Source organism: Weissella hellenica (genome assembly GCF_005405545.1).
In the GTDB taxonomy this organism is placed as follows: Bacteria; Bacillota; Bacilli; order Lactobacillales; family Lactobacillaceae; genus Weissella; species Weissella hellenica.
This window is the reverse complement of the sequence record NZ_BJEG01000004.1, coordinates 62617-110548: the sequence shown is the minus strand read 5'-3', so window position 1 is coordinate 110548 and position 47932 is coordinate 62617. Positions and strand designations below refer to the sequence as shown.

Annotated in this window: 36 protein-coding genes, 1 tRNA gene and 1 pseudogene (1 of these 38 cut by a window edge); 5 read left to right on the top strand and 33 right to left on the bottom strand. The window is 37.7% G+C overall.

Going from position 1 to position 47932, the window contains the following annotated elements:
* Positions 1-344: 344 nt before the first annotated feature.
* The 7 genes from FFM61_RS03800 to FFM61_RS03770 form a co-directional block, all read right to left on the bottom strand.
* The gene (locus FFM61_RS03800) at positions 345-4661 is read right to left on the bottom strand and encodes a PolC-type DNA polymerase III (protein ID WP_074427321.1); all 4317 of its coding nucleotides are present in this window, start codon (positions 4659-4661) and stop codon (positions 345-347) included.
* 372 nt (positions 4662-5033) lie between these two features.
* Complete coding sequence (locus tag FFM61_RS03795; RefSeq protein WP_074427320.1) at positions 5034-6746, bottom strand: proline--tRNA ligase; 1713 nt, start codon at positions 6744-6746, stop codon at positions 5034-5036.
* Between the two features lie 99 nt (positions 6747-6845).
* Positions 6846-8102, bottom strand: a complete 1257-nt coding sequence (rseP, locus tag FFM61_RS03790; RefSeq protein WP_074427319.1) for an RIP metalloprotease RseP — start codon at positions 8100-8102, stop codon at positions 6846-6848.
* A 150-nt stretch (positions 8103-8252) separates the two neighbouring features.
* Positions 8253-9044 carry a phosphatidate cytidylyltransferase gene (locus tag FFM61_RS03785; RefSeq protein ID WP_074427318.1) on the bottom strand — a complete coding sequence of 264 codons (792 nt, stop codon included), beginning with the start codon at positions 9042-9044 and terminating at the stop codon, positions 8253-8255.
* Entirely contained in the window at positions 9041-9844 is an 804-nt protein-coding gene (gene uppS, locus FFM61_RS03780; RefSeq protein WP_074427317.1) for an undecaprenyl pyrophosphate synthase, read from the bottom strand. Before uppS ends, FFM61_RS03785 begins: the two co-directional genes overlap by 4 nt.
* A gap of 133 nt (positions 9845-9977) precedes the next feature.
* Positions 9978-10802 (bottom strand): Cof-type HAD-IIB family hydrolase, encoded by an 825-nt coding sequence (locus FFM61_RS03775; RefSeq protein WP_074427316.1) that lies wholly within the window; start codon positions 10800-10802, stop codon positions 9978-9980.
* Positions 10792-11223 (bottom strand): GtrA family protein, encoded by a 432-nt coding sequence (locus FFM61_RS03770; RefSeq protein WP_074427315.1) that lies wholly within the window; start codon positions 11221-11223, stop codon positions 10792-10794. The genes FFM61_RS03775 and FFM61_RS03770 overlap by 11 nt, the downstream gene beginning before the upstream one ends.
* A 132-nt stretch (positions 11224-11355) precedes the next feature.
* On the opposite strand from FFM61_RS03770, the gene FFM61_RS03765 reads away from it, so the two are divergent.
* From FFM61_RS03765 to FFM61_RS03755, 3 genes are read left to right on the top strand one after another with little or no spacing between them, the layout of a single operon-like run.
* The gene (locus FFM61_RS03765; protein ID WP_074427314.1) at positions 11356-12153 is read left to right on the top strand and encodes a hypothetical protein; all 798 of its coding nucleotides are present in this window, start codon (positions 11356-11358) and stop codon (positions 12151-12153) included.
* Positions 12154-12207: 54 nt separating this feature from the next.
* Complete coding sequence (locus FFM61_RS03760) at positions 12208-12483, top strand: ArsR/SmtB family transcription factor (protein ID WP_168388707.1); 276 nt, start codon at positions 12208-12210, stop codon at positions 12481-12483.
* 1 nt (position 12484) lies between these two features.
* Positions 12485-13381 (top strand): cation diffusion facilitator family transporter, encoded by an 897-nt coding sequence (locus FFM61_RS03755; RefSeq protein ID WP_083194464.1) that lies wholly within the window; start codon positions 12485-12487, stop codon positions 13379-13381.
* Positions 13382-13440: 59 nt separating this feature from the next.
* Here FFM61_RS03755 and FFM61_RS03750 read toward each other — a convergent pair whose 3' ends face one another.
* The 15 genes from FFM61_RS03750 to FFM61_RS03680 form a co-directional block, all read right to left on the bottom strand.
* Positions 13441-13977 (bottom strand): phosphoribosyltransferase, encoded by a 537-nt coding sequence (locus tag FFM61_RS03750; RefSeq protein WP_074427312.1) that lies wholly within the window; start codon positions 13975-13977, stop codon positions 13441-13443.
* Between the two features lie 2 nt (positions 13978-13979).
* On the bottom strand, positions 13980-15272 hold the full coding sequence (locus FFM61_RS03745) for an adenylosuccinate synthase (protein ID WP_074427311.1): 1293 nt from the start codon (positions 15270-15272) through the stop codon (positions 13980-13982).
* 230 nt (positions 15273-15502) lie between these two features.
* Complete coding sequence (locus FFM61_RS03740) at positions 15503-18079, bottom strand: cation-translocating P-type ATPase (protein ID WP_074427310.1); 2577 nt, start codon at positions 18077-18079, stop codon at positions 15503-15505.
* Between the two features lie 166 nt (positions 18080-18245).
* On the bottom strand, positions 18246-19979 hold the full coding sequence (locus FFM61_RS03735) for a septation ring formation regulator EzrA (protein ID WP_074427309.1): 1734 nt from the start codon (positions 19977-19979) through the stop codon (positions 18246-18248).
* Positions 19980-20218: 239 nt separating this feature from the next.
* Entirely contained in the window at positions 20219-20830 is a 612-nt protein-coding gene (gene rpsD, locus FFM61_RS03730; RefSeq protein ID WP_074427308.1) for a 30S ribosomal protein S4, read from the bottom strand.
* Positions 20831-21063: 233 nt separating this feature from the next.
* Positions 21064-21768, bottom strand: a complete 705-nt coding sequence (locus FFM61_RS03725) for a GntR family transcriptional regulator (protein ID WP_074427307.1) — start codon at positions 21766-21768, stop codon at positions 21064-21066.
* A 5-nt stretch (positions 21769-21773) separates the two neighbouring features.
* The gene (gene nagA, locus FFM61_RS03720; protein WP_074427306.1) at positions 21774-22949 is read right to left on the bottom strand and encodes an N-acetylglucosamine-6-phosphate deacetylase; all 1176 of its coding nucleotides are present in this window, start codon (positions 22947-22949) and stop codon (positions 21774-21776) included.
* Between the two features lie 235 nt (positions 22950-23184).
* Positions 23185-25170 (bottom strand): ABC transporter ATP-binding protein/permease, encoded by a 1986-nt coding sequence (locus FFM61_RS03715; RefSeq protein ID WP_074427305.1) that lies wholly within the window; start codon positions 25168-25170, stop codon positions 23185-23187.
* Positions 25171-25426: 256 nt separating this feature from the next.
* A complete protein-coding gene (locus FFM61_RS03710; RefSeq protein ID WP_074427304.1) occupies positions 25427-26236 on the bottom strand; it encodes an HAD family hydrolase in 810 nt (269 codons plus the stop codon).
* Positions 26237-26255: 19 nt separating this feature from the next.
* The gene (locus tag FFM61_RS03705) at positions 26256-28787 is read right to left on the bottom strand and encodes a M1 family metallopeptidase (protein ID WP_074427303.1); all 2532 of its coding nucleotides are present in this window, start codon (positions 28785-28787) and stop codon (positions 26256-26258) included.
* Positions 28788-28920: 133 nt separating this feature from the next.
* Positions 28921-28992, bottom strand: a tRNA-Glu gene (locus FFM61_RS03700).
* A gap of 76 nt (positions 28993-29068) precedes the next feature.
* Complete coding sequence (locus FFM61_RS03695) at positions 29069-29860, bottom strand: pyrroline-5-carboxylate reductase family protein (RefSeq protein WP_074427302.1); 792 nt, start codon at positions 29858-29860, stop codon at positions 29069-29071.
* Positions 29861-29971: 111 nt separating this feature from the next.
* The gene (locus FFM61_RS03690) at positions 29972-31156 is read right to left on the bottom strand and encodes an FtsW/RodA/SpoVE family cell cycle protein (protein ID WP_074427301.1); all 1185 of its coding nucleotides are present in this window, start codon (positions 31154-31156) and stop codon (positions 29972-29974) included.
* Positions 31157-31184: 28 nt separating this feature from the next.
* Positions 31185-31394: a DUF2969 family protein gene (locus FFM61_RS03685; RefSeq protein ID WP_074427300.1), complete on the bottom strand. Its 210-nt coding sequence runs from the start codon at positions 31392-31394 to the stop codon at positions 31185-31187.
* A gap of 12 nt (positions 31395-31406) precedes the next feature.
* Positions 31407-32387, bottom strand: a complete 981-nt coding sequence (locus tag FFM61_RS03680; RefSeq protein WP_074427299.1) for a rod shape-determining protein — start codon at positions 32385-32387, stop codon at positions 31407-31409.
* A 181-nt stretch (positions 32388-32568) separates the two neighbouring features.
* Between FFM61_RS03680 and FFM61_RS03675 the strand changes: the two genes are divergently transcribed.
* Positions 32569-33939 carry a UDP-N-acetylmuramoyl-tripeptide--D-alanyl-D-alanine ligase gene (locus FFM61_RS03675; protein WP_074427298.1) on the top strand — a complete coding sequence of 457 codons (1371 nt, stop codon included), beginning with the start codon at positions 32569-32571 and terminating at the stop codon, positions 33937-33939.
* 67 nt (positions 33940-34006) lie between these two features.
* On the opposite strand, the gene FFM61_RS03670 is transcribed toward FFM61_RS03675, so the two are convergent.
* From FFM61_RS03670 to FFM61_RS03650, 5 genes are all read right to left on the bottom strand, one after another.
* Complete coding sequence (locus FFM61_RS03670; protein WP_074427297.1) at positions 34007-34816, bottom strand: Cof-type HAD-IIB family hydrolase; 810 nt, start codon at positions 34814-34816, stop codon at positions 34007-34009.
* Between the two features lie 235 nt (positions 34817-35051).
* Positions 35052-36008: an ABC transporter permease gene (locus tag FFM61_RS03665; RefSeq protein ID WP_074427296.1), complete on the bottom strand. Its 957-nt coding sequence runs from the start codon at positions 36006-36008 to the stop codon at positions 35052-35054.
* A 2-nt stretch (positions 36009-36010) separates the two neighbouring features.
* Complete coding sequence (locus FFM61_RS03660) at positions 36011-37135, bottom strand: ABC transporter permease (RefSeq protein WP_074427295.1); 1125 nt, start codon at positions 37133-37135, stop codon at positions 36011-36013.
* Between the two features lie 4 nt (positions 37136-37139).
* Positions 37140-38690, bottom strand: coding sequence for an ABC transporter ATP-binding protein (locus tag FFM61_RS03655; protein WP_074427294.1), 1551 nt, complete (start codon positions 38688-38690; stop codon positions 37140-37142).
* Positions 38691-38912: 222 nt separating this feature from the next.
* Positions 38913-39992, bottom strand: coding sequence for a BMP family lipoprotein (locus tag FFM61_RS03650; protein WP_074427293.1), 1080 nt, complete (start codon positions 39990-39992; stop codon positions 38913-38915).
* 428 nt (positions 39993-40420) lie between these two features.
* Here FFM61_RS03650 and FFM61_RS03645 point away from each other — a divergent pair, with 428 nt between their 5' ends.
* On the top strand, positions 40421-41473 hold the full coding sequence (locus tag FFM61_RS03645) for an AI-2E family transporter (protein ID WP_074427292.1): 1053 nt from the start codon (positions 40421-40423) through the stop codon (positions 41471-41473).
* Positions 41474-41604: 131 nt separating this feature from the next.
* On the opposite strand, the gene FFM61_RS03640 is transcribed toward FFM61_RS03645, so the two are convergent.
* The 6 genes and pseudogenes from FFM61_RS03640 to FFM61_RS03620 form a co-directional block, all read right to left on the bottom strand.
* Positions 41605-42936: a gluconate:H+ symporter gene (locus FFM61_RS03640; RefSeq protein ID WP_074427291.1), complete on the bottom strand. Its 1332-nt coding sequence runs from the start codon at positions 42934-42936 to the stop codon at positions 41605-41607.
* A gap of 206 nt (positions 42937-43142) precedes the next feature.
* Positions 43143-43922, bottom strand: coding sequence for a glucose 1-dehydrogenase (locus tag FFM61_RS03635; protein WP_074427290.1), 780 nt, complete (start codon positions 43920-43922; stop codon positions 43143-43145).
* A 22-nt stretch (positions 43923-43944) separates the two neighbouring features.
* Complete coding sequence (locus tag FFM61_RS03630; protein ID WP_074427289.1) at positions 43945-44406, bottom strand: ASCH domain-containing protein; 462 nt, start codon at positions 44404-44406, stop codon at positions 43945-43947.
* Positions 44407-44586: 180 nt separating this feature from the next.
* Positions 44587-46788, bottom strand: a complete 2202-nt coding sequence (locus FFM61_RS03625; protein WP_074427288.1) for an alpha-galactosidase — start codon at positions 46786-46788, stop codon at positions 44587-44589.
* On the bottom strand, positions 46788-47417 hold the full coding sequence (locus FFM61_RS09055) for a PTS sugar transporter subunit IIA (protein ID WP_240005966.1): 630 nt from the start codon (positions 47415-47417) through the stop codon (positions 46788-46790). The genes FFM61_RS03625 and FFM61_RS09055 overlap by 1 nt, the downstream gene beginning before the upstream one ends.
* Positions 47394-47932 (bottom strand): annotated as a pseudogene (locus FFM61_RS03620) (glycoside-pentoside-hexuronide (GPH):cation symporter); its annotated part runs 786 nt beyond the window's last position; the annotation flags it as partial. The gene FFM61_RS09055 and the pseudogene FFM61_RS03620, both read right to left, overlap by 24 nt.

Sequence of the window (47932 nt, the reverse complement as noted above, 5' to 3'; positions counted from 1 at the left end):
CGCAAATGTTTTTGTTTCAAGCTTAATGCTTGAAGACCCTACACATTTGTTCTATCGAAACGATATTCAGTTTTCAATGATCAACGTTGTTGTCTTGCTGACAACTTAATCTATATTACAGAATTCATATGAATTTGTCAACACCTTTTTAAAAATAGATATTAACAATATTTGATATGCATTACTGTAACGTCGTTGCCAACTTGATGTATATTACACACCATTTCATTAAAAGTCAACACTTTAAATGAGACAAATATCAAAACTAATTTTAAAACACAATAAAAGCTAAGGCAAACCTTTGTCTACCTTAGCTTTTACTATAAATAATCTTTAATTATAAATTAAAACAATGCTAATTGATTCTCGTCTGGCATACCATTTAGTACACCATTTTCATCTAAGAACTGCAATAATGTTTTTGAAATACCACCACGTTGCGCAAGATCTTCCTTAGAAAGGAACTCTCCTGCTGCTCGCGCTGAAATAATTCTTTTAGCAACATTATCACCCAAGCCGGGCACAGAATTAAACGGTGCAATTAATGTATTACCATCAATTAACCATTCTTCAGAATCTGATTTATATAAATCTACCATACTAAAATCAATACCACGTTCAAGTGCTTCGTTTGCAATTTCAAGTACAGTCAATAAATCTTTATCTTTAGCCGAAGCATCATTTCCTTGGTGCTTGATTTCCATTATTTTAGCTTTCGTACTATTTAATCCATGTGACATTGACACAATATCAAAATTGCTAGCACGAACTGAAAAGTAAGCTGCATAATAAAGTGTTGGGAAATAAACTTTAAAGTATGCAATACGTAAAGCCATCAAGACATATGCTGCTGCGTGTGCTCGTGGGAACATGTACTTGATCTTCAAACCAGATTCAATATACCATTCAGGCACCCCAGCCGCGCGCATTTCTGCTTGAAATTCGTCTGTAATACCTTTACCTTTACGTACTTTTTCCATGATTTGGAAAGAAGACTCTGAATTAACACCGTAATTAATCAAGTCGGTCATGATTTTATCACGCGTTCCAATAACTGTACCAATCGTAGCCACACCACGTTCAATCAGCTCATCAGCATTTCCACGCCAAACATCAGTTCCGTGAGATAACCCTGAGATTTGTAGTAATTCAGAATAGTTCTTTGGATGTGTCTCTTCCAGCATCCCCCGAACAAAGGCTGTTCCAAATTCCGGAACACCTAATGTGCCGGTCTTAGAAAAAATTTGTTCTTCAGTCACACCTAACACTTCAGGCGATGAAAAGAGGCTCATTACACCTGGATCATTCATTGGGATAGTTGTTGGGTCAACACCAGACATATCTTGTAGTGCACGAATCATCGTTGGATCATCATGCCCCAAAATATCCATTTTTAAAATATTATCGTGAATTGAATGAAAATCGAAGTGAGTCGTACGCCAAGTTGCCGATAAATCATCAGCTGGATATTGAATAGGCGTGAAATCGTAAATTTCCATATCATCGGGTACAATCAAAATACCAGCCGGATGTTGTCCAGTTGTCCGTTTAACACCAGTTGCTCCCAGAGCTAACCGTTCAATTTCAGCGCCCCTAAATTGCTTATCATGGTCACGTTCATAAGCTTTCACGTATCCAAATGCCGTTTTATCAGCAACCGTCGCAATCGTTCCTGCACGGAAAACATTATTTTCGCCGAACAATGACTTCATATAATTGTGTGCAAATGGTTGATAATCTCCCGAAAAGTTCAAATCAATATCTGGAACTTTATTTCCCTTAAAACCTAAGAAAGTCTCAAACGGAATATTATGACCATCCCCAATGAGCTTCGTACCATCAATAGGACTATATTTTTCTGGCAAGTCATACCCTGACTCATAGTTTCTTGGATCTACGAATTCAACATAATCACCATTAAGACTTCGATAGTGTGGTGGTAATGCATTCACTTCGGTTATACCAATCAATAATGCAATTAAAGATGACCCCACCGATCCACGAGAACCAACTAAATAACCATCTTTATTTGATTTAGCTACCAGTCGTTGTGCCACCAGATAAATAACCGCGAATCCATTTTTAATAATTGAATTCAATTCTTGTTCAACACGTGCTTCAACAATTTGTGGTAATGGATTACCATACATACGATAAGCTGTTTCATATGATTTTTGTCGAATTTCATCATTAGCGGTCGGCATATTAGGTGGATAATTACCACTTTTAATTGCCTCGACATTATCAATCATATCAGCAACCACATGTGTATTATCAACCACAACCTTCTGAGCAAGTTCTGACCCCATCCAACTAAAATCATCTAGCATCTCTTGCGTAGTCCGCAAGTGTAATTCAGGCAGACTGTGTCGATTTAACGGATTAGCCCCACCTTGTGAACTAACTAAAACTTTCCGGTAAATCGCATCTTCTGGGTTCAAGTAATGCACATTACCAGTCACAACAACTGGCTTATCCAACTCATCCCCAATTTTAACGGCTTGCATCATCAATTCACGTAACCGTGCTTCATCTTTAATTAATTCACCTTCAATTTCGGGTAAATAATTAGCCGAAGGTTGAATTTCAATATAATCATAATACTTTGCTTTAGATTTAGCAGCAGCATACCCCTTCTGCATCAAAGCTTCCCAAAATTCACCAGATGTATCACCAGTTCCTAATAATAAACCTTCTCGATATTTATTGAGCAACGATCGTGGCACTCGCGCATTACGATAAAAATAACTAATATTTGATTCTGAAATCATTTTATAGAGATTTTTAACCCCTGTCTGATTTTTGATCAAAACAACTGCATGATTTGGTCGGCCATGACGCCAAGCATCATTTTCTGTCATGCGCTCGTTTAGTTGATCAGCATACACGATGCCATATGTTTCGCGAGCTTCATCCAAGAATATACGATTTAAATGGCCCGTCGTTTCCGAATCAAAAATCGCCCGATGATGTTGCTCCAATTGCACACCAAAATGCTTTGCTAGCGTATTTAAACGATAAGAACGCATATGTGGATATAAAAAACGCGCTAACGTCAGAGTATCGATGATTGGATTAGTCATAACAGGCATACCGTGACGTTCATATCCTTCGTTCATAAAGCCCATATCAAAGGTCACATTATGTCCAACCAAGATGGCATTGCCATAGAATTCACGAAAAGCCGTAAACACATCTTTTTCCGACTTTGAACCACGCACCATATCATCGGTAATTGACGTTAAATCCGTAGTTGTCTGGCTTAGCGGAAAGCCCGGATCAATAAACTCAGAAAATTCAGCAACAACGTTTCCTTTTTGCATTCTAACAGCTGATAATTCAATTACTTTATCATAGGCTGCTGACAAACCAGTTGTCTCCACATCAAAAACCACATATTCAGCATCACTCAGTTCAACATGAGCCGGGTTAAAAATAATTGGTTCACCATCTTCAACCAAATTCACTTCAACTCCGTAGATCATCTTCATATCATTTGCCGCTGCAGACGTCGCTGCTTCAGGAAAACCTTGTGCACCAGCAGTATCCGTAATGGCAATCGCATCCATGCCCCAATTATGCGCTTGTTTAACATAATCTTTAATCCCGTTCGTGGCATCCATAGTCGACATCAATGAATGTGTATGTAATTCAATGCGCTTTTTATCACCTTCATAGGTTTCTAGACGTGGTTGGTGCTTAACAATTTGAATATCATAGGCCATCATGGTCAAATCATGCAAAAAATCATCCTGTTGCACTGGTCCACGTGCTCGGACCCACATGCCAGTCTTAATATTTTCAAAAAAATCAACATCTGCATCATCACGCGAAAACTTTTTTAGCACAAAAGAACTCGTATAATCAGTTACTTTCATTGTCAATAATTGACGCTCAGATTTTAACACCTTAACTTCAGCCGCAAAAATATAACCTTCAACAATAACTGACCGTTCTTCATCAACAATATCAATCATGTCCGTCACATCTGCATCACTAGCAATCTTACGACCTAAATTATTGCTACTACCATTCGCACCACTATGACTAACACTCTTACGTTGCTTAGCTGCTTGTTCAATTTGAACTTGCGCCATTTGTGATAGCTGCTCATCTTGCGATGCACGTTGTGCCATAGCAGTTGCCTGTGACTCTGCGACTAGTTGTTCATCAACATTCACTACAAATGGTAATTCCGTAGTAACGCCTATTTGTCGATAGGCATTTTGAATGATTGGTAATCCTGTTTGCGTCGCATATTTACTCCAAGCTGTCGATGCAAAATTTAATACTAATTGCTCATCATCAATTACTGGCATGACTTGGTTAAAAGCCCGTTGAAATGCACCTGGTTCATTTTGATGTTGGTTTAATACCCACCCCCAATAATTAATGATTTGGGGTAACTTTGGTTGAATTGTCAAACTAATTTCGTAATTAACCGTTGCAATACTAGCAAATGTTGTTTGTAATTTACTAATTAACATTGCTAGCGTTGTTACTTCTGGCAATTCGGGTAATGACAAATGAAATTGCCAAACACGCGATTGCTTATGTACCGTTAATTTTGTTAAGGTTGCCTCTTTAAAGGTGTCCGGCACCTCCTTGTATTGCAACTGTTGTAACAATACTTGAAATTGTTCTTGTGGGTTTAATGCCATCACTTATCGCCCCTTTCACGAATTTTGTAATCTATTGTTATTATACATTGTCCTCGTAAGATAAAAACAACAAAACAATGAATTGCTTTATTAAGCACAAAAAAAGAGGAAGCAACGGGCAAGTCGCTTCCTCTTTTAGTAACAAATAGTACTAATACTATGTCATTACTGTAATCAAGCTAGATGGGCGTCTAACTTGATTAGAAAAGGTATATTTACACATACCAATTTTAAGGAGTAGTTGCAGGAACGGGCATTCCTGCTAGGTTATGAGTAATCATTATGGGCATCGATGTGATATCTCTGTATCCCTCATCGATATTTATACTATAAATCTAAAATCTTAAAAAAAGAATAAAGATTTACAATTGATTAATCTTTATTACCGTTTAAAAATACATGTAGCGTTGACACAAGTTCTTCAGCTCGAACTTCAATTGCTTCATCAGCCTTACGTAGTTTAACTTCTACAATACCTTCGCTCGCCTTTTTACCTACTGTTACTCGTACAGGCAAACCAATTAAATCTGAATCTGCAAATTTAACACCAGGACGTTCATTACGATCATCCAAAAGCACCTCATAGCCAGCAGCCATCAAACTATCATGTAATTCATTTGTTAACTTAGCCTGTTCTTCATTCTTATATTTAATTGGTACCAAGTGGACATCCCACGGTGCTACACTAGCTGGCCATGAAAGTCCATGTTCATCAGCATTTTGTTCTGCAATGGCAGCAAGCAAACGAGAAACACCAATACCATATGATCCCATAATAACATCTGCTTGACGACCATTATCATCTAATACTTGTGCACCCATCGCCTTAGAATAGCGGGTCCCCAACTTAAAGATATGACCGATTTCAATTCCCTTGGTAAACTTTAGATGTCCCTTAGTATCAATCGATAAATCACCTTCACGGGCAATACGCACATCTGCTACTTCATCAATTCTAAAATCACGATCAACATTAGCATTTAGATAATGGAAGCCTTGTTCATTACCACCAACAACAAGGTTAGCCATGTCCGTGACCCATTCATCAGCAATAATTTTGACTTCTTCGCCGACACCAACGGGTCCTAATGAGCCAAATGGTGCATTTAAGTATTGTTGCGTTTCTGCTTCAGTCGCCAAACGCAATTCATCAGCATGCAAGTAATTTTGTACTTTAACTTCGTTAACTTCAAAATCACCACGGACCAAAATCATAACAGGTTGACCATCAGCCATCATAAACATTGTCTTAACTAACTGGTCAGCCGTTGTTTGTAGGTAATCAGCCAATTCAGCAATCGTGCCAACTTCTGGCGTTGCAACTTTTTGTAAATCAGCTAATGGGGCATGTGATTTATTTGGTACATACAAATCCTTAGCCATTTCTAAGTTGGCAGCATATTCTGATTGATCAGAATATGCAATGGTATCTTCACCAGCCGCTGCAGGTGCTGAAAACTCTTTTGAATCAGACCCACCCATGGCACCAGCATCACCAACAATGACACGATAGTCCAAACCAACTCGATTAAAAATATTAATATAAGCTGATTCCATTTTTTTATAAGTATTATCTAAACTTGCTTCATCAATTGAAAATGAATAAGCATCCTTCATAATAAATTCACGGCCACGCAAAACACCGAAACGTGGACGGTCCTCATCACGTAGCTTTGTTTGAATTTGATAAAGCGTCAACGGTAATCGTTTGTATGACTTAATATCATCACGAATCAAAGTTGTCATCGTTTCTTCGTGTGTAGGGCCAAGAATCATATCCCGACCATGACGATTGCGCAACTTAAACAAATTAGGACCATATGTTTCATAACGACCTGATTCTTGCCATAATTCAGCCGGCAACAAAATTGGCGCAGTCATTTCAATAGCGTCAACCTTTTCCATTTCTTCACGGATAATAGCTGTAATTTTGTTTAATACTCGTTGTGCTAATGGTAAGTAGGCGTATACCCCTGCTGTAACCTGACGAACATATCCCGCACGTAACATCATTTGATGTGAAATTACTTCTGCATCAGCTGGTGTTTCACGTAATGTCGGGATAAAAACCTTTGATTGTTTCATGATTTATACCCATTCCTCATCTCTGTGCTTTATAGACACACTAAAATTCTTTTACTATTTTAACACATTTGTCTATTCTCAACATTTCAAGCTGATTAATTACTTAATGAAATAACGTAATATATCATTTCCAGTAACTACTATCATCAAAACAAATAATAACCCAACACCCACCAGAGTTACTGCTAATTCAGCTTTTTCAGGGACCGGCCGCCTAATAATTGCTTCAACTGCATTCAACAACAACTTGCCGCCATCTAATCCTGGAATTGGTAGTAAATTCATCATGCCTAAATTAACAGATAACCAAGCCATGAATGACACAATTACCAATATTCCCATATGACTGACTTCTGATGTATTTTTATAAATCGCAACTGGTCCACCTAATTTATTGAGTGAAAAACCTTGCACTAAGTTTTTAATAGCCCTAAAAATTTGTGTCATTGATTGGCTAGTCATTTGGAATCCGTAACGAATACGTGCCGTCAATGCATTGGTTTGTTTAGATGTCACCCCTACTTGACCAATAACCATCCCACCATTTTTAACACCTTTAGGCTTAAGCGTAACATGCTTTGTTTTACCATTTCGCTCATATGTTATATTAACGTTTTGATTCGTTAAAGGTTGAATTGTGTTTTGCATTTTCTGCCATGAATGGATTTTCTCCCCATTAATAGCCGTTATTTCATCATTATGTTTCAAACCTGCCAACGCTGCGGGTGAATCCTTATTAACTTGGTCAACAGTCGTTGTTGAAACACCTGGTAAAGAAAATGCTAACCCAATAAATAGGAGCAATGTCAAAATAAAATTGTTAAGTGGCCCAGCAAAATTAATTAATGCACGCTGCCAAAGTTTGGCAGATTCAATATGCGTATCTCTCGGGGCAACTAACACCATGGTCCCATCTGGTTCAGTAATTGTGGCATCATGATCAACCGTTAACCTGACCAACTGATTATCATTAGCTAAATAGCCTTCAATAAACATGCCGTCAATTAAATCAACTTGGTTAACTGTCATTGTTTGACCACCGACTAATTCTTCTTGCTCAGATAAATTAATTTTTGTTACAACATCGTCTGTTACGACCACCGTCACGGACATACCTGGTTGAATGGGGTCATTGTCCGTATCACCACGACCAGCCATTCGTACATAACCCCCTACTGGCAGGATACGCCAAGTGTATGTTGTACCATGACGTTGTGTTTGCAAGACTTTAGGTCCCATACCAATCGCAAATTCCCGTACACGTACACCCGATTTTTTTGCAAAGTAAAAATGTCCAAATTCATGAACAATAACGATTACGCCAAAAACAATAATAAATGTAATAATTGCTGTCATTTTTCTCTCCATCCCCATTCTAAGTAGGGTTAGTATACAATAAAAAACGTTTCCACGGTACTATTGAAAAAGGATCGATGATAATCACCGATCCTTTTGAACTTATTTTAAAATTTGTTCCCTAATATGTCTTGGCTTTCCATAGGAAGCTTACGCAAAGACACCTAGTAAATACATCAATGGCAATACAATTAACATTGAATCAAAACGATCTAAAATCCCACCATGTCCGGGCAAAGCATTTCCGGAATCTTTGACGTGATAAAAACGTTTCAAAGAAGATTCAATTAAATCACCAAATTGGCCAGCAACTGACAAAACAATGCTAATTAGAAGCATAATTCCCCAGTTGTAGCGTTGTGGGAAAAAATAAACATAAATTGCTGCCAATACAACAGCAATCACACTACCACCAATGGACCCTTCCCAGGTCTTATTAGGTGAAATGGCAGTTAATTTATGTTTACCCAATTTACGTCCAACTAAGTAAGCAGCTGAATCTGTTACCCAAACAATTAAGAAAGCATACATTAACGTATCAAGCCCAGCTGTACGTGCTGCAACCATCATTCCAAAACCTAAGCCAACATAAATCATCGTTAATGTAAAGACACCAGCATCTTCAAAATTAAATTTATTACGTGCAATAACCGTATGTAATAACATTAAAATAACAAAAATATATAATAATGAAGAACGTTGTAAGGTTATTGGTAGGTTTAATTCATGCCAAATACTAGTTGGTAATGTCATGACAACTGCCCCTAACATCGTTAGAACAGCCCCAAAATCGATCAGCAACGTTCGACGCATCAAGACCACTTCAGAAGCGGCAACCGCTGCCAATACTGAAGCAGCAATTTGAATCCAAATACCCCCTGCAATTAAAATGGGGATAAAGATTACTAGTGCAACAACTGCTGTAATTACCCGTGTTTTCATTTTTTTATCTCCTGCTTTTTATCACTTTTATTTTCTGCTAAACCACCAAAACGACGGTGTCGTGCTTGATAAGTCATAATAGTTTGTTTCAAAACAGCTGGTGTAAATTCTGGCCAATGTTCATCCACAAAAACAAATTCAGCATAAGCAACCTGCCAAAGCAAAAAATTAGATAAGCGCTCTTCACCACTTGTTCGAATCAATAAATCTGGATCTGGATAGTCTAATGAGGCCGTCATCATAGTTTGATCAACCAATTGTTCATCAATATTTTCTGGTTTGATTTCACCGGTTGCAACACGTTGCGCAATTTGTTGCATACTCGACACAATTTCAGAACGTCCACCATAATTCAAGGCAAAATTTAATACCATTCCTGTATTGTTAGCTGTCTTAGCAATTGCATTATGCACTGCTTTTTGTGTATGCATCGGTAGCTGATCAATATACCCAATCACATTTACGCGAATATTATTAGCAATCAAATCAGGCACAAACGTATCAAAAAATTTACCAGGTAATTTCATTAAAAAACCAACTTCAGTATCTGGGCGTTTCCAATTTTCTGTTGAAAAAGCATATAACGTTAACACCTTTACACCCAAATCACTGGCAGCTTTTGTAATATCTTTAACAACTTCCATGCCACGTTGATGGCCCGAAACTCGTGGTAGATTCTGCTTTTTTGCCCATCGGCCATTACCATCCATGATAATCGCAATATGTTTTGGGATTTGTTCATTATCCAATTCAATTTTTTGCGTATCAACCTGTTTCTCATGTCGGTCATTAAAAAACACGATTTTCCCTCCGGTATCTTAATAAATAATTATTAATAAGTTGCATAGCACATCATAATCTTATACATTATACCAGTTTGTTACTAAACATTTTACTATTATTGGTTATTTATCAAAATTTTTACTAGCGTTATTAATCAAAAGCCCCAGCTAATAATGCTTCAATCGTATCCAAAACCCCATTATGATTATTATCATTAACTGCTACGTTATTAACTCGAACCTTCATGAAATCCTCTGCATTTGGCATCACAAATGGGTATTTAACATAGCGTAACATCTCTAAGTCATTACCATTATCACCAAAAGCGGCCATTTCTTCTGGCTTAATATGCCATTTTTCACCTAATTGTTGTAAGCCAGTTCGCTTATTAACGCCTGGCGCTAAGATATCAACTGTACCAAATCCCGATCCAGTTGTATGTAACTCTTCACCAAATTCCACCCGTAATTGTTGAATGTATTGATGAACATCAATTCCTTGTGGCCAAACAAAAGTAAAACGAAAAATATTATCATCAATTTCTTTGAATTTTTCAACCTGGTGCACAACTGGATAAAATTGTTTTACCATACCAATCACTTCAGGAGTTGCATGATTGGAAACATACGCACCATTGTGCCCTGATAGCACAATCAAATTTTCCAAATCGGCATTCGTTCGATTATTCCAGTCAATAACCCGCTTAATTTGGGCATGAGTAATTGAAGATTCAGCAATCACTTCTTCATGGTTCATAACTAATGCACCATTATCAGATACATATGTCACACGGTCCGGATCAACTGGATTAAAGTATGAACGTAGTTGCGTGTATTGATTACCACTTGCTGCAACAAAATGAATACCACGTTCGTCCAATTCATCTAATAAATCTTCCATACGTGCATAATCAAATGTACGATCATCACGTAATAAGGTGCCATCCATATCTGTTGCAATTAACTTAATCGTCATTTTTAATTTTCTCCTTCAATCTAAATATTACTAATTTACTTAATACATAATTCGAAACTATCACGAATATATTTTGAATGATATTCCATATCATATCATTTTGGTGAATAATATGAACACCAAATAGTAAAATCAAATATCCTAACACACCCGTTGCCAAACGTGCCAGAAAAAATTTTATTACTTCTAGTATAATATTACCGAACCCTGTTGTTTGACTATCAAACACCCATTTACGATTAGTTAAATAGGCAAACAACACACTCAACAACCACGCTAAAACATACGATATATTAATCGTTAAATCTATCCAGCGCGCGCCACTATAAACGACAATGTTTACCAGAGTTGTCAAAACACCAAATACTAAATACATTATTTGCATACGATATTTGACAATTGTTGCCATGATTGTGCGCATTTTATTACTCCATTTCGATAAATTCACAAAATTATACTCAAAATATTATATCAGACTCACCACTAAACAGTTAGTTTGCTACAATTATTATCATAAGTTCTTATAAAAATAATTAACTAGAAAGGCTTTATCATGAATACAAGTTCTAATTCTAAAGATTCTCGTATACAACGCCGTGAATCATCAAGTCCACTTGCATCACGGTTGTTTAATTTCTCACAAGCAAAAATACCATGGTTATCAATGCTCATCAGTGTTATCGCACAAAATATTGTGTGGTGGGTTTATCCTTTAATATACTCTAACCGTTTAGTTAGTGGCCAAATTCAACATAACCCGCTACTGCTAACCTATAGTATTATTTTATCGTTGGCTATTTTTTTAACGTTTAATCGTAATTTTGCGCAATGGTTTAATTATATTGTCATCTTAGTGCCATTACTGTTTTTATATTTTTTATATAAACATTTTACTGGACAACAAGTTATGTTGCTTACACTATTACCACTTGCATTATTGTTAATTAATATTCCTGGCTTAAACTTAAAAAATGTTTTAGGGCTCATCCTATATTCAGGTATTGCCGCATTAGTGATGCCCGTTGTTATTTTTTATCAACAAAATACATTTTTAACCCAACCATTTTTACTTAGTTTGTTCCCATTATTTTTCAGCTATCTATTTTTCATGAGTAACTTATTTGTACCAGAAGGGCGCAATAAACGTTTAACATCATTAGTCTTTGGCATCATTTTACTAATCAACGTTTTAGCACTAGATTGGAATTTTTGGATGCTTTTGGGTGTGCTAATTATCGTGTTCACTTGGCTAGTGTTGATTAATTTAAATTTAAAACAACGTTATCAAATGACTTTTTTTACTGTTTTACAGACACTGACAATTATGATCATTTTCTTGCAGCAACTATAAAAACATTCAGATATTTTACTTTCAAATAACATATTAATGTTTTATAATATGTTCATGGACAAACAATTATCAGAATTTTTCAAATTATTTTCAAATGTTTTGCGGCTTAAAATACTAAAAATTTTAGACCACAATGAACAAAATGTTTCCAGTTTGGTTACTTTAACAGGCTATTCGCAATCGAATATATCGCAACAATTAAAAATATTAAAGGAAGCTGATATTATTAGTCATCACCGTCATGGCAAACAAATTTTTTATACATTAAAGGATGACCATATTCATGAAATTATCGTCTTAGCATCAAACCATTTGGAGGAAAAAATATAATATGCATAATCATCATGAGCATGCAGACATGCCAAAAAAACAACTTCCCTATTTAATTGGCATTATTCTTAATTCCATATTTATTATTGCTGAAATGATTTTTGCCTACTATGCTAATTCCACAGCTTTATTTGCTGATGCATTGCATAGTATTAGTGATGTTGCCTCATTAATTTTAGCGTGGGCTGCTGTCGCTGTTTTTGGATTACGTGCGACATCAAAGCATACGTACGGCTGGCATAATGCAACTATTTTAGCTAGTTTTATGAATGCCCTTTTCTTATTAGGCGCTGTTTTCATTATTTGGTATGAAGCTATTGATAAATTACTCAATAGCAGTAGTGAACCTGTTGGTAGCTTAATTATAATTGTGTCATCTATCGGAATTGTTATTAACTTTTTAGCTGCTAAATTTTTCGCCATGGCTGGCGATCATGAAGATGATATCAATGCCAAGGGAGCTTATGTGCATCTATTAGCTGATGCCGGTGTTTCTTTTGGGGTTGTTTTATCTGGAATATTGACGCTTCTGACAGATTGGTATTGGCTTGACCCAGTCATTTCAATTTTAATCGGGATTGTGATTATCACTTCTTCTTGGAGCATCTTCAAACAATCTATTCTTTTAATTTTCAATGGTGTCCCGGAAAACATCAACGAAGAAGCTGTTAAAAATGCGATTTTAGCAACACCACAAGTCATTAGTATGCATGATTTACATATCTGGGGGTTATCTACTACTGAAACCGCATTGACCGTACACTTAGTTGTTGAAAATCCTGATGATATGACCTTACTTTCACAATTAGGTTATATGCTACAAAATGACATGCACATTCGGCATACAACAATTCAACTAGAAAAAAATATGACTGACGAGCCTCGTAACACCATTTAAATTAACTATATATAATAAAAATTCGTTAAGTTCAACAATGAACCTAACGAATTTTTATTTTAATCATTTAATTCTAAAACAGCCACATATGGTAAACCACGATAATATTCATTGTAATCCATACCATATCCCACTAAAAATTCATCGGGTACATGTGCCCCGATAAAATCAGGTGTGATACCACCTGCTGATTCGGATTGACGTTTATCAGTTGCAACAGCAACATAAACTTTTTTAGCACCACGTGCCTCAAAATCTGCTTTTAAATAACGTAACGTTAAACCTGAATCAACAACTTCATCTAGAATAACGACTGTACGGCCTGATAAATCTACTTTCAAATCACGTTGAATCGTAATATGACCTGTCGATTTATCCCCCACATAACTAGAAACATCGATATAATCGAGCTCAATATCACGCTTCATGGCACGCATCAAATCAGCCATCCACATGTAGGCACCTTTCATAACGCCAACAAATACTGGCCGCTCAACATCAACTAGTACTTCATTTAATTCATCGGCTACCCGATTGACCATCGTATCAATCTCATCAACAAACAAAATAGTGCGTGCTAATCTCATTTCAGGCATGCTTACTCCTTATTCCAGATATCAAACAAGATAATTGTTTGTTCGTTTGATGGACCAACCGCAAATGTATACAAAGGTACACCAATTAGTTCTTCAACACGCTTTAAATAATTTTCTGCATTTGCTGGTAATTCTTCACGTGACTTAATACCTGTAATATCTTCTGACCAACCTGGTAATTCCTCATAAATTGGTGTTACGCGTTCTACATCCTTTAAGCTTGCTGGGTAATGTGAAATACGTTGTCCGTCTAATTCATAAGCGACAGCCAATTTTACCGTTTCAAGACCTGACAAAACATCTAAACTATTCAATGACAAGTGTGTAAAGCCACCAATTCGGGCAGAATGACGCAAAACAACTGTATCTAACCAACCAATACGACGAGGTCGCTTGGTCACAACACCGTATTCATGACCAATTTCACGAATACGATCGCCGACTTCATCAAATAATTCCGTTGGGAAAGGTCCGTCACCAACACGTGATGTGTATGCTTTAGCTACCCCCACTACGCCATTGATTTTTGTAGGTCCAACACCAGCACCAACTGTTGCGCCACCACCAACTGGTGAAGATGATGTCACATATGGATAGGTTCCTTGATCAAGATCCAGCATTGCACCTTGTGCGCCTTCAAACAATACGCGCTTTTCATCATCTAAATAATCATTAATCAAAACTGTTGTATCAACAATATAAGGGCTTAAAATCTGTCCGTAGCCGTAGTATTCTGCTACCAATGTTTCTACATTGAACGGCTCTTCATGATAAATTTTTTCTAAAATTTCATTTTTTTCGGCTAACACGTTACTTAGACGTGCACGCAAGACATCTTCATCTAGTAAATCAGCCACGCGAATACCAATACGAGCGGCCTTATCCATATAAGTTGGGCCAATACCACGTCCAGTTGTGCCAATCTTACCATCACCCTTTTTAGCATCAGCTAATTTATCCATTAACATATGGTAAGGGAAAATCACATGAGCTCGGTCAGAAATACGTAAATTGTCAGTTGTTACGCCTTGCGCTTGGATTTCATGTAATTCATCCAACAATGCTTTAGGATTAACAACAGTACCGTTACCAATAACAGCTAATCGCTCAGGATTGAAAATCCCTGATGGTACAGAAGATAACTCAAATTTTTTGCCATCTACATAAATTGTGTGTCCGGCATTGTTACCACCTTGGTAACGGACCACCATATCAGAGTTTTGTGAGATAAAGTTTGTAATCTTTCCCTTACCTTCATCACCCCATTGACTACCAACAACTACAATCCCTGCCATATTGGCCTCCTATTTTCAGGTTCGCTAAAAACGAACAATATAAACTTTTCTCAATACTTAATTAATTTTACCAAGAAAATCACTATGTTTCAACGTTATTCTAATTAAAAGTTCGACTTTTAATCAAAAAACGCGTTAAAAAACTAATAATATGACATTAAATACTATCTTTCACAATTCGTTTCACTAAAAAACGCACAAGAACCGAACGTCTTGTGCGTTTAAATGAATTACTTGTTGTTCTTAATTGCTTTAGCAATTTCCCAATAAATATTTGGTACTAATGACAAGACAATTGTGATTAACCAGGCTGTACCCGTTAATGATACAAAGCTAAATAATGTTTGTGTCACTGGGAAAACAACTAGTAAGATTGTCAACAGCGTCGCCAATGCTGCCATCATAACTAACATTGGATTTGCACTAAATTTAATCTTAAACATTGATTCCTCACTACGAATATTAAAGACATGTAAAATTGACGTTAGTGATAAGACAATAAAGGCCATTGTGTTTCCAAGTTCTGGATTACCCACATGAACACCATAACCTTGTGCAATCAACGTTGGGATTGCAAACAAAATCACACTTATCATGATCTTGCCAGCTAATCCATTGGCGAAGATACTTGCTTTAGGGCTTACTGGTTTTTGATTCATCACATTATCATGAACAGGTTCACGACTCAAAGCGAAACCAGGTAACCCATCAGCTACCAAATTAATAAACAATAGTTGCGTTGCAATCAGTGGTGATCCCCAACCGAATATCATCGCTGCCACAATAATCACAATTTCTGACATGTTTGAACTCATCAAGAAATTAATGGTCTTACGGATATTACCATAAATACCACGACCAACTTCAACAGCATGCACAATTGTTGCAAAGTTATCATCAGTTAAAACAATTGCCGATGCTTCACGCGCAACATCAGTTCCTGTTTCACCCATTGCAATACCGACATCAGCACTACGTAAGGCTGGGGCATCGTTAACCCCATCTCCCGTCATGGCAACAACATCGCCACGTTTTTGCCATGATTTAACAATACGAATCTTATCTTCTGGCGTTACTCGTGCATAAACTGCATATTTTTCAACATTTTTGTCTAATTCTGCATCAGACATTTTATGTAATTCAGCCCCTGACAAAGCATGGTCATCATCACCTAAAATACCAATTTCACGTGCAATGGCACTAGCTGTTACCACGTGATCACCTGTAATCATGACTGGCTTAATACCCGCTGCACGTGCTTGCGCAACTGCTTCAGCTGATTCAGGACGTGGTGGATCAATAATACCAACCAGCCCCAATAATGTCATATTACTTTCAACTTCGTCTTCAGTTGGTTCGTCACTAATTGATGCTAATTTAACTGCTCCTACGGCAATAACACGTAATGCTTTCGAACCAAATTGCTCATTCACATCAGTAGCATCATGATGGATACTTTCGGGGAATTTTGGTAGTAAAACATCAAAAGCACCTTTCGTAACTGCAAGATAACCATCGGCTACTTTGTGTACAGTTGTCATACGCTTTCGTGTTGAGTTAAATGGAATTTCAAAAACCTTCGGATAAGTTGCTTGTAGGTCTTCATATTCTGAGTATTCACCTACAGCATTAACCATCGCAATTTCAGTAGGTAATCCTACTACTTCATCTTCTGGCTTTGTCACATTAGTTGATAAAGCTCCGAATTTCAAAACGTCTGGTAAATCACTTGCAATTTCATGATCATCAAAAATTTTATTAGCTTGCGCATCCCATACACGACGCACAGTCATCTTATTTTGCGTTAGGGTTCCTGTTTTATCAGATGCAATCACCGTTGCTGAACCCAATGTTTCGACAGCAGGTAAACGACGTACAATCGCATGTTGTTTTGCCATTTTTTGCACGCCTAATGCCAAAGTAATTGTCACAATAATCATTAATGTTTCAGGAACTACCGCAACGGCTAATGATACAGCCGTCATAAACAAAGTAAGCAATGGCTCGCCATTGAATATTCCCAAACCAATCACAACTAGCGCAGCTAAAATAGCAATAACACTCAAACGCTTACCTAGTTGTGCAAGACGTATCTGTAATGGCGTTTGTTCACGTTTTTGATCACCTAACAAACCAGCAATCTTTCCCATTTCAGTTTCCATACCAACAGCTGTTACTTTTGCAACACCACGACCGTTAACAACCGCTGTACCACGATAAACGCGGTCTAAACGATCACCCAATGCATCTTCTTCAGTTGATTCAAAATCTGCATCTTTCTCAATGGCATCACTTTCCCCAGTCAATGCCGATTCTTCAACTCTTAATTCTGTTGTCTCAAGCAAACGTGCATCAGCAGAAATCCGTTTACCATTTTCTAAAATCATTAAATCGCCAACTACAATATCAGCAATTGAGATTGTTTTAATCTGACCGTCACGCTTAACAGTTGCTTGCGCTACCTCTAAACTTTTTAACGAATCTAAAGCTGCTTCAGCTCGTCCTTCTTGATAGATTGATAATACTGAATTAATGATAACAATTGCAATAATTAAGACACTTTCAAAATAGTGACCATTTCCTTGCATGATCGACGTTATCAAAGAAATAACAGCGGCAATAATCAAAATAATTGTTGCAACATCACTTAAACTACGCTTTACCTTTTGCCATAAAGGTTCTTTAGCTGCTTCTTGAAAAACATTCTGACCATACTGTTCTCTCGCACTTTGAACTTGATCACTCGTTAACCCATTAACTCTATCCACGCTTTTCAGGGCATGGTCCTGACTTACATTTTCTGCCATATTCTCTCCTTCTGTTGTTAGAATTCATCTTTCCCTTATTTAAATACTACCAAATGATTGATTATTTGTAAAGTTTTTACTTAAAACATAACTTTTTAAATGATATTTGACAATAATAAAAAAACACCTTATCGAAACAAAAGTGTTTCAGATAAAGTGCTATCAATTATTCTTGTTCTAAATATTCTGCTTGCAAAGTTGCTTGCTCTTGCCGGTACTGTTGCACAACACGATTGGTTAACCCTGGCTCAATTTGATCCAAAATAACCGCTAGCGTCTTCATTGATTGTTCATAATCATAACTTGTCTCATAAAAGTAGCGTGCCTGTTGCGTGGATTGTGCAACTGCTGGATTGTCACGGTACATGAGCGCTTTACGTACTAACCGCTCCGTAATTGTTGCTGCTTCAATCAAACTATCCGTTCGTTCTTGTAACGTATCTAAATCTGCTGTCACAATACTTAGTTGACGTAAAACATCATCAATATTAACTCGTGAAAATCCTAATTGTTGTTTTACCCGTTCTAATTCATCACTAACAGAATAAAAAATCGATAAGTAGGTATCTGGCAATCCTGGTAAGCCTTGCCGCTCAAACGAACGTTGAATCAAGCGCAATTTATCAGCTAATAGCGTAACGCGCTTTTTTGATTGTCCCAACACCGTTGGCAATTCTTGAAATGCTTGCCACATAGTTGTCTGTTCCTGAGCAATCCGTTTAAGATCAGTAATCATCGCCTCTTGTTGCCCAATTAAAGTTGAGAAAACAGCCTCATGACGACTGATATGTTGCCTTAATTCTTCAAAATTAACCGTATTATTGCCTAATTGAATTTCCCAACTACGAATTTGTCCTAATTCATCTTTTGAAAAAACAAAATCTTGATTCAAGCGATCCAAACGGGCATATAATTCATGGTTTTGACGTTTATTTTGTGCGACATAACCTGTTAATTTTTCATTGTTTTCCCAAACAACTTGCGCAGCTTTGGCTTCTTCATCAAAAGTTTCATACAAAAGTTCAGTTTGCGCCTTCATCTTTGCAATTTCTTCTGTTGCTTTTTTCAACGTTAATTCTTGCAACAATTCTAACGTTGCTTGTCGTTGTTCCGCAATATTTGCTAATTGCTTTTCAATGTTGGTTTCAAATTTAAAACCTTCTGCCGCCATTTTATTATATGCATTTTGTAATTCAGTCAGTTGACCTGGAATCGTATCTGTTAATTCAGTATTAATCGTTGGGATTTGTTCAATACGTTGCTCTAACTGATTCGTCTCCATACTCAATGTTTCATAAATACCAGCCGCAGTTGCATGATCACCCATTTCAGTTAAACGAGAAAACTCATCAAAATCTTCTTCAAGTGATCCCAAAATTTCTTCTAATTTATCAATTGCTGGACCGAATGCAAAATTTTGTGATAATAGCAACTTACGCAATTCTTGATACTTAGCTTCTAAATCTTTAACTGCTTGTTTGTGTGCTTCATCTAATTGTTCTAGATCATTTAAACCTTGGTTAACAACATCTATTGTCGTTTCGGCTTCACGAATTTGACGTTGCAACTCCTTCATTCCCTGCGACGTTTTTAAAAAGTTTAATCCTTGTGAATCAAACAACACTGTATTTGCTTTTAAATCGATACTATTAAATTCTGTTTTTTCCAAATGATTATATTTAGTTTCCAACAATTGAAATTGTTTCAAAGATTGTCCTGTCAAACTTAACTGACGACCTTTGATTAACCGATCACGCATTGGAATCTCAGTTAATTGTGATTTTTTTTGAACTAACTTATTAACCTTACGTGCCGTCAATCGTTGAGAGACAAAGATAATCAAATAAATGGCTGCAACTACAATAATTAAGCCAATTACAATATGTCCAATCTGTGTCATACTCTTTTATCTGGTGAACTATTGTCACCATACTCCTAACTTTCGGGAATTCTAATATGCTTAGCGTACCACGTGACGCACCATTCATGTTGTTTTTTAATACGGTTTAGTGTTTATTTGTTGTTCTTTAACATTTTTTAACTTTTTATTTTACATATTACCTGATATACAAAAAAAGCCAAGACAAATGTCTTAGCTTTTTTGTATCGTTAAACCACATACCGATGTAATAATTAAAATTATCCAATACGGTTGTAGTACTCAACGATTAGTGATTCGTTGTACTCGTGATCCAATTCAGCACGCTCTGGTTCGCGAACCAAAGTTCCCTTTAATGCATCCTTATCAAACTCAACGAATGGTAGAGTTCCAGCTTGTGCTTCAACAGCAGCTTGGATGTAAACATTCTTTTGTGACTTCTCACGAATTGAAATTTCTTGTCCAACACTAACTTCGTATGAAGGAATATCAACACGCTTACCATCAACCAAAACGTGGCCGTGGTTTACAAGTTGACGTGCTTGTTGGCGAGTAGTTGCCAAACCTAGACGGTAAACAAGGTTGTCCAAACGACGCTCTAGCAATGACATAAAGTTATCACCGTGAGTACCCTTACGAACCTTACCTGCCTTCAAGAACAAGTTGTGGAATTGACGTTCAGTCAAACCGTAAGTAAAACGAACCTTTTGCTTTTCAGCTAATTGAATACCATAATCAGATGGCTTTGAACGACGTCCGGCACCGTGATCACCAGGTGCGTAGTTACGACGAGCAAGTTCTTTTCCAGTACTTGACAATGAAACGCCTAGACGACGTGACAAACGGTACTTAGGACCAGTATAACGTGACATATTAAAATGTCCTCCAGAATTTTTATTTTGTTGAATTCTAGAGAGTTGCCTCACATTCGTGCAATTTACCCAAACGTTCGCTGCTGCAGCGCAGTTACTGGTGTGTTCTCCGCCATTACTGAAACGGGTCGGTAAATTGTTGACGAGCTTGCGGACAACCCGCTGCAGTTTTCAACACTTCAAACATTTTATCAAATTACTGAATAATACACAAGGATTAGTTACTTTAGTGCTTATGATTTTTCCATGTAAAACTCAAAACGTGACCCAACATACTGCGTTTGCACATATTCAAATGGCACATCTTTTGCATCGTAAGTGATTTGTCGCAATACCAAAACAGGGTCACCACGTTTAATGGCTAAATACTCGGATACCCGCTCTTTAACTGCTGCTGCTGTCACAACCTGTTTTGCTCGACCAATTTTCAAGCCACGTTCTTTAGCTAACGTACGATATAATGAATCCGTCAATGCTTGGCGTGATAATCCTGTCACTAATGATTCAGGAATCGCTGCCACCTCAAATGCAATCGGTTCACCATCCCCATACCGCACACGTTCCATACGGAGCACTCGATCATTTTCATTTAACAATAACTGTTCTTGTTCAGAATTTGATGCACGACCAATATGGAAACTAACGGCCTTAGAGGTTGCTTGTTTACCAGCATCTGCCATTAAATCAGTAAATGACGTAATGCCATTTAAATGCTCCTGTACCTTTTGTTCTGATACAAAAGTTCCTGAACCAACCCGGCGCTCTAAAATACCCTCATCAACTAATAGCATAATTGCTTGACGTAACGTCATTCGTGAAACACCAAACTGATCAGCCAATTCTCGTTCTGCAGGAATCCGATCACCTGGAACCCAACGACCTGCATCAATTGCTTCATGAATCTCATCATGAATTTGAATATATACCGGAGAACCCATCTTCTTTACTCCTTTATTTGAACACCGTCTTGTTTGGAAAAACGGCGTCCCATACTATAAGTTGCCGTTAATTCAGAAAAATCAGCACTAAAGATATTTAAATCAGCATCCTTACCAACCGCTAAGGTACCTTTAGTCGTTAACCCAAATTCAACAGCTTGATTAACTGACGCCATTTGAATTGCTTCATGGACTGTCGCACCTGTAAAGGCCATCATATTTCGGAATGCATCATCGAACTCCAATACCGATCCTGCTAAGGTACCATCAGCTAACCGGGCTTGCTTATCTTTAACCCAAACCTTTTGACCACCTAGTTCAGACTCACCATCACCTAGTCCTTTAGCACGCATCGAATCTGTAATCAAATCAATTCGCTTTGCTGACTTTAATTTGTAAGCAAGGTTAACCATATCAGGATACACATGGAACCCGTCAACAATCAACTCTGTTCGAATATTATCCTCTAACATCGCATGCCCCGTCACACCTGGTTCACGATGTGCCATTGGCCGTTGTGCATTATACAAATGTGTTATATGGCTAGCTTTTGAATATTGCTGTAAAAATTCGCGCGTTGCATTGGAATGCCCAATTGAACCAATAATATTATGTTCAGCTAAATAGTTTTCAAAATCAGCGACATTTGCTGCTTGTTCTGGTGCATAAGTAATCAGACGCACACGATTACCTGATAATTCATGCCATTTTTGCACTAATTCTTGACTAGGCGCAATAATATGTTGTTCTGGTTGTGCACCCTTAAAATGAGGATTAATAAAAGGTCCTTCCAAATGAACCCCCACAATAGCGGGTTCTTGGTTAGCAGCTTCATTAATTGCCACCATTGCATTTGAAATATTTTCTACAGATTGGGTCATCGTCGTTGGAAAAACGGATGTAATTCCCTCTGAAATTTGTCCATGAACCATATTGACGACATCCTGAGCATTACCGTCCATTGTGTCAAATCCATATGCACCATGTGTATGCACATCAATGAAGCCAGGCACAATCACTTGACGATCAGCGCGAATAATTTGATCATTCGCACTAATTATTAATTCTGCCATCGTGCCAATCGCCTCAATCTGCTTATCAAACCGTATATAAGCATCTTTTAGTATCGGTTGATTATCATTTCCTGTATAAATAGTTGCGTGTGTTAATACTTTACTCATGATTATTCCCCTTATTCATTCAATGACACAAGCGGATGATGGCCGTCTGAAATTCATTTCTAATCGTCTCTAAGTTTACACGGTCTATACCGATTTTTCTAGTCATCTCTTCCACAAAAAGCATTGACTAAGTTCAATTATCACATCCCGATAGTTCAAGTATATTAAAAAATGCCCAGCTATCATTTCAAAATGATAGCTGGGCACTTTTCGTATATCACATACAGCGATTTAATTAATCTGCAGACAAAGCAGCAATTGGATTTAATTTAGCTGCCCGACGAGCAGGTAACAATGCTGCTAGGAATGAAATAATCAAGGCCAAGATTAACGTGACCAAAATATTTCCAAGTGAAATTTGAATCATATTAAACGATGCGATTTTGTACAATGCATGATTCAATATGCCTCCTACTACAAAGGCCAATACAACTGCTAAGACAAAACTTGCCAAACCAATCAATACTGATTCTGAAGTAAATAAGCGACGAACGTCTTTTTTTCTTTCACCCAAAGCACGTAGAATTCCAATTTCTTTAGTACGTTCTGAAACAGACATAAACATCGTCACAATAATCATCAACGCTGAGACAATTAATGAAATTGCAGCAATCGCTGCTAACACATTAGTTGCCAATGACACAATCGTATTTATTGTATCCAGAATTGAACCAACTGTTATCGCAGAAAATGCGCGCTTGCCATCACTATTCTTAATGTTTTGCACTGCTTTTTGGAACGGCTTAACAGCATCAGCATCTTTCACACGAACTGTTGCAAATAATGGATTAGTTGCTGCACCATTTTGCTCATACGCATCTTTAACTGTTTTAGCATCAACAACATTAGCTGTTCCGGCCTGGCCAGCATCGATCACACCAGAAATTTTCAAATCTTTATTAATTGTCACTGGTGTTTGACCGTCATCTTTAACCGTCACCCAAGTCACATTAATATGCTTACCGACAATTGATTGCCAATCTTTTTTATCAAATTGCTTTGCAACAGTTTTCTTATCAACCAAAATTTCATCCTTGCCAGGCACATGACCTACCTTAACAAGTTTCTTTTGATACGTTGCGGACCAAGTTTGTACGGTCCCTAAGTTATAATCTTTATCGTCTAGCTTTCCTTTAACGCCTGCTAATTGATACCCTGGTTGGACACCTTTAGCACCTTTAGTCTGACGAATTTGTTTCATTTGCTGGTTTGAAATCGTTGTTTTCTCAATATCAACCCCACCTGCACCGGCAGTCGCTTGACCAACACCACCATTGCCATCATCTTCTTGATAACGTGTAACCGTAATTGCCGTTGGGTTAGCTAATGAATTAACTTGATCGTTAATGTAAGCTTTAACACCATTCCCCAAACCAGAAAATAGCATAACAGCAAATAATCCAATCGCTGTTCCCAACATAATTAATGAATTACGCCAAAAACTAAAGGTTAGGTGTTTATATGCATTTCGATATGAGGAACTTGCCGGCAATGGTCGATCAGATAGTCTTTCAACATTTTCAGGTAACGCAAATGGTTCACGCAAACGTTGATTATTATCAATTTTTCCATCTGCCAAGTGCACAATCCGAGTCCCATGATCAGCAACATCTTGTGAATGGGTTACCGCGATAACTAACCGACCTTCTGCAGCAATTTCATTTAAAATTTCTAAAACATCTGCTGTATTCTCTGCATCCAAAGCCCCTGTTGGCTCATCAGCAATAATGACTTGTGGGTCTGAAGCTAATGCTCGTGCAATCGCAACACGTTGCTTTTGACCACCAGATAATTGATTAGGATGCTTACGAATTTGTTCACCTAAGCCAACTCGTTGCAACAATTCAGTTGCCCGTTTCGTTTTTTCAGTCTGTGAGAGTGTTGTCATTTCTAATGAGACCAACACATTTTCCAATACCGTTAAATGACTAATCAAGTTGTATGATTGATAAATATAACCAATAGTCCCCCGACGGTATGCATCTAATTGATTTTCTAAACGATGGTCTAAAGTTTTTCCTTCGATCGTAACTGAACCGTCAAATTCACGATCTAAACCACCAATAATATTCATCAAGGTAGACTTACCACCACCGGATTCACCTAAGATCGAGACAAACTCGCCTAACTCAAAATCCAAGTCAATTCCCTTTAAAACAGGAAATTTCTCTTTACCTAAATAATAAGATTTTTGAATATCTCTTAATTCTAAATATGCCATTTACACTCCTCCGAGCACTTGCTTATGCTACCATAATTATTGGCTAGTTTACGCTATTCAAAAGTCATTGTCAACAAACTTAACATTCTATAAAAAAAGTTAGGACAAATGAAGACGTCCTAACTTTTTTAGTTAAAAATGTATTAATTATGCGTCTAAAATTTTTACAGTATAAATGCGTTTCAAAAGTCTGCAGCCTCCATGTCATGCAAGTTACACACTGGCTGCAAATGACTTTTATCTCGCTTTCTTTTTATTATGCGATGATTTTTTCGATTTCAGCTAACACACCATCGTGATCATTATCATTTGCAACCACATGGTAACCTCGACCAAATAACCGTTCATCAGAATTTGGCATAATATAAGTTTGACCTGCCAGTTGCATCATTTCTAAGTCGTTCATACCATCGCCAAAGACCAGCAAATCCGCTGGTTTAATATTGATTTGTCTTATCAGCTTAGCCAAACTGGTTGCTTTATTAACGCCAGCTGCCAAAATATCTACAGTACCGTAACCTGAGGTAGTCACATGTAATGGTAGGTGATCATTATCTACAACGTCAATAACCGCTTGCGCATTCGCTGATGAAAATACGCCAGTAACACTGACTAATGGTTCGTTAATATCTGCTAAATGATCAACAACAATAATATTTGGATAGGTTTGGGTAACATCTGCTTTAATGCCATCTGTATCATCCTCTAATCCAGATAATTGATACATATTATTAGCTGAAAAAGCAATCACACGGATAGCTGAAAATTCTGGTCGCAATAACAATGTCTCCAATTTTGGTAACACTGCCATATCAATATTTCGTTCATGCAATATTTCAGAACCATTAACTCGCCATGTTGCACCATTCCCAGTTACGAGGTGAACACGATCCGCTAGCTTGCCAAATTTATTTTTAACCCACTTTTCATCACGACCAGTGGCAATCGCAAATTGATCACCGTTTGCTGCTAAATCATCTAAAAGAGCCTCAAATCGTGGTTTATTGAAATGACGTTTGCCATCCAAAAATGTTTGATCTAAATCACTTACAAATAAACGCGTCATATTAACTTCTCCTTGTTAGTTATAGTGCTTTACTAATTGCCTGATGCACAGCTGTTTTTTCATCAGTAATCAAATCCACACGACCTGCAATAACATTCACATCCATTGTGATTTCACGCCCTAACCCTGGGGTGTCTATCTTTGGTTCAAAGAAAGCTTTAAATTCGGCTAGTCTTTTCCCTGTCTTGAATACAGCTGCAGTCACGGTAATATATGTTGTAAACTCCATATCACCACCAACTGTCTTTTCAAGCCATGTCCATTCATCGCGTAACCAGTCCCAAGCTAATTGTTGCCCTTGATCATTACTTAGAATACCTCTGTACCAGCCACGCAAATCTTGTGGCTTAATCACGTCACTATTTTTGAAGTAAGAGATAATTTCCTTGATAAAGGTAACATCCTTAGTTTTTGTCAAAGCCACCATAATATCACGTTGATAGCCACCATCAGCTGTTGTTTGATAATCTGATAATAATTGATCAAACAAAGCACGATCACCATAACGTTTCACTTCATTAGCCAAAATATCTGCACGGACATCAGCTGGTAATGCAACCAATGCTGTACGATTTGTAACGACTAATTCATGAGCTGAACTAACCGCTACTGCATTTTTGGCATATAAGGCTGCATCTACAATAACCGGTCGACTTACTTGATCAGCGACTGTTTCATCAGACTGACCTTGCCATCCTAAGCGTGTAAATTGATCAGCACTTAACTGATTAACTAATTGTTGCAATTGATTTTCTGCTTCTGTACCCGTCATGACGAACTTCTTCAAATTGTTAACAACCTGGTATAGTGCTGTATTCACAACACCCGAATGGCTGTTAGCAAAGCTGCGTAACAACGGTACAATAACCGCATATGAAATCTGACATCCCTCAGCGAGCAAGCGCAAATCCTGTAATAGTTGTAACTGTGTAATCGCATCTAGATTATCAATGTCAGCCAAAATTTCCTGCAATAAATCCGGTGCATAATTAACAATAAAATGTGCAGTATTACCAACATTCAAGCGGAATGGTGCGCCTGCCTGTTGGCGCATTGTCTTGTAATCACCTAGCACCACCTTATTTGTCACCATTAATTCTTGTACATCTGTATAGTTACTATTCAAAGGGATTTGCCATTGACGATCTTGATCAACACCATCCCCAATAAAGAATTGTTGTTGACTTAATTGCAATTGACCAGCAACCACTTCAACTGTTAATACTGGATAGCCTGGCTGTTCTAGCCAAGTGTTCATCATTGTAGTCAAATCAATTCCAGCTGCTTGACCAAGTGCGGCCCATAAGTCAGCACCACGTGCATTACCATATTGATGAGCTTCAAAATATGCTTTCAAGCCGCGACGTAAAGCATCATCCCCAATCAAAGCACGAACCATGACCAACATGCGTGATCCTTTTGCATACACAATTGCGCCATCGAAAATGGCATCAATTTCTGCAGGCTCTTCAACTTGGACATGGACAGATTGAACACCATCGGTCGCATCACGCTGTAACGCTGCTGCGGCTTCTGATGTTTGGAATAATTCCCAAATATGCCAGTCAGGTTCCAATGCATCAATTGCGACATATTCCATCATATTAGCAAAACTCTCGTTCAACCATAGATCATCCCACCATTGCATCGTTACCAAATCACCAAACCATTGGCGGGCTAATTCATGGGCAATAACCGTTGCGACACGTTGCTTCATTTCTAATGATGCGTTGTTCTCATCAAGTGCCAAATATGCCTCACGATATGTTACTAAGCCCCAGTTTTCCATTGCACCTGCCGAAAAATCAGGCAAAGCTAACTGCCAAGAGTGTGGCAATGGATATGGTGTTTGATAATAGTCTTCAAAAAATTCAATTGCACGTTTCGCAATATCTAATGCAAAATTTAATTCAGATGCTTGATGCGCTTTCGTTGAAAAGACACCCACTTGGACACCACTATTAGTTTGTGTCAATTTACTTTGCATATCACCAAAGGCAAAAGCAACCAAATAAGTTGACATCTTAACTGTTTCAGCGAAATAATGCACACCATCAACCACTTTTTCTTCTGGCATATTGGCAATAATCGTTTCGCCAACTTGTTCATCATACTTAATCGCTAGTGAAAAAGTCGCCTTAGCTGCTGGTTCGTCAACACTTGGAAATGCTTGCCGAGCAGCTGTCGTCTCAAATTGCGTGCCAATTAATTGTTTCTTTTCACCATTGATTTGATAATACGATGGATAAATTCCCATCATCGTATCAGTTAACGGTGCTGTGTAATCAACGACAATCGTTATTTCACCAGTATGTGGTGCTGTAAACGCGATTGTTTCACTATCATCATCAACTACTGCGCTGACAACTTGATCATCAATCATAACTTGTTGTACTGTCATAAATTTTTGGTGCAACAAAATCTCAGTCTGCTTAGCACCCCCTTTAATTGCTACTGTACCAGCAATGTCTTTTGTTGCCCGATTAATATCTAAATAAATATCATAATGTGTTGGTTGAAATATATCTACCAAACGTTGTCCTGCTACCATAAATTTATTATCCCCCTATCGTTTATGACTAATAATCATATATGACCTATTTTATCATAGTCTTTACTAGACAGGATTGTCTTTCTAATGCATAAAAAAAGGACTAACAATTATTGTTAGTCCTTTTAACTGATAGCTCATCAGGGAGTTGAACCCTGGATGCCGGTGTGAAAAACCGGAGTCTTAACCGCTTGACCAATGAGCCATTATTATTACGTTGCCTCAACGACATAAATAATAATACCATTTTTAAAAATGTATTGCAAGTGTTTTTTTATTTTTTATTCAAATTCAGCATTTTTGGCCATTGTAGCAGTAATTGTGTCCAATACAAGTTGGTTTAAATTACCCTTTTGTAAAACATCATAACCTGCCGCCGTTGACCCACCAGGCGTCATGACTTCATTAGCAAGCGTTAATGGGGTCTTTTTTGCTTCAATCATATGACGGGCCGTTCCAGCAACTGTTTGTTCAGCTAGGCGCGCAGCAATTTCTTCGGTTAAACCATTTTTTAACGCCGCTTGTTTAAGCGCTTCAGTAAATGCAGCCACAAATGCTGGGCCAGAGCCAGCAACAGCACTAGCAGCACCAAATTTTTCTTCAGCTAACTCATCTGTTCGTCCAAATTCCAAAAAGAGTGCTGCCACCGCACCCTTGATATCAGGATTTGTATCTTTATCGAAAGCTAATGCAGTATATCCATACTTAACACCAACATTAACATTCGGTAAAGCACGCGTAATAATCAACTGTTCACCTAACGCTTGATGTAACTGTGCTAAGGAAATACCGCCTAAAACAGATGCTACAATCACACTAGGTTTCATCAAAATAGCTGGTTGTAACATTTTAGCTGTAGCTGCTAATTGGTCTGCTGGTGTTGCCAAAACTACTAAATCTGACTTTAACCAGACTGCCATTGCAGAATCTTCAGCCGTAATACCCAACTCTTTTGCAACTCTTTTACCAGAATTTGGTGAATATACAGTTAATTGCACTTCAGGATTGCCAGACCATCCTTGTATCATAGCTTGAGCCATATTACCTGAACCAATAAATCCAATTGTAAGCATACTATACTCCTTTATTACTTTCATTATTTTTTATCATAACATAGCCCCTATCATTGCAAAAGAAAAGTGAGTCAAAGCGTTTAACTAGCAACCACTTTAACTCACTTATTATTATGAAAAACCTTCACGTTCGGACAATGAGAATGATTTATTATGATAGCGCATTGACATAATCAAGCCAATACCAATCATATTACCAATTAATGCCGAACCTCCTTGCGAGATAAACGGTAATGGAATTCCTGTTAATGGTACTAAACCAATGTTCATACCGATATTTTCAAAGATATGGAACAGTAGCATCATGACAACACCAGTTGCAATGTAAGCATAAAATTGGTTAGATGAATCAAACACAACTTGAATAATTTGGTATATCAACAAGAAGTATAAGATAAGTAACAACACACCACCAACAAAGCCAAAGTTTTCACCAATAACTGAAAAAATCATATCAGATTCACGCACTGGTACATCGACGTGTGACACATTAAAGCCGGTACCAGTAATACCACCTGATCCAATCGCCTTAATTGATTGCCACAATTGGTAAGCCCCATTTGACGTATCATTTTGTGGATTTAACCAGGCATCGATACGTGTAAATTGATAAGCCTTAAACCCAATATTTTCTAGCATATGGCGACCCCAGGTTTGCGTCACTAATAAAATAGCAACCGAACCTAATGCCCCAACAAAAGCAATAATTGGCCCCAGAATTAACCATGATAGACCAGACACTAAAGTCATACCAAAAACAACAGCAATAAACACTAAATTAGTTCCAAAATCGCTACCATTAACAATCAATACAGGCACTGTCCACAACATGATTTTTAATAGTAAACGCCAGTCTGATTTCATTGTATGTGTCGGATTAGCAATATTATGATCAGTAATAACACGCGCTAGCATAATAATGAAAGCTGGTTTCATTATCTCAGCTGGCTGAAACGTTACTGGTCCAATTGCAAACCACTTACCACCAGTACTATCGTAATAAGCTTTCGAATAAAAGAACAAAACTGCTACCATCAACAACATACCGATTCCAAAGGCATATGGCGCAATTCGCCATAATTGTTCTGAATCAAATTGCATCAAAATAACAACGCCAATGATACCAACAATATAATAGGCTAATTGCAAAACAACCATCCTAATTACATTAACACCTGCATCATGTGTTCCTGCGACATACAATGAAGCCAAGCCAATCAGCGCTAACATCATGACAACAAAGATGATCGACCAATCAATTTCCCCACCATCTTTTGAGAAAAAACGTTTAAGCATGTTTCCCCCTTTTTATTGGTTCATTATATTAATGATGTAAATTATATTCAGCAAGCAGACTAGCAACTGCATTATCAAAATTATCTGCCGTTTGTGTGTGACCATCAGCAAAAGTTACCACAAGCGGTGCATCCTTTTCATCAACAGTTCCCAAGATTACTTTATTAATGATGATTTGAGAAACACTATCATCAAGTTCATTTATTTCAACAGCAACTGGTTTATTTTTACGTGCCATATTTTACCTTCCTTATTTTGCATGCATGTGTGCAAGAAGCTTACCCGCTCCTTTAGCAACATTATCCAATGGTTTGTCAGAAATCATTACAGGTACCCCTAGGTGTTGGGCAATTAAGCTATCAACACCACGTAGTAAGGCACCACCACCCGTTAACACGATACCACGATCAATGATATCAGATGCTAATTCGGGTTGAGTACGTGATAATACTCGATGAGCAGCATCAACAATTAACGCCAAGGTATCATGCATCGCCAGCTCAACTTCATTGGCATCCAATGTAATTGTTCGTGGCATTCCTGTAAAGGCATCACGACCACGAACCTCCATTTCTTCCGGCTCATCTAACGGATTAGCCGTCCCAATTTGGATTTTAATTTGTTCAGCAGTACGTTCACCAATCTGCAAACCATGATCATTTTTAACCATCATTGTAATATCAGTGTTCATTTTGTCACCAGCAACACGAATTGACTCTGATGTGACAATATCGCCAAGTGACAAAACTGCAATATCTGTTGTACCACCACCCATATCAATAACCATCGATGCAATGGGTGAAAAAATATCTAAGCCTGCACCGACTGCAGCAACCTTGGGCTCATATTCTAAATAAACTTTACCACCACCAGATTTCTCGGCAGCACCCATAATCGCTTTACGTTCAATACTTGTGATGTTAGTTGGCGCACATACCATGATATTTGGTCGTGCCATGATGCCCTTAACATTTAATTTTGACATAAACCGCGACAGCATCGCTTCAGTCATATCAAAATCAGAAATAACACCATCTTTTAATGGACGAACGGCTCGAATATTTCCTGGCGTACGACCTACCATTTGATAGGCCTCCGTTCCAACTGCTAAAATTTTTTCTGTTTTCGTATCAATTGCCACCACGGATGGTTCATTTAAAATGATTCCCTCTCCATCAACATAAATCAGCACATTTGCCGTTCCTAAATCAACGCCGATTTCTTTGGCCATGAATTTCACCTCTTGTTTTGTATCGAGCAAGCTCGTCCAAATTTCTAAATACTATCTTTAATAGTATAAACCATACGCAAAAAAAAATCTTGCAAAATCCGCATCCATTCACTTTGATTGCCGGCAGTTTGCGAACATAGTAAAATAATAAGTAACAAAAACTTCCAAAGGACTAAGAAAAATGAAATTAAACATTAAAGAAATGGCTGCAATTTTAAATGCACCCATTCAAAATGAGGCTGATGTTTTTATCACCAACACAACCTTTGATTCACGCCAAGCAACACAAAACAGTTTATTTGTTCCCTTGGTTGCTGACAATGACGGTCATAACTATATTGCCTCAGCTAAAGAAAACGGTGCTAGTGTCGCGCTATGGCAGGCGGACCACCTTGATGTACCAACGGATATGCCTATCATTATAGTTCCAGATACTTTGGCAGCCTATCAACAATTAGCCAGCCACTATCTTAATCAGGTTAACCCTAAAGTTGTCGCCGTTTCTGGTTCAAATGGTAAAACAACTACCAAAGATTTTATCGCTGCAATTGGTCAAAAAAAATATCGCACTGTTAAAACACCAGCTAATTTCAATAATGAAATTGGGGTGCCACAAACAATTTTATCAATGCCTAATGACACCGAATTATTAGTTATCGAAATTGGTATGGATCACCCTGGTGATTTAGACTTTCTATCAAAGCTGGTTAAACCCGATATCGCTCTGCTAACGATGATTGGTGAAGCCCACATTGAATTTTTTAAAACACGTGCGCATATTGCTGACGGTAAGATGGAAATCATTAACGGCTTGAAGGAAAATGGTCATTTGGTTTTTAATGGTGATGAGCCCTTACTTAATGAACGTGTTGTCCAACATGCCTCTATAAATCATGATTCATTCGGTTTAACAAACAACAACGATTTATTTGCTAGCGAAATTGAGATGACACCATTAAAAGCTAGTTTCATCACTAATCAAAGCACGCAACGTTTCACAATTCCATTAACTGGTAAATACAATGTCGCCAATGCTTTAGCTGCTATTAGCGTTGGTCATCTATTACATGTCACCGATGAGCAAATTGCAGTTGCTTTATTAAATGCCCCCATCACTGAAAACCGCACTGAATGGCTAGTTGGTAATTTCGGCGGTAAAATCCTATCTGACGTTTATAACTCTAATCCAACTGCAGCTAAAGAGGTCTTAAATTTCTTTGCTGAAGTACCAACTACTGGTCAGCGTTTCGCTGTCATCGGGGACATGTTGCAACTCGGTGAAGCTTCAGCCGCTTTACATGCTAGTGTCGCTGATAGTTTAGATCCTGATAAAATCCAACGTGTTTATCTCGTTGGAGAAGAAATCGCACCATTAGAGGATGTGCTACGTGATATTTATCCAGCTGGCAGCGTCAAGCGTTATGCCATCGCGGATCAAGAAACACTACTAAAAGACTTATTAAATGATTTATCTGCTAACGACATGGTTATGTTGAAGGGATCACACGGCGTACACCTTGAAAACATTGTTAAGCAGTTGAAAGCTAACTAAACTTACAATAACTGATATATAGAAAATAGTGAGACAAAAGGATTTAACCTATTGTCCCACTATTTTTTTAATCTAAATTAAAATACTTCTTCAAATATGCAGCAACACCATCTTCATTATTAGTTAATGTTTCAGCTTTAGCAACCTGCTTAATTTTAGGAATTGCATTACCCATTGCAACGCCGACACCAACTTGTTCAATCATCTCAAAATCATTTTCTTCATCCCCAAATGCCATTACATTTTCAAGAGACTCATCAAAATGCGCCATCAGCTGTGATAAACCACGTGCCTTGTTAACATTTTTAGGTAGAAATTCTAATAATTCAGAACGTGATGACACAATATGCAACATATCCGTTAAATTAGCTGGCAACCCTGCACGCACTTCCTTTATTTTATCTGCTGGTGCTGAACAGACCACTTTACCAAAATTTTGATTATCTGGTAATTCATCAAATGTGATATCTGAAAAGTGCAACGCAGCACCCATGAAATCTTCATAATCGGATTTTCCTAAGGCCGCCAATGAATAGACACGATCTGGACCAATAACATCAAGCGGGTAATTTCTGACTTGGGCATCAGCATATAGAGCAGCAACGTTTGCTTTGTTTAAAGTTGTCTGATCTAAGATAGCTTGACTTTGATTATGTTGTACCAAACCACCATTAAAAGTAATCGCATAATCCCCTGATTCAAATAATGCCAGTTGTTTTAATAACTTTTGGATACCTTGAATTGGACGGCCAGTACATAAAACAATGCGCTTCCCATCACGATGCAACTGCTTTAAAACCCGTTCATTTTCATTTGAAATTTCTTTATCAGCGTTTAATAAGGTATTATCTAAATCTAATGCAATGGTTGTTATCATATTTCCACCCTCTTAACTGTGTATTATTACTAACTCTATTATAACAATAAACTTTCTGCACGAAAGGAGAGTGAGACAGAAGTTGTTTATACTACAAAAATTACAAGCTCATAATTAATACATTTGTAACTAAAAAAGTTAGGACATCTTTTTTGTGTCCCAACTTTTTCAAATTTAACTATTTAAGTTAATATTTTTTGTTTTATTTTGCCAAGTTCAAAATAACCATCAATCATTAAACTGACTTAATATAATTAACCCCATCAGCAGCTGGTGCCTTTGACTTAGCAAAGAAGATAACTAGAATCAACACCGTGAATACGTATGGTGCAACTTGTAGATAAACAGCTGGAATTTGATTAATAACTGGTAGTTGTGCCCCAACGATAGCCATCGATTGTGAGAAACCGAAAAACAAAGCTGCCGCCATTGCCCCAATAGGATTCCAACGGCCAAATATCATCGCAGCCATTGACATGTAACCTTGACCAACAATTGTTGATGCTGAAAAATTACCGGCAATTGATTGTGCAAACAAGGCCCCACCAATACCACCTAAGATACCTGAAATTAAAACACCTGAGTAACGTAAAGCATAAACATTTAATCCTAAGGTATCAGATGCTTGTGGATTTTCACCTACTGAACGCAAACGTAATCCAAAACGGGTTTTAAACAACAACCATGAAGCAACAAAAGCAACTGCAATTGCTACCCAAGCGGTTGATGATGTTTTTGTAAACAACACGGGTCCAATGAACGGAATTTTACTTAGGCCAGGAACATTCCAATAACCAAAGTTTTCTGCAATCATTGATGTTTGGCCCTTACCATACATCAACTTAATAATGTAAACTCCCAAAGCAGGTGCCATCAAATTCATCACAGTACCTGACACAATGTGATCAGCTCGCAATGTAATAGTTGCTACCGCATGAATTAATGAAAACACCAATCCGACAACGGCACCAGCAATCAGCCCCAACCAGGGTGTTGCACTTCCAAATTGATCAGCAAAGCTAAGATTAAAGACAACTCCGGCAAAGGCTCCCATAATCATGGTTCCTTCAAGTCCCACGTTAACGATACCTGAACGTTCTGAGAAAGTTCCACCGAGCGCAGTAAAGATTAACGGCGCTGAGTAAACCAATGTACTTGAAATCACTAATTGTAAAATCGTTTCCACACTCATGATTACTTGGCCTCCTTTTTGTTAAGTTTGGTTGCTTTTTTCTTTTTGTCTTTTTTATTCTTTGATTTACTATCATCTTCATCAAGTTTAACCAAAATTAAACGAATTAAGTAGTTAGCACCAATGAAGAAAATAATAGCTGCAGTAACAACTGAAACCAATTCAGTGGGGACACCAGTAGCTAATGGCATACCCAGTCCACCAACTGATAGAACTGAGAACAAAAAGGCAGCAAACAAAATTCCCAGGAATGAACCTGATGCTAATAGTGCGACGGCCATACCATCATAACCAACTTGTGGTGCTGATGACTGTGAGAAAATATTTAGATAAGTTCCCAATCCTTCAGTAGCACCGGCTAAACCAGCTAATGTACCAGAAATAGTCATTGCCATAATGGCATTACGCTTAGCTGACATACCTGCATAGCGGGCTGCATCCGGATTCAAACCAACAGCTTGAATTTCAAATCCTAAAGTTGTCCGTTTCATCACAAACCAAATGGCTAACAAAGCGACAACCGCAATGATAAATCCAATGTTAAACCGTGAACCACCTGTTATGTTAGATAGGAAATCCCAACGTAATGAATCCGTTGTTGATAACGTTTTAGTCATATCTGTTGTGGCTATCAATTTTTGTGGCAATCCTTGCACAACCGCATTACCACCATACAAAACAATATAATTTAACATAATTGTTGTAATAACTTCTGATGCCCCAAATTGCGCACGTAACCAACCTGGAATAAAGCCCATTACGGCACCACCGGCTGCACCAATAATGACAGCTGCTGGAATCAGAATCCAAGGATTCATCCCTTGATTAGCTAATACAAACCAAGTTGATGCAATCCAACCTACCCAAACTTGACCAGAAAGTCCGATGTTAAAGAATCCAGCTGATTGGGCAACCAAAAAGCCAGCTGCTGTTAAGATTAAGGGGGTCATTGCTCGTAAGACTTCACCAATATTTAATGAAGACCCTAAAGCTGACTGAACGAGACTAATATAACCCGTAACTGGATTAAATCCTGAAATAAGCATAATCACCGCACCAACTATCAAACCAAAGAAGACAGCTAAGCCGGCAATGAGCCCTGTACTATATGAATTAATTTTATTCACGAGATTATTCTCCTGCTAATTGTGCCCGGACTTGATCTAATGACATACCAGCCATTAACAATCCCAACTCATTTTTTGAGGTTTCATCTGCATTCACAATACCTGTTATTTCACCATGTGAAATAACAGCAATACGATCGGCAACATTCAAAATTTCATCTAATTCAAAACTAATTAACATGACTGCTTTATCTGCATCACGTTGATTAATTAATTGTTGATGAATATATTCAATGGCCCCAACATCCAACCCACGTGTTGGTTGCGCTGCTATCACAAAATCTGCATCACGATCTAATTCACGAGCGATAATAGCTTTTTGTTGATTACCACCTGATAATGAACCAGCCGTTACTAATTCATTAACCGTACGCACATCAAACTTTTCAATTAAGTCACGCGCATGTTGATTAATAGCGTTGTAATCAAGCACACCCATTTTTGAAAGTGGTCGTTTATAGTATGTTTGCAAGGCAATATTTTCAGCTAAAGTCATTTCTAATTCCAAGCCGAAACGGTGTCGATCTTCTGGAATATGGGCAACGCCGGCTTCTGTTATTTGACGGGGCTTTTTATTTGTAATTTTTTTCCCGTGTAGCATAACTTTTCCGGAAGCAACCGGCATCAAGCCCGTAATAGCTGAAATCAGCTCAGATTGCCCATTACCATCAATTCCTGCAATTCCCAAAACTTCACCAGCTTTAAAATCAAGGCTTAAATCTTTAACGGCTGCGATACCACGACTATCATTAACAGTTAAGTGGTCTAATGATAACACTGTATCCTTAGGGTTCGCTGGCACCTTTTCCGTATCATATAGTGATACGGAACGACCAACCATGATGTCAGCTAATTCTTGTGATGACACCCCTGCAACTGGGAATGAATCAATTGATTTACCACGACGAATAACTGTCACTTGATCCGCAACCGCCTTAATTTCATCTAACTTATGTGTAATTAAGATAACTGACTTACCTTCAGCTGCTAAATGACGCATAATGCTCATTAATTCATCGATTTCTTGCGGTGTTAATACCGCTGTGGGTTCATCAAAAATCAAAATATCAGCACCACGATATAATGTTTTTAAAATTTCAACACGCTGTTGCATCCCCACTGAAATATCGCCAGCTAAGGCTTGTGGATCGACATCTAATCCGTATTGTTCTGATAAATCTTTAATATCCTGAGTCGCTTTTTTGATATTTAGGTTCATCCCATTAACTGGCTCCGAACCCAATACAATATTTTCAGCTACTGTAAAGGCATCAATCAACATAAAATGTTGGTGAACCATCCCTATACCTAATTCGGCTGCTTTTGTAGGACTATCAACAACCGTTTTTTGACCATTAATTAAAATATCACCTGACGTGGGCTGTAATAAACCAGATAACTGATTCATTAAGGTTGACTTACCTGCACCGTTTTCACCAAGTAAGGCATGAATTTGACCGTGTCTTACCTGCAAGTTAATATCATTATTTGCACGAAACTCACCGAATTGTTTCACGATATTGTGCATTTCAAGCACAATTGGCTCATCTGCCATATTTTCTTTCTCCCTGAAAAAATTTCTAACTTACCTATCATAAACTCAATATATAAGAGTCATTTTACATATATTTAAGTCGTTTTACTAGTATTCAACACAAAATAATTCGTCTTTTAATATTCTTGTTACATAACTTTTATAATTTGTTGATTAACAGCCAAAAAAGCCGAACATTGATTTGTTCCGCTTTTATAGCCACCCCTATTATCACTAGTGTTCTTAATTTACCTGGCTAGGTACCTTAACATCATCAGCTTTTACAGCATCTTCAGCTTTTTGAACTGCTTGCTTTTCTTTATCGTTCAAATTAGCAGTTGTTAGACCGACACCATTATTCTTCAAACCAAATGTAACTGTCTTACCACCAGGGAAGTCACCCTTCATGGCTTGGTCAGCAATTTTAACAATTGAACTAGGAATTTTCTTAACAGCTGAGGCCATGGTCAAGTTAGCTGCATCACCGTTTTTAGCCTTGTATGCACCTTGATCTTTTTGATCCATATCCACACCAATTACCCATGCTTTATTTTTATCATCGGCAGCTAGTTTCGTATCAATATCTTTAGCCGCTGTAAACACTGAATTTCCAGCTGGTCCAGCAGCTTGGAAAATAATATGTGAACCGGATGTATACATAGCATCAGCAATTGTTTTTGATTTAGCCGTGTCCGTAAATGATTCAATATATTGGGCATCAACCTTCATATTTGGATCAACAGATTTAACACCTGCAGCATAACCTGCTTGGAATGCCTTAATCGTTGCTGAACTCATACCACCAATAAAACCAACCTTATTGTCACCTAATGCTTGTGCTTTTGTTGCTGCAGCAACACCTGCTAAGTATGACGCCTCGTGTTGTTTAAACATCATTGACGCAACATTTTTCAATGGTTTCTTAGCAACATCATCAATCAACACATAGTTAGTCTTTTTATTTTTTGATGCTGAGTCGACCAAAGCATCATTGGTTGCATAACCAACACCGATTATCAAATTGTAATTTGCTGAAACAGCTTGTTGGAAGTTGGGGGCAAAATCGGCATTTGTTTTTGAAGCAAAATAATTATAACCATCTTTACCCTTAGTCAAATCGTGCGACTTACCCCAATCAGTAACACCTTTCCAAGCAGATTGGTTGAATGATCGATCATCCACACCGCCAACATCAGTTACCATGGCAACTGAAAAATCTTTTTTATCAGTACTTGTGCCCTTATTACCCAGTACCGTTGCGCCAATACCGGCGATAATAACAACAGCAACTCCACCAATTACTAAATTACGACGTGAAACCATGTTTCATTCTCCTCAACTTTCGTGCATCACTATTTGATCCATTTGTTTGGTTAACAATTTGGTTAACAAAATGTTTATCGTTAATTCCTTTGGTTAGTATAGCCTGTAACGCCGTCATGCGCAATCGATATTATTAGTTTTTTGCACTTTAAGGTAAAACGTTTTACGTATTTTTAAAGCTATTTATTGATTAAAAAACGAATAAAAAGCATCTAAGAAATTAAAACGTTTGTTATAAAACGTTTTAATTTATGGATGTATCATTTTATTAACGCAACTATTCGTTAAATTTTTTGTTTACAATTAGATGACAAATTAGATTCATTATCTTTCTTACAAGCCTAATCATCAGCTGCCTCCTCACGTGTTATTTTCTGAAAACATGCGTATAATGAAAGACAGTTATTAAAAGTTTAAGGAGTACATACGTGACCGATTTAAAATCATTATTTAAACGAGTAGATGTTCAAAAATTAATTGCTTTAATTTTTATTTTAGCTATTTTATATGTTGTCAAAGATTTAATTAGTATTGTCCTCTTAACCATAATTTTTAGTTACTTAGCGATTAAAAGCGCTACTAAAATCAAATACTGGACTAAAATCCCCTATGGTTTGTCTGTTTTACTTTTCTTTATCGTCTGTTTAGTTGTTTTAGGCATGGCGATTACCTTTATCATGCCAACCTTAATTGAACAATTTGCTGTTATTCCTGATGAAGTGATGAAATTTATTCAAAACTTTCCTGATGTCAAAAAATATCTAGACGAAACATATCAAAATCTTGATTTGTTAACCGAAGTCACTAAAAATTGGCGAGCATTATTGGCAAGTGGTTTGGATACTATTACGGCAATTAGTGGTTTGCTGTCAAAAATTGCCCTATCTATTTTCTTGAGTTTTATCTGTGCCATTTCATGGACCAAGCTCCAAAAATTTGGCACAAAGTTTTTAAACTCTGATTACCCCGTTTTTTTTAAACATGTTTACGATTTAGGTAGTACCTTTATTCTTATTTTAGGCAGTGTCATTGAGGTTCAATTGACTATTGCTTTTATCAACACAATCCTAATGGTGATTGGTTTGAGTTTGATTAAAGTCCCAAGTATCATGGTGATGGCTTTATTGATTTTTATTTTAGGTCTAATCCCGATTGCTGGTGTCATTCTTTCATTGATTCCATTAAGTATCATTTCATTTGCTGCCCTGAGTTGGACAGGTATGTTTGAAGTTTGGGCCTTAGTTGCTGTCATTCATTTGTTTGAATCATACTTCTTACATCCCCGTTTGATGGCTAATCGTACTGAGTTACCAATCTTTTTGACCTTTGCAACAATTATTGTCATGGAACATTTATTAGGTGCATGGGGCTTAATCATTGGTATTCCAATTGTGGCATTTATTTTAAGTATCTTAGGTGTACAAGATGCGCCTGTTGGTAAACCAAAAGATATTAATTCAAAACAAAAAGCTCAAGATTGACATTTCGTCATTCCTAAGCTTTTGTGGAAGTTGGGACAAAAGAAGATGTCCCAACTTTTTTTAATTAAAAATATATTGTATCCATCATGCGTCTACAATTTCTATAGCGTGAACGCCTTATATCTTTTTACTTAAACAAATAATGATAGAACAAGCACTGATCCTAGGCCAGCTACTGCCAATACACTAGTCAAAGTTGTCCATGATAGTAGCGTTTCCTTTAGTGATAGACCAAAGTACTCCTTGATCATCCAGAAACCAGCATCATTAACGTGATCAGCAAAGACTGAACCAGCTCCAATTGCCAAAACAATCAAGGCAGGGTTAATCGTTGATGAAGCAACTAATGGCGCAATCAAACCAGCGGCTGTAATCCCGGCAACAGTTGAAGAACCTAGGCTAACACGCAAAACTGCCGTTATTAACCAAGCCGCAATAATCGGTGACATTGAAGTATCAGCGAATAATGCTGATACATAATCTGAAATACCACCTTCGATAAGAACCTCTTTCAAGGCCCCACCACCACCAATGATTAGTAGCATCATGGCAATTTGCTTAATCGATTCTGTCAGCGTATTACCAATTTCTGTCATCTTAACATGACGCATCACACCCATTGTGAATACTGCAAAGATTAATGATAGCAACATCGCAATATCTGGACTACCAATAAATGTAATTGTTTGACCAATGACTGACTTAGTAGACAAGAATGGTTCTAAAATTGTCGCAATTCCAATCAAAATAACAGGCATCATTGATGTTAAGATACTAATACCAAAACCGGGTGTTTCTTCAATTTTAAATGTCTTGAATTCTCCAAAAACGTTTGGCGTTTCCTTATGATACACACTTGGATACACTTTTTTCAAAATGATATTGAAGATTGGCCCTGCGATAATAATTGTTGGAATAGCGGCAATTATTCCTAGCAACAAAACTTGACCAATACTTGCATTAAAGACCCCTGCAACAGCCGTTGGTGCCGGATGAGGTGGTAAGAATGCATGCGCTGTATTCAGCGTAGCAGCCATTGGAATACCAAGATATAGTAGTGGGATTTTAAGCTCACTAGCAATCACAAACAAAATTGGTAGCAACACAACTAAACCAACTTCAAAGAATAGGGCAATTCCAACAATGAATGAAGCTAGAATAATCGCAATTTGAATTTGCTTGCGACCAAACTTTTGAATCAAAGTATTTGCAATTCTGTATCCACCACCAGTATCAGAAACCAATTTTCCAATCATTGATCCAAGACCAAAGACAATCGCTAAGTGGCCCAATTGACCCCCAATTCCTGTTTCAATGGCTGGACCAATTTTATCGACGGGAATCCCCAACACAAGTGCTAAAAATACAGCTGTCACTAACAATGAGACATAGGTGTTTAATTTGAATTTAACAATTAATAAAATCAATAAAACAATGCCCACGAAAACCCAAAATAATGGCATAATAATTTCTCCTTAAGATAGCAATTTAAATATCAACAAAATATCAACAATACCGTTCACAATCTAAAACGGTACATTTTATTGTAATCGCTTTCACAAGTTTTGACTAGCCCTTTTTCACATTAATTTTATCTAATTTTTGCCCCATAATTAAATACTTGATTTAATGTTCTTTAATCGCTTTCATGAGAGTTTATTTATTCACCTTAACGTAACAAATACCCGCCATCAACAGGTAGCGTAACGCCGGTTATATAACTAGCAGCATCACTCGCCAAAAAGACGACGACACCCATCAATTCTGAAGGATCCGCCCAGTGGCCTGCTGGAATATGATTCAAAATTTCAGGACCACGTACAGGATCTTCTTGCAACGGCTTTGTCATATCAGTATTCACATACCCGGGTGCAATCGCATTAACTTGAATATTATGAGCTGCTAATGCATCAGCATATGCTTTGGTTAAACCAACAACCCCATGCTTACTGGCTGCGTATGGATAGATAAACTTTCCTGCTCGATATGATTGCATCGAAGCAACGTTAATAATCTTACCGCTTTCTTGCTTTGCCATAACTTTAGCAACCGCCTGCGATAGATAATATAGCGCATTTAAATTCAAATTAATCACTTTATCCCAATCCTCTTTTGGAAATTCATCCCATTCATGACGAATTGTCATACCAGCATTATTAACCAAAATATCAATTTTTCCAAAAGTTGCCATCGCATAAGCCACAATTTTATCAGCAGCGTCATCTTCAGTAATATCAATCGCCAAAAATTCAGCGCGATGACCCGTCATTTGCGCATGAGACTTAATGTCGTCCCAGCCTTTTTGTGAACGAGAAATAATTAAAACATCAGCACCTGCTGTACTAAGTGCCTTTGTATAATATTGCCCTAATCCTGATGCACCACCTGTAACAATAGCAACTTTTCCTGTCAAATCAAATTGTGTCATACGAAATGTGTCTTGTGTCATCGTCTATTTACCCCTCTTCATTTTAAAAAACATACACCACTTCAAAAACTTCACAAATACAAGGTATTTGCTCATTAAATTGCCGCCCTATACTAGCATATTCTGCTTTAAAAAATTTTTGGTGAACCTGTCGCCAATAAGCTAACGAACGGTCGCCCTCCCCTTCATGATACGCATGTTCAGCTGAAACGACATCATACGGTACTACCTCGACTACTTTCGTTACTGTAATACAAACTGGTTGTTGGTGACCATCTAAAATTAGATTATATTCACCGACATAAGGTTGGGGTTCGTCTGACTCGTATAAATCAGCTGCAGATGTTGTCGCCGTCTTGATGCCGCGCCGTGTTAGCTCAGCTAATTCATCTGCCATTTCTGGGCTATCCCCATATGCCCAAGCTGAATAAGGCGTTGCTGGTGATATCCCTTTTAACGCACAAAAATTTCCCCAATATTGTGTCACTTGTCTGTTATTTACCATGTCATGCTCCCTTCCATGACGCTATTATAACTTGTTTTTATTGTATATTTCTCTAAATATACAATTAATGGCAAAATATAATTGGCCATTAACGCTAAAAAGAGCATCCCTTCTAGATTTAAAATCTAAAAATGATCCTCTTGATTGCATTTTAAAAATGTAGCTTTGTTCTAATTAAGCTTACTTAGCCTTATAATGGTAAATTACTGCATTAAAATCTGAAAATACAGCTGGTTCATAAATGCCGGCATGCATTAATTCATCCCCACCAAATTCATCACCCGTAACAACATTTTGATATACTTTATCAGCATCCAAATCCACTAACTTAAGCGTGTTATTTTCTGGCTGGGCCTGTGACAAAATATTAAACGAGAATACTAAAGCTTCATTTTTATCTTCACTAACAAACATCCAAGCTCCCCGATTACCTTCACTTGGATCCAGTAAACGACTATATTGCCCATATTGTACTAATTGACGTATTTGCTTATACTGTGCGACTTGCTCTTTAACAGCTTGTTTCTCTTCATCATCCATCTGAGTAAGATCCAACTCATAGCCAAAGACACTACTCATTGCAACTGCACCACGTGTCTGAAGTGATGTATAGCGTCCCGTTTGCTGATTTGGTGCCTCTGAAACGTGTGAAGTAAACGATGAAGTTGGGTAAGCAATTGATGTCCCATATTGAATCTGCATGCGCGCAACAGCATCGGTGTTATCACTAGCCCAAGATTGTGGCATGTAATACATGAAACCAGCATCAATACGGCCTCCACCACCCGAGCAACCTTCCCACAGAATATCTGGGTACTCAGTCGTCAAATCTTCTAGCAATTGATACAAGCCCAAGACATAACGGTGCATCACTTCACCCTGACGATCTGCTGGTAAATCAGTTGCATAAATGTCAGTCAAATTACGGTTCATATCCCACTTCACATAATCAATGTCCGCATTATCAAGAATGGTCTTCATTTGGGCATGAATATTTTCACGAACTTCTGGTCGCCCGATATCTAATACATATTGATTACGTGATGGGCTGGGGTTACGGTTTGGAACCTTAAGCATATATTCTGGATGGTTTTTATACAAATCAGAATCAATCGAAATCATTTCTGGTTCAAACCAGATACCAAATTGTAAATCACGTTCATGAATATAATCTGCGAAATGTTGCAATCCCTGTGGGAATTTCTTTGCTAATACCTGCCAATCGCCTAATGATGTGTTGTCATCATCACGATGACCTAACCAGCCATCATCAAGCACAAACATCTCAATGCCCATTTCTTTGGCTTCATCAACAATTGGTTGTAATCTGGCTTCATCAAAGTCCATAAAAGTTGCTTCCCAATTATTCACAACAATTGGTCGTGCTGTATTTTTATATTTACTACGAACAATGCGTTGTCGTAAGACATCATGCAGTGCCTGACTCATGCCATTCAAACCAGTATGCGAATACGTCATAATCACTTCGGGCGTTTGGAAACTATCTTTTGGTGCAAGCTCCCAATCAAATTGGTCATCATTAACACCAACAGCAATCCGATACGTACCATATGGATCCTTGCTGACTTCTTCTTTATGATTTCCCGAATAAACAAAACTTAATCCAAATACTTCACCTTGAAATTCATCAGCATGCGTATCGGCAATTGCAATAAAATTATTCATATGATGACTTGTCGTACCACGGCGACTTTGGAATACTTTCGTACCAAACGTAATTGGTTCGCGGTTAATATTACGTTCATTAACTTGTCCACCTGGCAAGGAAATGACGTCCTTTGCGCCGGCCGGTAAATCAATCATCATTGAGGCCACTTTCTCTACGTGAACCGCTTGATCACCATTATTAATGATTTGGACAGAACGAGTAATAACTGGTCGTTGGCGATAAATCGTATAATTCATCGCCAGATTTAATTGACTCACTTCATCAACTAAATTAATGGTCAATGTCTGTGCTTCAGTATCATCCATAACATATGTCGCTGGTAACCCCACTAACTTAGGTTTACCATCCGAAATTGTATGATCTTGGTATTTGAAGAATGCTGACCGGCTTCCATCTGCTTGACGAATCACCAGCGCTGGCGATCTATAATCCCCATCCCCCTCATAACTATATTCACGCAAAATTGCATCTAATGAGTATGTGCGGTCTAATGAGCCTGGTAAGTTACCCGAAAAGCCACGATCAAGTCTAGGACTCTTGAGGTGACCACGATACTGCTTAATTCTTTGTCCATAATACAGGTGCGCTAAAACGCCATCTTCTTCAATACCCAGTACATATGAAATTTCATCGTTATGCAAATGGAAGGATTGCGTCTTTTCATCAAATTCAATTAAATTACCTGGTGTCATTATTTGCTTACTCCTTTATTATCGTTGGCCGCTTTGCTTAAAGTAAAAACTGCTTCGCTCACTGCTGTCACTTGTTTATCTATCGGTGTTACGACATTAAAGTCTTTAAAGTTTTGCCAATTTGTTACCACAACAGCTACTGTATCGTCATAACCCGCTTTTTTAATGGCCGGATCCCAGAATTCAATTAATTGATCACCTTTTTTAACAGTTTGACCTTCTGTCACCAAACTGACAAAACCAGTACCATTCATATGAACTGTCCCAAAACCAATGTGAATTAGTAGGGCAACGCCATCTGCTGAAACCAATCCCACTGCATGACGAGTTGGGAAAACCTGCTTAACTGTTGCATCAAATGGCGCGTATACTTTACCATCAGTTGGTACAACTGCAAATCCTTTACCCACTTGACCACTCGCAAACGTCTGATCTGATACTGACGCTAATTGTTTAATTTGACCATCAACAGGCGTGGTTAAAACAATATTTTGTGCATTTGGTGTCTCTTCCTGTTCAACAGTAATATTTTTACCCCAAGTCTTAGCTAATTCATCAACGATTTCTGCGTGTCGTTCTTCAGTTAACGTTGACTTACGCCAAAAGATAATGAAAGAAATAACTAACAATACAGCTGGCACACCAAACATCATCGATTTAAATCTAAAGGCACCACTAGCTGTGATTGACGCTGCTGTTGCTCCCGTTGTCATTCCTGCAATAACAGCTACTTGTCCAACAACACCATTTGAAAGCGCACCACCTAATTTGTCCAATAATGGTCGAATTGACAATGTTAATGATTCATCACGATGACCTAATTTTAACTGACCATATTCAACTGAGTCTGAAATAATCATCAAAACAACCAAAAAGATAACTGCCTGTGGCACTTGGAACATTTCAGCGGCAACAATAACCATGGCAAATGACTTACCAGCTAATGAGAATAACAATAGTCCTGCCAACATAATCCCAATACATGTTGCAAAGACCCGGCGTCGGTTAAAGCGATCAACTAACTTGGGAAAGATTGAAACAGAAATTAAACTAATGACAATATTGACACCTTGGAAAATTGAAAACAGGGTCGACTTACCCATGATAAATGTAAAATAGTACAAAACTAGCGAATTTTCAATGT

Excerpts from the sequence above, each read along its gene's own strand:
- FFM61_RS03800 (WP_074427321.1), bottom strand. The coding sequence starts at position 4,661 with ATGGCATTAAACCCACAAGAACAATTTCAAGTATTGTTACAACAGTTG.
- FFM61_RS03795 (WP_074427320.1), bottom strand. The coding sequence starts at position 6,746 with ATGAAACAATCAAAGGTTTTTATCCCGACATTACGTGAAACACCAGCT.
- rseP (WP_074427319.1), bottom strand. The coding sequence starts at position 8,102 with ATGACAGCAATTATTACATTTATTATTGTTTTTGGCGTAATCGTTATT.
- FFM61_RS03785 (WP_074427318.1), bottom strand. The coding sequence starts at position 9,044 with ATGAAAACACGGGTAATTACAGCAGTTGTTGCACTAGTAATCTTTATC.
- FFM61_RS03775 (WP_074427316.1), bottom strand. The coding sequence starts at position 10,802 with ATGACGATTAAGTTAATTGCAACAGATATGGATGGCACCTTATTACGT.
- FFM61_RS03770 (WP_074427315.1), bottom strand. The coding sequence starts at position 11,223 with ATGCGCACAATCATGGCAACAATTGTCAAATATCGTATGCAAATAATG.
- FFM61_RS03765 (WP_074427314.1), top strand. The coding sequence starts at position 11,356 with ATGAATACAAGTTCTAATTCTAAAGATTCTCGTATACAACGCCGTGAA.
- FFM61_RS03760 (WP_168388707.1), top strand. The coding sequence starts at position 12,208 with ATGGACAAACAATTATCAGAATTTTTCAAATTATTTTCAAATGTTTTG.
- FFM61_RS03755 (WP_083194464.1), top strand. The coding sequence starts at position 12,485 with ATGCATAATCATCATGAGCATGCAGACATGCCAAAAAAACAACTTCCC.
- FFM61_RS03750 (WP_074427312.1), bottom strand. The coding sequence starts at position 13,977 with ATGCCTGAAATGAGATTAGCACGCACTATTTTGTTTGTTGATGAGATT.
- FFM61_RS03745 (WP_074427311.1), bottom strand. The coding sequence starts at position 15,272 with ATGGCAGGGATTGTAGTTGTTGGTAGTCAATGGGGTGATGAAGGTAAG.
- FFM61_RS03740 (WP_074427310.1), bottom strand. The coding sequence starts at position 18,079 with ATGGCAGAAAATGTAAGTCAGGACCATGCCCTGAAAAGCGTGGATAGA.
- FFM61_RS03735 (WP_074427309.1), bottom strand. The coding sequence starts at position 19,979 with ATGACACAGATTGGACATATTGTAATTGGCTTAATTATTGTAGTTGCA.
- rpsD (WP_074427308.1), bottom strand. The coding sequence starts at position 20,830 with ATGTCACGTTATACTGGTCCTAAGTACCGTTTGTCACGTCGTCTAGGC.
- FFM61_RS03725 (WP_074427307.1), bottom strand. The coding sequence starts at position 21,768 with ATGGGTTCTCCGGTATATATTCAAATTCATGATGAGATTCATGAAGCA.
- nagA (WP_074427306.1), bottom strand. The coding sequence starts at position 22,949 with ATGAGTAAAGTATTAACACACGCAACTATTTATACAGGAAATGATAAT.
- FFM61_RS03715 (WP_074427305.1), bottom strand. The coding sequence starts at position 25,170 with ATGGCATATTTAGAATTAAGAGATATTCAAAAATCTTATTATTTAGGT.
- FFM61_RS03710 (WP_074427304.1), bottom strand. The coding sequence starts at position 26,236 with ATGACGCGTTTATTTGTAAGTGATTTAGATCAAACATTTTTGGATGGC.
- FFM61_RS03705 (WP_074427303.1), bottom strand. The coding sequence starts at position 28,787 with ATGGTAGCAGGACAACGTTTGGTAGATATATTTCAACCAACACATTAT.
- FFM61_RS03695 (WP_074427302.1), bottom strand. The coding sequence starts at position 29,860 with ATGCTTACAATTGGATTTATTGGTTCAGGTAATATGGCTCAAGCTATG.
- FFM61_RS03690 (WP_074427301.1), bottom strand. The coding sequence starts at position 31,156 with ATGCTTAAACGTTTTTTCTCAAAAGATGGTGGGGAAATTGATTGGTCG.
- FFM61_RS03685 (WP_074427300.1), bottom strand. The coding sequence starts at position 31,394 with ATGGCACGTAAAAATAAACCAGTTGCTGTTGAAATAAATGAACTTGAT.
- FFM61_RS03680 (WP_074427299.1), bottom strand. The coding sequence starts at position 32,387 with ATGGCCAAAGAAATCGGCGTTGATTTAGGAACGGCAAATGTGCTGATT.
- FFM61_RS03675 (WP_074427298.1), top strand. The coding sequence starts at position 32,569 with ATGAAATTAAACATTAAAGAAATGGCTGCAATTTTAAATGCACCCATT.
- FFM61_RS03670 (WP_074427297.1), bottom strand. The coding sequence starts at position 34,816 with ATGATAACAACCATTGCATTAGATTTAGATAATACCTTATTAAACGCT.
- FFM61_RS03665 (WP_074427296.1), bottom strand. The coding sequence starts at position 36,008 with ATGAGTGTGGAAACGATTTTACAATTAGTGATTTCAAGTACATTGGTT.
- FFM61_RS03655 (WP_074427294.1), bottom strand. The coding sequence starts at position 38,690 with ATGGCAGATGAGCCAATTGTGCTTGAAATGCACAATATCGTGAAACAA.
- FFM61_RS03650 (WP_074427293.1), bottom strand. The coding sequence starts at position 39,992 with ATGGTTTCACGTCGTAATTTAGTAATTGGTGGAGTTGCTGTTGTTATT.
- FFM61_RS03640 (WP_074427291.1), bottom strand. The coding sequence starts at position 42,936 with ATGCCATTATTTTGGGTTTTCGTGGGCATTGTTTTATTGATTTTATTA.
- FFM61_RS03635 (WP_074427290.1), bottom strand. The coding sequence starts at position 43,922 with ATGACACAAGACACATTTCGTATGACACAATTTGATTTGACAGGAAAA.
- FFM61_RS03630 (WP_074427289.1), bottom strand. The coding sequence starts at position 44,406 with ATGGTAAATAACAGACAAGTGACACAATATTGGGGAAATTTTTGTGCG.
- FFM61_RS03625 (WP_074427288.1), bottom strand. The coding sequence starts at position 46,788 with ATGACACCAGGTAATTTAATTGAATTTGATGAAAAGACGCAATCCTTC.